This window comes from Hadarchaeum sp. (SeqCode) (genome assembly GCF_049969415.1).
GTDB lineage: Archaea > Hadarchaeota > Hadarchaeia > Hadarchaeales > Hadarchaeaceae > Hadarchaeum.
Genome location: NZ_JBMFOX010000003.1, coordinates 1 through 53,661, shown reverse-complemented (window position 1 = coordinate 53,661; position 53,661 = coordinate 1). Strand labels below are relative to the sequence as shown.

Here is a 53,661-nt window from a genome sequence, read left to right as displayed (position 1 = left end):
TCAGGTGGCTTGACCTTCTTGGCAAAGACCGGGAATTAATTTACCCCGACGCTTTTCGAGAACTTAACTCCTTCAAGGCCTTCAGCACTTTGTCATGGGTGATCGGCAGGTCTCTTATCCTGACACCGGCCGCCTGATAAATCGCGTTGGCAATCGCCGGGGCTACCGGAACCAGGGCCGGCTCGCCCACCCCCTTAGCGGCAAAGGGTCCCGTCGGCTCAAGGGATTCCACGATGACCGGCTCAATCCGCGGCAGGTCCGAGGCATGCAAGAGCTTGTAGTCGGTGAAGTTCCGGTTGATCACGCGGCCGCCGCTGTCCAGGACCAGGTCCTCGGTTAGGGCAAAGCCCATACCCATCACCGCGCCGCCTTCGATCTGTCCCTCGACGATCAACGGATTTATCGCCCGGCCGACATCAGCAGCATAGACAATATCGAGGACTTTGATCGCCCCGGTCTCGGGATCGACCTCGAGCTCCAGACACATGGCACCGAAAATTGGGGCGTTGCTGGGCGGCATGTAGGTGGCCTTGCCGACGATCGCCACCTCATCAATTATTTCCTGAATCGTTTTCCTGACCTTGGGGTCCTTCTTCAGCCGGACGATGCCCTGGACCACCTCCAGTTCCTCCGGCTTGGTCTTCATCACCTCGGCCGCTTTCCTCAACAGCTGTTGCTTGGCGTCCGCGGCGGCCAGCCTCGCCGCCTGGCCGCTGATGTAGAGCTCACCGCTGGCGTAGGTCCCCCGGTCCACGGGCACAAAGTCGGTGTCGGGGCGGGTGACCGCCACTTTCTCCAGATCCACGCCCAGTTCCTCGGCCACCAGCTGGGCGATGGTCGTCGTAATCCCCTGCCCGATCTCGGCCGCACCCGTCATCACCTGTACCGTCCCGTCCTCGTTGATCTGGACGATTGCCGAGGAGGACTCCTTGATGTAGGGGAAGGCGCCACTATTGTGCATCAGGCAGGCGATGCCCAGGCCCCGGTTCCTCAGCTTCCCCGCCTCGATGTCCCGCGACTTCTGCCGCCAGCAGATTCGCTCGGTGGCCCTCCGGATGCATTCCTGCAGCCCGCAGCTCTCGATCCTCAGGCCGGTGCCGGGGTTTATCTCCCCGGCGCTGATGGTGTTCTTCAGTCTCAGCTCCACGCGGTCGATTCCCAGCGCCTCGGCGATCTCATCCAGCTGCGACTCCACGGCGAAGCTCTGCTGCGGGTTCCCGTAGCCGCGGAAGGCCCCGGCGGTGGGGCTGTTGGTGTAGACGACATCGGCCTCGAAACTGACGTTGGGTGATCTGTACAGGCCCAGTTCCCGCGTGCTCATGGCGCCGGCAACCGACGGGCCGTGGGAGGCGTAGGCCCCGGTGTTAAGGATGGCCCTCACCTGCCGCGCCACCAGAGTGCCGTCCTTCTTCACCCCAGTCTTCAACCAGACAATGGAAGGATGCCGCGTGGTAGTGGCCTGAAAGACCTCCTCCCGGGTCAGTCTCAGCTTGACGGTTTCGCCAAGCTTGATAGCCATCAGGGCGCAGATGGGCTCGAGGATGACCTCGTCCTTGCCGCCGAAACCTCCCCCGACGTAGGAAGTGATCACTCTAATTCGGTGCTGGGGAAGGCCGAAGACCTCGGAGAGCACGGAACGGACGTGAAAGGGGATCTGGCTCGTCGTCCAAATCGTCAGCTTGCCTGACTCGTAAGAGGCGGCGCAGGCGTGGGGTTCAATCGTGGCGTGCACCTGCCGCCCCGTGGTGTACCTGCCCTCAAAGACATGGTCGGCCTCGCGGAAGCCCTTCTCCACATCCCCCCACTCCCGCGCGATATGGGCGGCTACATTTCCTTGCGGGTGAATCCGCGGTGCCTTGGGGTCCATGGCGGCTACCGGGTCGAAGACCGCCGGCAGTTCCTCGTATTCAACCTCGATCAGTGAGAGCGCCTCCTCGGCGGTGTCTTCGTCCACCGCCGCCACGGCTGCCACCGGCTCCCCGACGTAGCGCACCTTCTCATCGAAGAGGTATTTGTCCTTGGGTAGGAGGTAATATACGCCCGGGTTGAACGGCACCCGCGGCGCGTCCTTGTAAGTGATGATTCCCCTAACCCCGGGGAGCCGCTCCGCCCGGCTCACGTCAATCCTCTTTATCCGGGCATGGGCGCGCGTGCTGCCAAACAGCTTTACCGAAAGAGCGCCGGGCAGCTTGATGTCATCCAAAAACTCCGCCTTTCCGGTGGCGAGCTTAACCGCGTCGAGCTTGGGGACGGACTTTCCCACAACGGAGAACTTCACGCTCATGCGCTGTCTCTCCAAGTTTCCGTTTCTGCTTCACGAGGCGCGCTAAAATACCTTTCGCTGCTAGCCGGGTGGGAGCACCAGTTTGGGGTTTGCTCAACGTCTGGCTTTTCATGAATATGCCCCAGCCGAAATCGGTTGTTATATAAAATTGAATGCCCAAAATTTCACGGCTTCAAGCCTAAATAAGAAAAGGGAGAAGTTTATCCGTGGCCAGGGTGGTGTAGCTTGGTTAACATTCGGGCCTGTGGAGCCTGCGTCCCGGGTTCAAATCCCGGCCCTGGCCCCTTATCATCGGTTAAGAAATTATGGTCCGGATGTAATTTGAATTTTTAACCTTCAAAAAAACCATAGCTACTTCAAAAGTCTTCTTTTTTATAAACACAAAAGGACTGACACCTCAGCAATCCCGCAGTCAGTCACGGGGGGGAAATCGCCATTATTTCGCGGCAAATTTCGGGATATTGGACGATGAACCGCAACTCGTCCTCGACCAGCGGCTTCTGGTTCAGGACGTTGGCGTAGCGCACGAGTTCCAGTATCTTCCTAGCCTCCTCCTCGTTCTTGAACTCGATCTCCAGCTTTTCGGCCACGTTCCTGAACCCCTTGATCCCGGAGTACTCCCCCACGGTGATCTCCCGACCGGTCTCGATGACCTCGGGCTCACCACGGCCCAGCTCCTCGAAATCATAGAGCTCGTAATTTCTCCGGTCCTTCAGCGCTCCATCGGCGTGAATCCCCGACTCGTGGGCGAAGGCGTTGGCCCCCACCCCAGGCTGATTGATTGGGATCGGGACCCGGAAAGCATAGGAAGCGTATTTGCACAGCTTCCACGCCATCTTCAAATCGACCTTCTCATCGAGCCGGTACTTGCCCTGAACACCGCTGCTGTACTTCAGGGCCAGAATCACGGAGACTAGGTCCGCGTTGCCAGCGCGTTCCCCCATGCCGTTGACGCAGGTGTTGATGTAAGCGTCATAACCGGCGTCGTTAGCGGCCATGGCTCCGCAAACTGAGGTCGCCACCGCCATCCCCAGGTCATTATGGCAGTGAAGCTCGATGGGCATCTTTATCGCCTGGGCCAGCTGTTTCACCCGTTCGTAAACGGTGAAGGGGCTGTCATACCCCAGTGTGTCGCAGTAACGCAGTCGGTCTGCTCCCGCCTCCTTCGCCGCCAGGCCGAAATCAATCAGATACTCCAGCCGCGTCCGGGAGGCGTCTTCCGCATTGACGCCGACGGTCTTGGCTCCGTGGTTGCGTGCAGTTTCCACGGCCTCGGTCATCTCCTGGATTACCGCCGCATGGTTCATTTTCCCCTTGAACTTGTGCAGGATCATCTGGTCCGATGTCGAAATGGAGAGGTTGACGTGCTCCAGGCCGGGAACATTTCGGAACGCCTGCTTCACATCCTTGTCCGTGGCCCGAATCCAGCCGCCCAAACGCAGATCACCGAAGATACCCATCCTCGCCAGCTTCAGGTTAGCGTTGAGGTAATTGACCTCGTGGTTGGTCGTGGGGAATCCGAACTCCGATTGAAAGATGCCCATGTTGCTCAGGTAGAGATTTATCATCGTCTTCTCGAGCTTGGAAAGACAGATCCTCGAGGTCTGCACCCCGTCCCGGTTGGTGACGTCGATGATGTAAATCTTCGTCATGGCCAATCGTCCGCTCCTTCTACGCTTTCTTTCGTTAAATAACCTACCCATCGCGGCTGTCTCAGGCATTGAACCTCACGGGATGAATTCCACATGCTCAAACTTGCCAAACCACTGCAAAAATGCGGCAGGGGTCGAGGCCTGCCCTCATCCTTAACGCTCACAGAGCACTTAAACCCAAGTTGATCTAGTCCCATTCTTCCGGGCGATTGCGGACTGACTTGGACGCGGCGCCTTTGACCTTTTTCTTCATTTCTTTCACCCCCTTGCTTTGTAGCGCCTCCAAATTAACCTCCCAGAGAGAGGTACCACACTGTGCTACTTAAGAGAATTCGTTGAAATTGTGCCGGAAAATCGGAAAATAGTGAAAATATTTCACCTTTAACCGAAGATTGGAGAATATTTTGAAACAGCGAGATTAATAACTGAACCAGCTTTAAACCCTTAAAAGGCGGCTGACCTAAATCTCGTTGAGAACATGCCCCGGCCATATGTGATCCTGAATGCCGCGATGACGCTGGACGGTAAGATAGCGACCGCGGGCGGCGACAGCAAGATTTCCTCCGCGGCCGACCTCACCCGCCTGCACCGGCTCCGGTCCCGGATGGACGCCGTCATGGTCGGGGCGGGGACCATCCTCGCCGACAATCCCTCGCTGACCGTGCGCCGGGTGAAGGGAAGAAACCCAGCCAGAGTGGTGGTTGACGGCAGGGCACGGATCCCTCACGGGGCCAAAATTTTGGACAACTCGGCCAAGACCATCGTGGCGGTCTCTAGCGTGGCCGACGCAGAAAAGGTCGAAAGGCTGCGTCAGGCTGGTGCCGAGGTAATTGTCTTCGAGGGTGAAAAAATTGATCTGCGCCGGCTCCTCGAGGAACTCTACCGCCGGGGCATCAGGAAGCTACTGCTTGAAGGCGGCTCGACCCTGAACTGGGACATGATCTCGCAGGGGCTGGTGGACGAGATTCAAATCACCATCGCACCTAGGATCGTCGGTGGGGTGGAGGCAAAAACACTGGTCGGGGGGACCGGTTTCTCTCGAGTAAAAGATGGAGTCAGGCTCAAGCTTTCCAAGGTTTCCCGAGTCGGCAGCGACGTCCTGCTGGTTTACCAGGTCGCGGGTGCCAAGCGTGATTAAGAAAATTGGCGACCGCCTCACCATCGTCGGTGTGGCGCATGTTCTACCAAAAAGCGTTGCCGAGGCCGAACAAGTAATTATGACCGAGCGCCCGGAAATCGTCGCGGTGGAGCTGGACCCCGCCCGCTATCTGGCGCTGACGCGCGGCGCCAAGACTAGGGTCCTTGACGCCTGGCGCGCTGGCCCGGGCATCTGGCTGCTCACCGCATTAATCCTGATGCTACAGGGGAAATTCTCCCGCCAGACCGGGGTGGAGGCCGGAGAGGAGATGCTGACCGCGATTCAAAAGGCCAGGGAAATCGGGGCCCAGGTCCACCTCATCGACCAAGACATCGGGACCACCTTCAACAGGCTCCTGAGCGGGATGTCGATGAGGGAGAAGCTCAGGCTCTTCGGAAATCTGATCCTCAGCCTGCTGCCGCTGGGCAAGGGCGTTGACCTGGGGCGGCTCACCGAGGAGCAGGTGGTGGAAAACCTGCTGCAGGAGTTCAGGAAGTTATCGCCGAGGGCCTACGAGGTCCTGATCTCGGAGAGAGATCGCCACATGGCCATGAGGCTGGCGTCCCTTCTGCTCTCCGGAAAAAGGGTGGTTTGCGTGATAGGCGCCGGTCACGTGCCTGGTGTCTGCGAAGAGCTGAAACGGCTGACGGACAACAGGTGGGGCCTGAACTTGGAGTACACAGCAGGCTGACATATTGAGAAATGAACTTCGCTGGGAGACTACCTTAAAGTTGGTCTGGATAGGATTTATAAATAGTTGCCTAAAATATCGTGGAGATGAGCAAGTGAATCAAGGCATTGTGGAAAAACTGAAAACGATGTTGGGGGTTAACATAGAGAGGATTGAAGAGCAAGGGGAGCAGCTCGTCGTCTATGTCCCCAAGGGGCAGGCGGCTAGGGCGATAGGCTCGGGCGGTTCCGTCGTCAGGTCCGCGGAACTGGTGCTCCACAAAAAGCTGGCGATAAAGGAGCTCTGAGCCTCCGCTCGAAAGCTCTTTAAAATACCGGGGCGAGATAACGTTGAGGTGAGTTTGTGGTACAGGCATATATCCTGGTGACCGCGGCCATCGGCAAGGTGAAGCAGGTGGCCAAGGAGATAAAGAAGCTGCAGGACGTGAAAAATGTCCATGTCGTTACCGGACCCTACGACATCATCGTTCACGTTGATACCAGTAGCATGGACACGCTGAGCCGGGCGGTGGTCGAGGGCATCCACAAGATCAAGGGAGTAGTCGACACCAACACCGCCATCGTCATCGACGTCTGAGCTCCCCGCGCGACTTCCTTTTTTTTATAATTTTGTCCCTCCTCTCCAGACGATTTCCAGCGAGTAGACTTATTTTTCTGAAAAATGGTAGCCCCGCCCGGATTCCCGTCGACGCTGTCGATTTCGAACCGGGGTCAGCGGGTCCAGATTGCGGCCAGCTGGTGCCCGCCAGGATTGACCGATGGGCCCCGCCAGCGGCGGGTCTACCCCACGGGGCTACAAGATTACTACTTCGAAAGGATAAAAAAGCCTTGATATTGGCCTACTTCCTAGTCCATTTTTTGGAAACTCGCCCTGAGAACAAACTCAGTGCCCATGCTCCGGCGTTCCGAAACCGTCTAAATGGTACTTCACCTAGTTAAAGCGGTGGTTATCTGCACGAATGGGCCCTAGCCGAGGCCGTTGTGTCCACGATGCTCGCGGTGGTCAAGGAGAAGGGAGCCAAGTCAGTTTCCGAGGCCAAGGTAAAGCTGGGGAGACTGCAAAACGTCGACACCGAAATCTTCGCCCATGCCCTTAAAGAGCTGACCAAGGGCACGCTGCTGGAAAAAGCCAAGATCAAGCTGGAGCCGGAGGAAACGCGCCTCAGATGCCGGGCCTGCGGCCACGAGTGGAACCCTAGCTCCGGCGAGGTCAACGAGGAGGAAGCCGAGGCCATCCACTTCGTCCCCGACCTGGCCCACGCCTTCATCCGCTGCCCACGCTGCCGCAGTCCGGACTTCGAGATAATCGGAGGCAGAGGAGTATGGGTCGAGTACCTCAAGATCTCAAAGTAAAGGTGCCTGACCCGCGCCTCTCGATCATCGACCGGAGGCTCCGGCGGGTGAAAAGGATCATCATCATCGCCAGCGGGAAGGGTGGCGTGGGCAAGAGCCTGATCGCGACCACGATTTCCCTGCTGCTGGCCCGTGGCGGCCGGAAGGTGGGGCTGCTGGACCTCGACTTCCACGGCCCATCCTGCCACATCATCCTAGGGGCGGCTGACGCCAAGCCGGAGGAAGCAAGGGGGCTGGTGCCTCCGGAAGTTCACGGGATCAAGTTTATGTCGATGATCTACTTCATCGGTGACCGGCCGCTGCCGCTCAGGGGCGATGAGGCCTCGGACGCCTTCGTGGAGCTGCTGACCATCACCCGGTGGGACCAGCTTGACTACCTCGTGGTGGACGTGCCCCCCGGCATTGCCGAGGAGGTCCTCGACATCATCCGCCTGATAAAAAGGGCCGAGTTTCTCATCATCACCACGCCGTCGGCTCTAGCGGCAAAAACCGTGGCCAGGCTCAGCCAACTTCTCCAGGAGCTCAAGGTCCCGGTCCTCGGCCTGGTGGAAAACATGTGCCTCGCTTCCGAAGGCATGGCGCAACCGGTGGTAGGACCGGAGGTCAAACTTCTGGGTCGGCTTCCCTTCGACACCAGAGTGGAAAAGGCCTTAGGCAATCCCGACCTGCTGCTAAAGACCAACTTCGCCCGGAGCTTGGAACCCATCGTGAAAAAAATTGCTGAGCCAACACTAGGTGCTCGGTCCGTGGGCCATCCAGTCCGGAGCCTTGGCCCCGGGGATTGAATCGGCTCGGGGCAGATAGGGTTTGATATCCACGATGGGAGAGCCCTCGGCCGCGTCCATCCCCTTCACGCGCAGCCGGCAGTCCTCCACTTTGATGAGTTCCACCACACACATCCCGATCGGGTTCGGTCGGGTCGGGCTTCGGGAGGCAAAGACACCGACGAGCGGCGCCCCGGGATGCCGTTTAGGGATAACCTGAAGCACCCGCCTCTCCTCTGGTGTATCCCGCTGGTGGAACCAGTAGAGCACGATCAGGTGGGAGTAGTTCTCTATCCCCTTGAGGGCGGGGCAAAATTCGGGATAAATCACAATCTCCGTTTCCTCCCCCTCAACCCGGTCCACGGCCCCGACAAAGCGAAGCTCGCCCTTCATGATCAACCCGAGTTAGAGGATGGCGCGGCAGCAAAAAAGAGTAATGTTCCAGTATTTCTACCCCGCCAAGATGACCGCTCAAAGAAAAATCGCTTTCTCGTGGTAGCCCGGGGCGGAAATTCGGTCGACCCGTCGACGTTCGAATTCGGCGGGTTATTGCCCTCCGCCGTCGCAGGCTCCAAAGGCCCGCAGGATTGACCATTGGGCCCGACCCCAGTCGGTCTACCCCACCGGGCTACCGAAATTATTTCCCAACACCGGCATTAATCTGTTTGCTTTGCCGCCGTCCCGCTGGGCTCAGTGGCTCCGGAGGTAATCGATGAGATCGTCCGAGATCAGCGGCTTACCTCCGACCATGGGAAAGGCATAGGGAAGGATGACTGAATATCCCGGCTCGATCGGAATTTCCAACCCCACCTGGACAGGTATCTCCTCCACCCTCCTCCCCGCGACCACCTGCCGGGCAACGTAAACCGCTCCGTCGATGGCAAACTGATGCCGGCCGATGTGGCGCCTCGTCGCCCGGGGCAGCTTCCTGGCGAGCAGCTCCCTCGTCCGGCCCAGGGGCGGGTCGTTCCCCAGGATGCCACCGATCAAAATCACCGATTTGCCCTGGAGGTCATCCGGGGAGAGCACCTTCCGCGCCAGTGGATCCAGCAGGAGAATCCCCCTCTGGCTAAATATTTCTCCAACGCTCTTTCTCTCCACCGAGGCAACCCGCGACAGCCTTCGACGTTCGGAGGCCCTCCTGACGTTGGTTATCAGCAGATCCCCGGCAATCCTCGCCGAGTGGGAATACTCGATGTAAAGCCATTGGCTGAGCTTCGGCTCGAGGTGTTCAATCACCAGCCGCATATAATCCGCTTACCTTCTCCGGCGAAGCGCTTCAGCCGCCACCACCAGCGGGTCGATGCTCTCGCTTACCGGCGGTGCATAGCAGTAGTCAATTTTGGAAAGTTCCTTGGCGGTCATCTGCCTTTTAACCGCCAGCGCCAGCGTGTTGACCCGCAGCGCCGCCCCAGCGCCGATGACCTGGCCTCCGAGCAGCCTCTGTCCCCTCCTCTCGGCAACCAGTTTAATCGTCACCGGCTCGGCTCCCGGAAAGTAATGGGGCTTGCTGAAACATCTCACCCGCGCCGACACCGCCTCGATTCCCGCCTCCTTGGCCGCCCCCGCGGTCAAGCCGGCCGAGGCTATCTCCAAGCCACTGGCCATAGTAACGACGGCATTAAGGACCCCCTCGAATGTTTCATCGCCGCCAGCAGCGTTGATTCCCGCGACCCGGCCCATCCTGATGGCCGTGGTGGCCAGCTGGCTCCGAATCGGCCTACCAGTGATGAAACAGCGGGCCTCAGCGCAATCCCCGATGGCAAAGATGTCGGGTTCGCTGGTCCGAAGATGGTCGTCCACCGCTATCGCCCTCGTCGGCCCCAGCGCCAGCCCCGCCTTAACGGCAAGCTCAATCTCCGGCTTCACCCCGACCGCGATGACCACCATATCGGCCGAAAGCTCCTCTCCCTCGAGAACCACCGAGCTGACGCTTCCCTTGCCGCGGATCTCCTTCACCGCCCGGGAGCAGATGACGCGGATTCCCGACTTTACTAGGCGCTCGGCAACAATCTCCGCCATGTCCGGGTCGAGCATCCCGGGGAGGACATCAGGCAGCATCTCGACCAGCGTCACCTCAAGACCGCGTTCCTTTAGGGCGCTGGCAGTCTCCACGCCGATGGGTCCGGCCCCGACCACCACGGCCCTTTTTGCCCGTGGCAGCGCCGCAAGGATCCTCTCCCCGTCCTCAATGGTCCGCAAAGTGAAAACGTGATCTAGATCAACGCCGGGAATCGGCGGTTTGAGGGCCCGGCTGCCGGTGGCCAGTATCAACCTGTCGTAGGGGATTTTCTCCTCCCGAACCGTCCTGAGGTCAAGTACCGTAACCGTCTTTTCCTCGGTATTGATGGACCTGGCCTCCGCTCCCAAGCGCACTTCGACACCCTGGAGCCTCGGCATTGCCTCCACCAAGTCCTGCAGGGTCGCCACCTCGCCCCCGATGACGAAGGGAAGGCCGCAGGGGTGGTAGGTGGCATAGGTCCTTCTCTCGATAACGGTGATCTCGGCCTCGCGGTTGTAGAGTCTAGCCGTGGCCGCCGCGGTCAGGCCGGCCGACTGAAAGCCGACGATGACTATCCGCAAAGACTATCCCCCCTGCCGACGTCGCTTGGAATAGAGCAGCGCCTCGATGCCGGGCATCGGCTCTCCGGAGAGGAAGCTCACGGCCGCGCCGCCACCGGTGCTCACGTGGTCGATCTTGCTCGCCAGTCCCGCCTCGTTCACGATGGTGACCGTGTGACCGCCGCCGAAGACCTTGAAGGCCTTGGAGTTGGCCGCCGCCCGGTAGAGCTCCAGCGTCCCGCGCTCGTAACCCTTGCGCTCAAAGACGCCCATCGGCCCCTTGACGACGATTGTCTTGGCCTCGGCCAGAAACTTGGAATAATAGGCAACTGTCTTGGGTCCCACGTCGAGCAGCTCCACATTCATCGGCAGCTCCTCCACCGCAATCACCTTGGGCTTGCCCTGAACGTCGACCACGAAATCAAGCGGGGTCTTAATCAGGTGGGCGTGGTCGGCGTAAATGCCCCTGGCGCGGTCGACCAGCTTGATGTAGCTCTTGTCCGTAATCAACTTGACGTTCGGTCCCCCGATGTCCTTTCCCGAAACCATGAGAAAGATGTTGGCCAGAATTCCGCCGGTGAGGACCGTGTCCACCAGCCCCTTCTTGAGCGAGTGCTCTAGGATCTTTATCGTGTCCTCGGCCTTGGCCCCGCCGAGCATGTAGACGCAGGGGTGCTCCGGGTTCAGCGCCCGGGACATCCCCTTGACCTCCCTCTCCATCACCCTTCCGGCATAGGCGGGCAGCACCGCGGCAAACCCGATAATCGAAGCGTGAGGTCGCTGAGCTGCGGCAAAGGCATCGTTGACGAAAATCTGCGCCAGCGGGGCGAGGTTCTGGACCAACCGGGTCTTGGCCTGCTCCTCCATCGATCGGGCCACCGGCTCCTCGGCCAGATAGCGAACGTTCTCCAGCAGGATGACGTCTCCGGGCTTCATCTCCTCTATAGCCTGGGCCACGGGCTCGCCGTAGAAAAGGTCCTTCAGGTACTTGATCTTTATGCCCGTCGCCTGGCTGAGGAGCTCGGCGTGCTGCTCCAAGGTGGTGAAGTCGTCGTCACCCAGCCGGCCTTGGTGGGCCAGCAGCACCAGCTTGGCGCCCTTGGCAGCCAGCTCCTTTATCGTCACCGCCGAGGCCTTGATCCTGGTGTCATCCAAAATTTTACCGGTAACGGGATCCATCGGGGAGTTGATATCAATTCTCACGATCACGGTCTTTTCCTTAACATCAGCCTCATCCAGGGTGGGTAAGTCCTCTATTCAATCACCCAACGTCATTTTCTCAAGCGGCTCTTAAAGTTTGCTGGCAGGGATACACAGGTAAAATTTACCCGTCGCCATATCGTTCCAAATTTTAGACGCGTTCCTTTTTTGGAAAGATTTAAAAAGGAAGCACGCGCTCCAGTGATAGAGGTAAACTTGCCGGAAAAGACCTGGATTGAGATGCTGATGCTCCTGGCGAAGGAGGGGGCGACCAGGGAAGAAATCAGGGTCTCCTCCGCCTCGCTGGCCCGCCAGCTGGGTGTGTCAAAACAGACCGCGATAAGAAAGCTGGCCGAGCTCGAAGAACAATCGCTGATCTCGCGCCGAGTGGAGCCCCGGGGGCAGTTCCTCCGGATAACCTCGGCGGGCTTGTCGGCGCTACGGGCGCTGCACCAGGAGCTGGGGAGAATTCTCACCCAGGAGCCGGCCAAAATCGTCCTATCAGGGACGGTGGTCACGGGGGTGGGCGAGGGCAGCTACTACGTGGGCCACCCGGGTTACTCGAAACAGTTCCAGCGGGAGCTCGGTTTTCTGCCCTACTCGGGGACGCTGGACATCAAGCTCGACCGGTCCTCGCTGGAGCTAAAGGAAACGCTGACGCGGCTGCCCTCCAAGCAGGTCGCCGGGTTCAGCACCAGTGAGAGGACCTTCGGGCCGGTGAAGCTCTTTCCCTCCAAGATAAAGGGCGTGGACAGCGCCGTGGTCATCCCCAACCGGAGCCATCATAAGGACATCCTGGAGATAATCGCCCCGGAGAACCTGAGGAAGACCGTGGGCCTTAAGGACGGCGATCAGATCAAGGTGGAGGTGTTCCTGTGAGCATCGAACGGGCCTTGGAAGCCCTGCGAAAGGGGGAATTTCTACTCCTGCACGACTCAAAGGACCGGGAAAATGAGGTCGATCTGGTGATCCTAGCCGAGGCCGTCAAGCCCCACCACGTGGCCACCATGAGGCGAGACGCCGGAGGGCTGATCTGCGTGGCGCTCCACCCGAAGATTGCCGACAGCTTCGGCCTGCCCTACCTGACCGACATCTACCGTGAGGCCAGATCAAAGTTCAGGGTTCTAGAAACGGCCTGGCCCAACGACATACCCTACGACGAGCGCTCCGCCTTCTCCATCACCGTGAATCACCGCCGGACGTTTACTGGCGTCACCGACGAGGACCGGGCGCTGACCATCAACGAACTCGGGAAGCTGGGCGCCCGGGCCGCCGACTGTGACCTGACCGGGGAGTTCGGCAGGGAATTCCGGACCCCAGGACACGTTCACCTCCTCCGCGCTGCTGACGGGCTAGTCGCTGAAAGGAAGGGACACACGGAGCTGGTAACCGCCCTCGCCGAGCTCGCCGGGGTCACGCCGGTGGTGGCTATCTGCGAGATGCTCGACGCTCAGACGCACCGGGCGCTGTCGAGGCAAAAGGCAAGGGAATACGGGAGAAAGCAGGGCATCGAGTTCCTCGACGGTGCCGAGGTGATTAGGGAGCTGGAAAAATGAAACGGGTTGGAATCGTCGATACCACCTTCGCGCGCTACGACATGGCCGGCGCCGCCATCGACGAGCTGAAGCAGCTCTGCAGCGTCAAGGTGGAGCGCCGCACCGTGCCCGGCATCAAGGACCTGCCGGTCGAGGCCAAGAAGCTGCTCGATGAGGGCAACGACATCGTGATGGTCTTCGGGATGCCGGGCGCCGAACCCATCGACAAGCAGTGCGCCCACGAGGCCTCGCTGGGTCTCATCATGGCCCAGCTGCTGACCAACAAGCACATCATCGAGGTCTTCGTCTTTGCCGACGAGGCCAAGAGTGAGAAGGAGCTCGCCATCCTGGCCGAGAACCGGGCGCGCGAACATGCCCGAAACGTTTATCGCTTGCTCTTCAAACCTGAGGAGCTCACCAAACTGGCCGGCACCGGGCAGAGGGAAGGAGGCCCGGACGCCGGACCCCTGAGGAGGTGATAAATTGGTAAAGCTGGGTCTAGCGGCCACGGAGTTCAACTTCGACATCGTCTCGCCGATGATCGAGTTCGCCAGGAGGCATGCCGAGTTCCTCGGAGCACAGATCGTTGTCGAGGTCATCGTCCCCGGAGTCTACGACCTGCCTCTGGCGGTCAAGAAGCTGGTCCAGAGAAACGACGTCGATGCTGTGGTGACACTTGGGGCGGTTATCGAGGGAGAAACTGAGCACGACGAGATAGTGATGCAGCACGCGACGAGGAAGATCATCGACCTATCCGTCGAATTCGGCAAGCCGGTGACGCTGGGCATCTCCGGTCCGGGGATGACGCGCCTGCAGGCCTTTGAACGGGTAACTGACTACGCCCGCAGATCCGTGGAGGCCGCGGTCAAGATGGTCAAGCGGCTGGAGAAGGTGTGAGGTTGGGCGAAGTTGGTATTCTGGCGTTGGGCTCGCACCGGGAGAGGCACGGGGCGGCCCTGCCTCCTGACACAGATGCCCGACTGGCCTCCCACGTGGCTGAGGAGGCGGCGCGGCGAACCGGGGCGAGGTTTCTGGGGGTGCTCAGCTCCTCCTACGAGCTCCCGGAGATAGACACCGGTGAGCACCAGACGCTGGACCAGGTCAAGGAAGAGCTCCGCCGGGCGCTGCTCTACGTCAGGCAGGAGCTGGGCATAGACCGGGTCGTCATCGTCAACGGCCACGGCGGCAACGGAGTTCTACGGGAATGGATCCCCCTCCTCGAGGAGGAGCTGGGCATGCGGCTCCACTTCAACAACACCATCATCGACCTCGAGGGGCCGCACGCGGGCACCGGAGAGCTCAGCATGGGGGCCGCCATCGGGATTGCCGATGAGTCGAAGCTGGCCGAACACTCAGATTTCTCCAAACATCCGGAGGTTGCCTTCATCGGGATGAAAATTGCCCGGGAGAAGTACTCCTGGGCGGAGGAGCAGGCCCGAGAGGTGGAGAGGATGGGGCTCAGGATCGACAGATATTTGGGTGAGAAGCTTCTAGAGTGTGCCATAACAGATGTCGTCAATGATGTTCGCGAGATTTCCCGGGAGGAGGATGAAACATGAGCCTGAAGGATGACGCCCTGGCCCTGCACCGAAGGTTTCGGGGCAAAATTGCGACCGCGGTCAAGGTGCCGCTGAGGAACCAGAGGGACCTCGTCCTAGCCTACACCCCCGGGGTCGCCGAGGTGAGCCGGGAAATCGCCAGAAACCCGGAGAGCGTCTTTGACTATACCTCCAAGTGGAACACCATTGCCGTGGTCACCGACGGCAGCCGGGTGCTGGGCTTGGGCAACATCGGTGCCGCGGCGGCCCTGCCGGTGATGGAGGGAAAGGCGGCGCTCTTCAAGGCCTTCGGGGACGTGGACGCGGTGCCGCTCTGCCTCTCCACCCAGGACGCCGAGGAGATCATCGCCATTGTAAAGGCGGTCTCACCCAGCTTCGGCGGCATCAACCTTGAGGACATCGAGACGCCGAAGGTGCTCGAGATCAAGGAAAGGCTGATCAACGAGCTGGACATCCCGGTCTTCCACGACGACGGCGACGGTACCGCAGTGGTCGCCCTCGCCGGACTGCTCAATGCGCTCAAGGTGGTGGACAAGAGACTCGATGAGGTGAGCATCACCATTGCCGGTGCCGGGTCGGCGGGCTATGAGATCGCCAGAATTCTGCATCGGGTGGGGGCGAGGAAGATCCTGGTCGTGGATTCCCGCGGCATCATCCACCGGGGCAGAAAGGAGGGAATGAACCGGTTCAAGGAGGCGCTGGCCCAGATCACCAACCCGGACAACATCGCGGGCGGGCTGGGCGAGGCCCTGCGGGGCGCCGACGTCTTCATCGGCGTCTCGGGAGTTCCCAACCTGCTCAGTGCCGAGATGATCAAAAGCATGGCCGAGGATCCGATCGTCTTTGCCCTAACCAATCCTGATCCCGAGATCCTCCCCGACGCGGCCCGGAAGGCCGGCGCCCGCGTGGTCGCCACGGGCAGCTCGCAGTTCCCCAACCAGGCCAACAACCTCCTCGTCTTCCCGGGCTTCTTCCGGGGGCTGCTCGACTCACGGGCCAAAAAGGTGACCGACGAGATGAAGGTGGCGGCCGCCGGGGCGATCGCCGGGCTAGTCAAGAAAGGGGAGCTGGACGTGGACCACATCCTGCCCCGGGCGGTGGACAAGAAAATCGCCCGGAGGGTCGCGGCGGTGGTGCGAGCCTCGGTGAAAAAACAAGGGTAAATTTCAGTCGGCTTTGAATTAACTTACAGGGATTTATAGCTGGGATGAATTAGTGGAGTTTATGCCTGGGGTTGACCCGCTGAAAGCCTGCCTGCAGGAGTACCGGCGCAGGACGCCCGCCTCTAGGAGAATCCATGCACGGGCGAGGAAATTTCTGCCCGGGGGGAACACGCGCAGCGTGGTCTACTTCAGTCCCTATCCCTTTGTCATGGCGCGGGGCCGCGGCTGCTGGATCTACGATGTCGACGGCAACCGGTACCTCGATTTCGTCAACAACTATACCTCCTCAGTTCACGGCCACGCCCACCCCCGGATCGTCGCGGCGATCAAGGAGCAGCTGGAGAGGGGCTGGACCTGCGCCGCCGCCATCGAATCCCAGCACCGCCTCGCCGAAATCATCTGCCGGAGGTTCAGGTCTGTGGAAAGGATCAGGTTCTGCAACTCGGGCACCGAGGCCAACATGATGGCCATCCGGGCCGCCCGAGCCTACACGGGCAGGGACAAGATCCTGAAGATGGAAGGGGGCTATCACGGCAGCTATCCGGAGGTCGAGATCAGCGCCCGACCGCGCCCGGAGCTTGCCGGAGAGGCCGAGAGCCCGCTGAGCCTGCCCGACAGTCCCGGAATACCGAAGGGCGTCGCCCGGGAGGTCCTCGTGGCCCCGTTCAACAACGCTGAAGCCGCGGAGAGGATCATCAGACAAAACCGGAGGGAGCTGGCGGCCGTCATCGTCGAGCCGATGCTGGGCATCGCTGGGCAGATACCGCCGAGGCCGGGCTACCTGCAATTCCTGCGGGAGATCACCGAGGCAAACGATGTCCTGCTGATCTTCGACGAGGTGATGACGGCGCGGCTGGCCGTGGGCGGGGCGCAGGAATTCTTCGGCGTGACCTCTGACGTCACCACCTTCGGAAAGATAATCGGGGGCGACCTTCCCGCCGGGGCCTTCGGCGGCCGCGAGGAAGTCATGGAGCTCTTCTCGCCCGAGCGGCGGGAGTTCATCCACCACGCCGGGACCTTCAACGGGAACGCGCTGGCGATGGTGGCGGGCATGGCGACGCTGAAGCTACTGAACGCCACGGCCATCGACAGGATCAACCGGATGGGGGAATACTTGGCCCAGGAGCTGAAGAAGATTTTTGCCGAGGCCGATGTCGCTGCACGGGTGACGGGGGCCGGTTCACTGCGCCATGTCCACTTCACCAGGGGGGAGGTCGTCGATTATCGGAGCGCGATGGCCGCTGACGAGATCGCGGCGCGGGTCTTCTTCTTCTCCCTGCTCAACGAGGGCATCTTCATCTCGCCGCGGGGGATGTTCTGCATCTCCACGCCGATGGAGAGGAGAACCGCAGACAGACTGGTGGAAGAGGCAGGGAAAATCGTTGGTGTTCTAAAGAGCCTCAGCAAGCGCTGACAGCCGCCCCGCCAAGGAATCTTAAAATCGCCCTGTTTTTCCTCCTTAACGTCATCTCGCTCTCAGCTGACCGGAGGGGTGGTTGTTACCATTTTTTCGAATTTGTAAAAATTGAGATGGACTATTAGTCCGCTGACACAGGGCCGCTCTCCAGAGGCATTGTTTGTCATTGTAATTAGAAAGTTGCACCAACTCACCTTGGATTTATCCGAGCGCCTTCCTTTTCTCCCGTAAAAGCCGTATCTACGGGACTCCTTTTGGGAGAACTTCTTACATCTTCATTTTACCTTCCAAATCCGGAATGTAATCTTTAACTATTTTCAAAGTTCTCTCCAATTTAAAACCAAAGTATAAACGAGTCCCCTATTTTGGAAACCGCCTTGATGCATTCTTCTATTTTTTAAGATGTTTTCTAAGATATTGCGGAGTATACCTTCACAACCCTCTTCGCAGGTTGCCGCTTGCTCTTTGATCCTCACTCTATGAAGGGGCTTAATCATGCCATATTCAACCAAATCGATTTTTCTCTCCCAAACTTCTATCTCCGGCTTGAGCCACCACGAAATCGAGCAAACTCATATTGCTTTCGATCTCCACCAAAACGTCGCTTTCGCTGCCTTCTCTGGCTTCCCTCCCGAGGACGGAGCCGGCATCTCCGCCCTTTTTCCAAGAACAACGACTTGATTCAGCTAGTCCTCAAAACTTTTCAGCGGACCCCTAAAAAGCGCGTATGAAAAGGGGGAAGGTTCCAATCTGGTGATGCCCCCTACAATCTTTCACCTCGGCGTCCTTTAGGTCCTGCTCGCTGCCGAACACCACCTTGCTGGCGATGGTGCCCTCAGCTGAGACCATGTGGATATTCATCTTAACTGCAATCACTTCAGCGATGTGTGGAACGCCGCCTCAGCTGAGACCATGTGGATATTCATCCCCTTGAACGACATCCATCTACCGAAGGTGCGCCTGCCCATCTCGTCGTAAATCCCCTTGAGGTCCAGCCCGATCATCGACTTTCTGTCCGGAACGATAGGGTAGTTGCGCGTTTTCAGCGTCCGCCCTCTGGCCCTCAACCCAGCAAGTAAAGGCCAACACCTCTAAGGACCCCCTGAGGATATCATTTTTTTCACAAGTTTTCCAAACTCCTCCACGACCTTCAGCCCGGACACCAATACCCCGTAAACCTTTTCGATATCGAGCCCCCAGTAGAGGTGGACCAGCACATTTCTGAAACCGGCCAGTTCCGACAGCCCATCGGAGAGCCCGGATGGGATCAAGCCCGTCTCCGAGAGTATCTGAAAGCTCTCCCGGTAGGTCGATGGCCTTTTCAGGCTACGCTCGGCTATCAGGTGGTTCGCTATGTCGATCGTTGCCTGGATGCCGACCAGCAGGGCGTGCAGGACCATGTTCCGCTTGTCCCTATCCCGCCGCAACTCCTCGAGCGGGATGCTCCGGTACCTCCGCCAGTCCTCCATCGCCTGCTCGAGTTCCCTTATGTGATCAATTATCCCCCTTTTGTCGAACATCTCAAGCCCTCGCGAGCAATTTTTCATCAAACCAGTCCAGGACCTCCCGATAGTCCAGGTACTCGGACAGAACCCCGGCCTCATACTCGACCCGTTTGGTTTCATCCCTGCAAAAGAGCAGTTTGCCGTCCCTGATGACCTCATGCTGGAAGTAGATCGGGGAGAAATTGAGAACCTTCACGTCGAACTCAAATTTGTGCCCCAGCGCAGTTTCAAGCGCCCCCGCGACCTTCATGGCAAACCTCTCGGACTCGTACGCCGAGGGTGGCTTCGATAACAATATCGCGATGTCTATGTCCTCAAACTCTCTCCCGGCGTAAAAGGAGCCGAACACGTAAGCCAGCTCAACCTCTTTAAAACCCCACAGAGTCTCCACGATTTTCTTGATTATCTCCTCTTTTTCACCCATCTTCTCCCGCCCAACATTCTGTCGCTGTAAAAATAAGCTTTCACCATCTGACCCGAACCAACCCTTTTCACCTCACCACGTTCATAAACCCGAACCCCATTGAGTTCAGCTCTCCGAACCCGGCATCCAGACCAAACTGAATCAACTCCCGCTTTTTGCCCTCCAAATAGCTGAAGTGGAACTCCCAGATGGAACCGAGCATCTTGACCTCCTTCCCCCCCATTACGACGTGATTGCAGACCGTCTTCTTGAACACGAACTGCTCAAAGATGGGGAACTCCTCGGCCGCCCCGCCGTAAAACTCGCGATATTTCTTAAACAGGTTTTCCTCCAGCTGCTTTACGAAGGGTTCAAAGGGCCATTCCTTTCTCCAGTAAACGTAATCGTAATCCCTAGGCGGAACGATGCCGTAGCTCTCAAACCTCTCCTTTGGTATGCGGAGCACGATCGGCGTCCCGGTGACCAGCCTGCATGACCTGCCCAGTCTAGGCTCAAGGGCGTTAACCGACTCGACCCTAAAGGACATGTCCCCGATGTTGACCTCAGCTCTTTCATCCACAATCTTAACCAATCTGTCATTCAAAAACCCGATCAGCCCAACCTCCGGCGAAGAGATCAAAAGCTGCCTGACCTCGCCTGCCGACATGTCCTGGGCTGGATCATTTTTCTCGCCCCTTTCAGGAAAGATGTTCGAGAAGCAGAAGAACTTGTATCCCCTTTTATCATGCAGCCTGACGTAGGGCGACCCATCAAGCAGGCTGTAGATGAACCCCTGGAGCTTGTGGTGGTACCTCAGGTCATAGAACTGATCCTTAACCGACTTCAGCCGGAGCAGCAGCCGCATGCAACCGAATAAACTCGTTTTTCAGATTAAAAATGTTCACGCCGAAAACTAGGTTCAACCGCCCAGAAACGACACCAGCAGCATCCTGACCCCGATGACGACGAAGACCGCCGCCAGGATCCTCCTCAGTATGGCCGCTGAAGTCCGCTTGGAGAGGTAGGGCCCGATCTGACCGCCGATGACGCAACCGATCGTCAGCGGCACCGCATACTCCAGCAGGACGTTGCCCAGCAGCCAGTGGGGAACAAGCGCGGCCACCGTGGTGATGGCCATGCCGAACATCGCCGTGCCCGCGGAAAGCCGGATGCTCATGCCCAGCATCAGGATCATGACCAGCTCATCGATGACGCCGCCGCCGACCCCGAACATTCCCGAGACGATTCCGCTGGCGAGGCTGCCCAGAACGGTGGCGGCGACCACGCGCCGGCTCAGCCGCAGTGATTCCGTGGTTTCAATCTCCCTAACCGAATTCCTCCTCTGAAACATCCGGGCGGCGAGGAAGATCAGCAGCCCACCGAACATCCCGGCCAGCCAGTTCGAGGCGACCAGCGTGGTGAGATAGGCCCCGAGGAAGGCGCCGGGAACATCCAAGGTGTCGAGCAGCAGCCCGACCTTGAAATGGATCTTTCGTTGGACCGCGTAGGCCAGCGTCGCGGAGATGGTGGTGAACATCACGGCAAAGAGGCTGACACCGACCGCCTGCTGCGTGGGCAGGCCAAAGGCGAGAACCATCATGGGGACGATGAAGGAGCCGCCCGCCAGCCCGATCATGGAGAACAGGGTGGCGATCAGCAGACCGGAAGAAAACAGGATCAGCTCCAGCATTAGGCACACCTCTTTGGACCAAAATCAATTTCTTGGCTTTTAAGATATCGCCGGCCGCGGCCAGGATTTCCAGAGTTACGGCCCCGTTAGGTGTCCCAGCTCCTTCCCGACCTCCAGAATCGCCCAAGCCCAGACCAGGCATTCGAAGCTCCGGATCAGGTCCCCACGTTGATAGAAATGTCCCGAGTCAGCGCGGTAGGCCCGGATGTTCTCCAGCATCCTAGCGCCATGCTCCCCCGAGGGCTGAACGCCGGCGAGGGACTCATCCAGCCGCCGCGTCCACTTCTCGATCTCCGCCCGGAGCTCATCTTCCAGCTTCATCCCCACCACCCACATCGGCCTCGGGAGGTATCCCAATGTTCACCACCAGCAGCTCCCCGACGAGGTCCCCGCGGAGCAGCAGCCCCTTCTTCGGCCGGTGGAAGGTGAGGGTGGCGTTGGCCCGCACCGCCCGGCCGCAGACCTCACCGGTGAGAGGGTCCAGCCCTGAGGGAACATCGACCGCGAGCCGGTAGGCCCGGCTGCGGTTAATCATGTCAATCACCGAGGCGTGGGGCTCCCGGAGCTGTCCCTTGATCCCGGTGCCGAAGATGGCGTCGACGATGACGTCGGCCTCGGCGAGCGCCTTCCCGAGCCTTTCCATGAAATCGGCGCCGGCAAGGGTAACCAGCTCCACGCTCCCCCTCATCTGTCTCAGTATCCTCAGGTTGTGCGCGGCCTCGGCGGTCTTAACCTCCTCATCCCGGCCCAGGAGGAAGACCTTGACCAACGACTCGTAGGCGGCCATGTGCCTGGCGACGACGAAGCCATCGCCGCCGTTGTTCCCCGTGCCCGCCACGACCACCACCTTCATCCCCGCTGGATCCATCCGGGCGATGAAATCGGCCACCCCCTTGCCCGCGTTTTCCATCAGCTGCAGCCGGGTGACCCCCAGTCGTTCAGCACGAGCCTCGATGGCCCTCATCTCCTCGGGAGTTATCGCCGTGTCATATGCCATACCAGCACCTCCTTCGGCGCTCCCGCAAACACCTGCAACGCCTCGGCCTCAACAAAATGCAGCCGGCCGGGAGCCACCAGCAGGTGGGGCGGCGGGCCGAAATCCTCGCGTTGCAGCCTCTCCACCTGATCGGCACGGACCAAACAATCGTCGGCCCCCGCCCGGGCCACCACGGCCAAGAGGAGATCGGGGGTGAAAAAGCCTCCCCTTAGCCGCTCCTCCAGCCCTAACAGCAACCGGATCGCCTCCGGGGCGGTCATGGCCCTCTCCTTGTCCCGGAGATCAAGGAACAGCATCGTGTGCCAGCCGTGCTTCAGGTTTTCTGCCAGGACCTCGTAGGGTCGGGTTGAAGGATTGTCGGGAAAGGGAACCGTTGCCGAAGGCCCGAACTTGTAGCTCTGCAGGCCGAGCAACCCGGCGGCCGCGGAGGCTATCGAGGCCGCGTGCACGATCTTGGTCCCGATTCCGGCCTTGGCGGCGCGGAGGCGCAGGTCGACGTGCGTGGTCGCGATCATCGGGTCTCCGGGGACCAAGAAAGCTACCTTTTTCCACCGGGCATGATCCAGAATTTCTCCGGGGTCCTCCTCTACATCTCTGCGGCTGACCACACGGACCCGCTTTCCGATCCTTTTCTCCAGCTGGGCTAGGACCAGGCCGGGCAGCAGGCTGGTGTACAGCTCAGCATAAACGACGTCGGCCTCCTGGGCCGCCCTGAGCCCCTGCAGCGAAATCCCATCGGCCCCAAGCCCGAGCCCGATAAAAGTCAACATCTTCCACCACAGAACTCTCTTAGGGTGGCTGCCTTTTTTCATTTTTGATAAACGGCTGAATCCGGAGCAACTTGATCTACAAAGGGCTGAACCTCACTATCCTGTTTGAGAACTTGAACTCCCCGACCCAGAGATAATCACCGTCAAAGCAAATTCCGGCCGGATTGAAGAGGCTGTCACGACCGATTCTGGGCTGACGATCACGATGCCTCCCTTCCCCAAGATGACATCCGGCGGCCATTTTCCTGATATCGCCTCCTCAACGTCCTCCCAGACCAGAACACGGTGGAAGCCCGTATCCGCAAGGAACAGATGTCCCTGTCTCACTGCTGCGCCCTAGGGCCCGTTCATCCGCCCTGGACCGCCGACAGAGGCAACGGGAGCAGCGTTGTTTGAAATCTCTGCCACCCGGTAAATCTTGACGGAATGGTCGTAGATTGTGTCGACTGAGAGGTACTCGCCTTCAGAATAAAGTCGCCGAGGGTCTTCATTCAGAGTGAACTTGGGTGAGGGATTCAGGTTCTCGTCCGGCAACCCCTCCCATACGTAAACCTTTTCCGCGCCATAGTCCGCCAGGTAGAAATAGCGGTCGTCCAAAGCTACTCCCTTCAGATCTTGAAAGGCGATGCTCCCCATCCTACCCTGGATGATCGTGTCCGGCAGGTCCCCCTCCAGCGGGAGTTTCCTCCAAATATACAGTTTTCTGCCCCGCGAGCGCGAGGGTGTTCTCCCACAGCGCGGTGAAGGCCCATCCTGCAGAGAATACACTATGTCCGGAAAGGCGCCGCTTTGGTCGGGAAGGCTTTTCCAGACGTAGAGCTTTCGATCAAAGTCAGAGGTAACGAAGAGATTCTTTCCGTTTGAGGCCGGCACCCCGTTCTGGATGAAGAAATTTGCGGTTGGCGTGTTGGTGGAGAAATCCGGGCTTCAAATGATGAAATCGAGCACCTGATTTCTGGACGTCGGAACGGAATTGTACCCGATAGCTCTGTTGAGGTTTCCCTGTGAGAAATAAATTCGGCCGCCCGCCGACAGGGTGATAAATTGCAATGGAAAAATTGTCCTTCCTGGCGGGATAGATTTTCATGTGCACTTTCAAGATCCGGGTTACACTTACAGGGAGGACTGGAAAACGGGAACAGAATCCGCGGCCGCGGGTGGCACCACTTTGGTGGTCGACCATGGCAACACCAACCCACCATCAACCAGCCCAAAAAATCTAAGGGAGATTATCAAGGCTGCGGAAGGGAAAGCGATCGTGGACTTCGGAATTAACGGTGCGGTCACGTCAAAAAACTTGGACCAGCTGCCGAAGCTCGCTGCTGAAGGCGTGATGGCATTCGGTGAAATTTACATGGCTGAATCCATACCTGAACTCGAGAGGGTTGAAGACGGCACCCTGCTCGATGCTTTTAAAATCATCGGAAAAACGGGCTGCATCGCCGGGGTTCATGCGGAAAACTGGGAAATCGTCTCCCACTTTATGAAAAAACTTAAGAGAAGAAAGGATCCCCTCGCACACTGTGAAGCTAGGCCAGAGATAGCAGAGGCAGAGGCGATCTCAAAGGCATTACTTTTTGCACGTGAGGCGGGCGTTCGCCTCCATATTTTCCACTTGAGCACGAAGCTCGGCCTTGATCTGGTGGTGCGTGCAAGGGCCCACGGGCAGGATGTAAGCACCGAGGCCCTTCCCCATCACCTTCTTTTCCGGAAAGAAGACATGAAGAAACTCGGCCCATATTTGAAATGCAATCCTCCCATAAGAAGCGAGGAAAACAGAGTGGCCCTTTGGAAGGGATTGAAAAACGGAGGAATAGATATGGTCTCGAGTGATCACTGGCCAATGCCGCTCTCCGAAGTTGAAGCGGGATGGAAAGATATCTGGAAAGCGGGGTCGGGTGTGGCCGGGGTCGAAACAAGAATACCACTCTTGCTGACCTACGGTGTAAGAAAAAATTTAATTTCAATGGAAACCTTTGTGAAAGTCACTTCCGAGAACCCGGCTCGGAGATTAGGCCTTTACCCGCGGAAGGGGTCAATAAGAGTAGGGGCGGATGCCGATTTAACAATCATTGATTTAAGGAAAAGGACCAGAATAAAGATAGAGAATTTGCATACTAAAGCTGGTTACACACCCTTTGCTGGTTGGGAGATTGTGGGCGTGCCGTGGTTAACCTTGGTGCGTGGAAAAATCGTGATGGAGGACGGTGAAATCGTGAGCAAACCCGGATGGGGTAAGTATATTCGACGGGATTATAGAAAGGGGGGACAAAGGTGTCAGCTGGAAAATCTGAGTTCGAAACACTGCTCAAGCTCATGAGCGGGCAGGGCACCGTCCGACACTTTAAGCCCAAATCTGTTCCTGACAAACTTATAGAAAAAATACTTGAGGCCGCTAGGTGGGCCCCATCAGGTGCCAATACACAGCCATGGGACTTCATCGTGGTGAAGGATTCAGAAGTAAAGGAGAAAATAGCCCAAATTTTCGCCGAGACTTACGAAAGGGCCAAAAAATTGGACAGGAAATTTCCCTTCTACAGCAGTGAGGTTTTACGAAGGAGGTTCACTGAACCTCCCGTTTTGATCGTGGTCTGCGCCGACAAACGATTCACAAGGGCTTATCCAAAGACCAGCTACAGAGAAGAAATCTTAGATGTCAGCATGGGGGCGGCCATTCAGAACATGATCTTGGCAGCAAGGGCCCTCGGGCTAGGGCTCAGCTGGGGAACCGTAAATTTTCACTTGACCAGGAAGCGGCTCAGCCGACTCTTAGGTGTCTTACCATGCATCAAGATAATTGAAGTCCTCCAGCTCGGTTTCCCTGCGAAGCGCGTCTCACCGCGTTTCAGGCGGCCGGTAGATGAATTCACGCACCTCGATAGGTTCGATGCCTCAAAGATCCGAAGCGGAAAGGAGATTGAGAATCTACTGAGGACAAGAAAAGTCCCAGATATTTATTCGAGAATAACATAGGGGGTAAAATTGTTGAATCCGACTGATAGTAAAAAAGTTGATCTGTCGATGGAGTTCTGCGGGCTCAGATTTGAAAACCCGTTTCTCCTCTCCTCAGGGCCACCAACAGCAAATGTCAACAAGATAGAGAGAGCCTTTGAAGCCGGATGGGCCGGTGTAGTCACAAAGGTTTTGGGTTCAAAACCGCGGCCAGATCCCCATCCCAGAATAGCCAGCCTACATTACGGTGGAAAGGTAATCGCGATTGAAAATATAGAATCGGTGATTTACCCCTTAAAGGAATGGCTGCCTAAAATCACGGAAATCAAGAAAAAATATCCGGAGAAAATCTTGATACCAAATCTAATGGGCGGCGCGGAACCGGAGTGCTGGCAACGGATGATTAAAGACCTGCAGGAGGCCGGAGCCGATATGATTGAACTTAATTTATCCTGCCCGTTGACTGATGAAGTATGGACCGTAGGCGCAACCTTGGGGCAAGATCCAAATTTAACGCGGGAAGCCACGAGTTTGGCCAAAGAGGTCGCAACCGTACCAATAATGGTAAAACTCACCCCTAACGTGACGGACATAACCTTAACGGCAAAGGCGGCCGAAGATGGAGGAGCCGACGCCATCTCCGCCATAAACACCATCAAGGGTCTTATAGGAATAGACCTCGAAAGAATGGAACCCTTGCCCTCCGTAAAAGGGATATCCGCATTAGGAGGAATCTCCGGCCCGGCAATCAAACCCATTTCCCTCCGCTGCGTGGCGCAGATAGCAAAAGCAACTAAGTTACCCATCTCTGGAATCGGTGGAATATCTAAATGGGAAGACGCGGTTGAATTTTTCATGGTAGGAGCATCAACTGTCCAACTCTGCACCGCCGTAATGATCGGAGGATATAGAATTATAAGTAACCTCAAAGACGGCGTTTCGACCTATCTCTACAGCAAGGGGTTTGGTTCGGTAAAGGAATTGGTGGGTTACGTCTTGCCCAAAATCAAGAGCCAAGAAAATCTGGATTACTCTTATTGGACAACACCGGTGTTAAACGCCTCTCGATGTACCAAGTGCGGGCTGTGTCAAATCGCCTGTATGGACGGTGGTTCTGCGGCCATCACGATAGAAGATGGGCTACCTAAAATCAACCAAGAAAAATGTGATGCCTGCGGACTCTGCGCACAAGTTTGCCCCAAAAGAGCTCTGATTTTAAAGCCTTGGGATTAATTAAAAAACGGGCTACGATTTTGAATCCGTTCAGCTTGATTGTAAGACCAAGAAGATTTTCAATAGTTTTTGTATATAGTTAGCGTGAAAAAGGAGAAACCTTTAATTGCTCAACCATTTTTTAAATTTAGAAGCGGATATTGAAAGCGGGCCCGTGGCTCAGTCTGGCAGTCGGGTTTCCGGCCAAAAGCAATCGGCTCTTAACGGTCGATTGGGAGCTAACCGATCGGTCGTGGGTTCGAATCCCACCGGGCCCGCCATAAACATAATTTGTCAAAATCTGCATCCAAAGAATCACTTTTCCGTGCCCAAGGGTCATTCCGTTTCTCCGGTCGGCCAAGACTTATCCGGCCCTGACGATGTTTGCCGCCGCCTTTCGGAGCCTGTTCATGATCGCAAGGCCGATGCCCGTGGGTTCAACACCCTCGGCGAGGATGACGTTTACATTCTCCGCGTCGAACTCCCGGAGGGTTCTGAACAGCCCCTTGGCAATGGTTCGGGGGTTCCGGCGCTCCCCGACCACCTTCACCAAGGCTAATCCGTATTCCGCGGCGGTCTCCGCCACCGCCATGATGCCGACCCTTTTTCCCTCACCATCATAACCGGCCGCAAGTTCCCTGATCTTAGCGACCACTGCCTGGGGCGGGCCCTCGACCAACACCAGCTCCGCTCTGGGAGCATAATGCCGGTACTTCATGCCCGGCGCCTTCGCGATGGCGGCCTCAACGGGCATTTCCGCTCGCGCGATAGGATGAACCTCAACTCTGCCCAGCACCCGTCTCAGCTCGGTGACCGTGATCGGGCCCGGCCTCAGCAGTACCGGCGGATCGGAGGTCACATCGAGAACCGTGGACTCGACACCGTAACCCACCTCACCGCCATCGATCAGAATCTCTATCTTGCCGGAAAGGTCTTCCCAAACGTGCCTGGCGGAAGTCGGGCTCGGCCTGCCCGCGAGGTTGGCGCTCGGGGCGGCCACCGGAACATCCGCCTCCCGGATCAGGGACTGGGCGATGGGATGGCTAGGCATCCTCACCGCGACGGTGGCCAGTCCAGCGGTGGTGACGGCGGGCACAAGCTCTGATTTCGGCAAGAGCAACGTCAACGGCCCGGGCCAGAAGGTCTCGATGAGCCTCTCCGCCTGAGCAGGTACCGTCTCCGCCAGCAAGTGCACGTCGTCCCTGTCGGCAATATGAACGATGAGCGGATTATCCATGGGCCGGTTCTTCACTTGAAAAATTCTCTGCACGGCCGCCTCATCCAGCGCGTTGGCCCCAAGCCCATATACTGTCTCGGTGGGAAAAGCGACCAGACCTCCCTCCCTGATAACGCGGGCCGCAAACCTGATCTTCTCTAGGTCCGGGGACTCGGGATTTATTTCCAGCACCAAGGTGGCAACCACACCATCACCGCCACATCCATGGATATAGAGCGCTCAGGATTTGTATGCCTAATGGGACAGGCGCCCTGCTGACCGAAGTCGTTAATCCTTCGGTCTGATTTCCCTGCCCGCATATTGGTTTAAAGATAAAGACCATCGTTAAAGTTTGAAGGCAAACCTATAATTTAACCGCTGGGATAACACGCCGATCCAGCCCGAGCAGCACCTGTTTACTCCTCTTCCTTCTTTTCCTCTTTGCCTTTGACGCCCTTAGCCAGGCCCTTTCCGACACCCTTAACGATGCCCCAGCCCTTCTTCACTCCTTTGCCCAAGACTTCACCTGTCTTCTCGGCGGTCTCTTCGGCCCTGCTCTTTTTCTTCTCCTCAGCCATGCCGGCTCACTCAAGGGATGTCTCAGCCGCTAGAGATAAAAAGTCCATGGCTACCTCAATCTCCGACCAATCTAATGGCACCGAGCACCTCCTCGATCAGCTTGAGCTGACGCCCCGTGAACCTTCGCGGGTTCAACGGTACAATGAGGTTGGAAGCGTGTCCAGAACAGATCTCAGCCAGCTCGTGCACGAAATCAAGCGTGCGTCTAAAGCCATTTTCCACCATCAACTCGTAGAAGCAATCCAAGAGAACCACTGACCTGCCCCGGACAAAGCTCAGCCGACTTTCCACGAACTCCTTCAATCGATTCAGCTCCTTTGGAGGTATGACGATCTCCCCGAGAATCCGGTGCGAAGAAATAAAAATTACTGGGGTTCGGAGCAGACCGTGCCTTTCCACCTCCTTTGGGCTTCGCGAGGTAATCCAGAACCCTGGAACACCGTGAATAATCTGATCTAAAAATATCTCCCGCCACTGCGGCCGGGCACTCAAAACCAGATAGCTTCGCCCTTTAGCCAGCCGGTGCCTGCGTGGGGTGGAGAGGCTGGCCTCGGGAAGCGGCAGCAGAAACCGCGACAGTGGCGGCAAAGGCATGAAGGCGCGGTGGACTATGGCGCTTCCCAGCGAGACCTCCACTGCGATTAAACCGAAAGCGGCCGTCGATGGGAACTCGACATCAAGGAGGACCAGGGCGAAGTCTCCAGCCAACAAAAATCCCAGCGCCAGCAAGCAGCCCACCAGCGTGTTCCTCAAGTACTTGCGAAAGAATCCGGTTTGCATCTGTCGAAAGAGCCTGAAGAGACGGATTGCCGAGACGACCAGAATCACCACTACGTAGACGTAAAGAAGTGCGTAGGCCGGCTTCAGGTTGTAATCATAGCCCCAGTAATAAAGCACCGTTGCACCGATCAGATTGCCGGTGACCAGAAGAACAACAAAGGCGCAGCCAACGCCGAAGAGCAGCCACCAGAAACGGTTATCGTTCAACAGGCGGGGGTTGGTGGAAGCTTGGATCAGAGCGACAAAACGGAGAGAGAAAGGGGCGATAAAAATTACCCCGACCGTTTCCACCTAGCTCCAAAAATCAGGGGAAGGTAAACTGAAGTAAATGCGCCTCATGAATTCGCTCAGCATCCAGAAAAAAGCGCAGACGAGCATCAGCAGGAAAACCAGGTTGATCCTTTTCCTAGGGGCCCGGAGCGTAAAGGCGGCCAGAACCAAGGTCAGAATAATGCCGACTAAAGTGGGCAACGCATAAAAGTTCATCCTCACCGCCCTAACTATCCCCTAACTTCAATAACGTATATTCCTTTTCAGAAAGCAGGTTTCCGTTCTTGGGGAGTCAATTCAGGCGCGACACCATTCCACGGTGTCTTTGAAGAGTTCCTCTCCGTCACACTCCCTCGGCTGGAACTCGTTGCCCCTCTCCCGATAGCGTTCGGCCACCAGCTCGGGGTCAGCCCGGTCGGGAACAAACTTCGTCAACTCCCCAATTGACAGCGGCATGGAAATCAGTCCGGTCTTGTAGTGCATGCTGTAAGGAGCCCGGACATCACCCATGGGTTTGATAATCGAGGCATCGAGCAGGACCTTGTTGGCCCGTTCCTCCTTTTTCGCCGTCTCTGAAGTCGTCAGCCCGGGCAGCTTCTCGGCAACCCGCGACTCCACAAATCTGACGATGTCCGCATAGAAGCTAAAGAGGTTGCGCTCCCTCCTCTCGGTCCTGAGCGGCTTGGGCCGGTAGTCTGGCGGCAACTCGTGGGGCTTGAACCGCGCCCAGATCTGGAAACCGCGCGATCCCGAGAACTTCAGCGCCGGTTCGACCCCATAACCCACCAACACCTCATGCGCCGTCCGGACCACCTTTTTGGTCTCCTCCAGAGGAACCCCCTTTCCCGCATCAAAGTCAATGACCAGCCAGTCGGGACGGTCGCTGCCCACCCGGTGCAGGTAGGGAATGAAGTCGATACCGTGGATATCCAACCACCTCTCGATATCCTCTCGGCTCTTGATCGTGATGTATTTGGGCCCCAGCTTCCGCTGCAGCCAAGCCCTGCCGGTGAAGAGCCTGAAAACCGAGACCCAGCGGTCGCGGCAGAACTCAAGCAGAACATCGACCACTTGGGGATAATAACGTTTGGCCCGGTAGACCTTGAGATAATCCTGGTTCAGCTCCGACCTGATCTGGCGCCACCTCTTCTCAAAATATTCCCGGCCGCGGTCGGACAGGGAATACTCGCCCGCCTTCTCCACCACTAGGCCATTCTTCACCAAGGAGTCCAGGAGCTGTCTCGTCTCCTCCTCGGAAAACTTCCTGCCGGCATCGCGGCTTATCTTCTCTTGGATATGGGAAAGCTCAACAAATCTGCCTACCCTCTTTATCGCCAACGACATCAGTACGTGATCCTCGGGGGTCGCCCGCGACAAGGTCTCACCAGAAGCTAAGCCCCGGTGATCTCATTCAGCTTCTCGCCAAGTTTTTTCTCCGCGCAGCTCCAGCAGACAAAGGTGGCCTTCGCCTCGCCCGGCTTGACCAGCTTGACGTACGCTGAATCGTAGCTCATGATCTGAATCGCCTTGCCACAGAGCTTGCACTTGGGACCCTTCACCATTTAATCCACCCGAACCGGTTTACATCTTAGAATTAACTTCAACCCAAATAAGAGGCTTTGCCACGGCCCTTCGGCAGGTTGAGTGGCCCTACGGAGGCCAGGGAGTTTTTAACCGCGGGAGAGATAAGCTAATCCGATGAGATGCTGCCACTCCTGACCCCGCCGAAGCTAGACCTGAAGGAACTGGCCAAGGTGCAGGAGCGGGTCGCCGAAAGGGTCGTCCAGAGCGATGGCTTCAGCAAGTTGGAGAAGATTGCCGGATGCGACATCTCCTTTGCCCAAAGCGACCGGGCCTTTGCGGCCGCGGTGGTCCTGAGTTATCCTGCTTTGGAGGTTCTTGATCAGAGGGCTATCAAGCTCAAGCTGAAATTTCCTTACCTGCCCACCTTCCTCGCCTTCCGGGAGCTGGAGGGAATGCTTAAGGTCCTGCATGGAATTGAGGCGGACGTGTACATGGTCGGGGCCCAAGGTGTCGCTCACCCGAGACGGGCGGGGCTCGCCAGCCATCTCGGGGTAATCCTCGACCGGCCGACGCTAGGGGTGGCCAAATCCAAGCTCTGCGGTGGGGCCGAGGAACCGGGAAAAATGCGGGGCAGCTTTTCCCTGCTGAAGGAAGACGGAGAAACCATCGGTGCGGTGGTCAGGACCAGAGACAGAGGCCGGCCCGTGTACGTCAGCGTTGGGCACAAAATCTCGCTCCCGACGGCGATTAAAATCACTTTGGAAACGACCCGAGAGCATCGCTTGCCCGAGCCGCTGAGGCTCGCCCACGTCATCGCCACCCGGGCGATGCAGACTAAATAGAGGGAGTATCACTAAATTAGGTGGTCGCTTGAAATACCGCAGACTTCAGAACTTCATCGTGGCCCGTCTGGACGAGGATGAAAAAATTATCGAATCGCTAGAGAGGATCTGCTCCCATGAAGGGGTAACCGGCGGCGTCATCCTGTCGGCCGTGGGAGCGCTTAAGAGCGGCACTCTCATCTTCCGACGTGGTTGCCAGGGTGAATTTAACGAACACCTCGAAATCATCGGCAACGGCAACATAAGCCGTGCCGAGGGAAAAGTCAAAGTCCACCTACACATCGCCGGAGGAAACGAAAAGACTGTCATGACCGGACATCTCGTGGAGGGGGTAGTCACCGTCTTCTGCGAAATTTTAATTCAGACGCTGGGCTTTAACCTAGAAAGAAAAATGGACCACAGCCTGTTAAATCAAGGCGTGCTCAATCCTTACGTGCTTGAGCCCTAAGGTGGTGCCATGAAATTCGGTCTCTCCGGACTGCTCTTCCCCGAGTCCACGGTAGAAGAGGTGATCACTAACATCGGCGAACTCGGCGCCGATCATGTGGAGCTAATCTTCGACTTGCCCAACTTTCCCCCGAACACCAGCCTGAGGGTGCTGCCTAGTCTCAAAAAGCTGATTGACTCCTACGGCCTAGGCGCCTCCATCCACGGGCCGATCTGGGACCTCAACCCGCTCAGCTGGCACAGCACGATCAGAAGGCTGGCGCTGAAGTACATGAGGAAAAGCATCGACGTCTGCAGCGCCCTAGGTGGTGAAATTGTGGTGGTCCATCCGGGAAGATGCCCCTTCCCACGGGTGAAAAATTTTCTTTCTCCGGCACGAGAGCGTTTCCTGAGATTTACTCAAGAATCGCTGGAATATGCCCGCAGCCGGGGCGTGAAACTGGCCCTGGAAAACTTCCCCATGGCGGCGGAATTTCCCTACTCCTCTCCCCAAGAAATGCTACCGCTGGTCAAAGAGCTCGACGGCTTGGGGATAACCTTCGATGTGGGGCACGCCTTCCTGAACAAGATCTGGCAGAACATCAGCTCCCCGGAGAGAAGAATCGCTGAGGAAATAAAGCTGGTCGGAGACCACATCGTCAACGTCCACTTTCACGATAACCGGGGCCGGCACGACGACCACCTGCCGCCCGGAGAGGGCTCGATAAACTTCAGGCCCATCGTCAACGCCTTGAGAAAAATCGGCTACGATGGCTGGATCACCGTCGAGCTGCACCACCTCGCCGGCAGGGACCCTACAGAAATCGGCGAAACCGGGCTCAAGAGGACCAAGGATCTTTTCAGGTTTTGAACTCCGCCACCACCGTGGTGAAAACCGGACCCCTGACATCGATTTTTTTGTTGTTCGAGGTTATGTAGCGCTGCGCCGCCTCGTCCAGCCTGAGGTTAACGTCAGCTAGGGACTTGGCCGCCCGAACGCGGATTTTTACCTCCTTCTCACCTCGCTGGGCTGCCTGTTCTATCTCCGCGGCCGCCAGAGCCGCGAATGCAGCCAAGTACGAAATTCCAGTCGCCCTGCCCCGGCTCCGAACGGCGTTCAGGAAGCTGTTGTCCTCCCACCCCTTCGGAGGCACGCCGACAACATTGCCGTCGTAGACGTAAATCTCGTTGAAACCAGCCGGGCCGATGAGCTTGGTGCTGTTCTCCGGCTCCACAACTTTCACGACCACCCGCCTGCCCGCCAACTCACCCTCGTAGGCCTTGAACTCGCAGGGGCTCGGCTCGTCGGCGTGTTCCCGGGCCGTCCTCACGATGGCCTCAGCAATCCTTTTGCCGGCCTCGGTGCTGGGCTCCCGCTGCAGCTTTATCGCCGCCGCCAGCTCCTCATCGGAGAACTTTACCGTGCCATAGAGATAGGGAAAGACCAGCCGACGGATATCCGTCTCACCTGTCCGGATCATCAGCAACCGCTCCAGACCGATGCCCAGGTTGAAGACTGGGTAGGCGATGTCGTAGTTGCTCAGCGCCACCGGGCTGTAGAACCCGGCATCGCCGACCTCGAGATATTCTCCGGTCTTGGGATGCCTGACGAAGACCTCTGATTCCGTCTGAGGAGCGTAGTACTTCGATGTGGTCTTCTTCCGGACCAGCTTGACCTCGTCGAACCCCAGCCTGGAAAAAACCTGCTTAGTGATCTCCTCCCCGTCCTCCAGGCTCATTCTCTCCGCCATGATGACCATCGAAGCGGTCCAGGATTCGTAAAGATGGCTTTCGTCCAGCCTCTGCTCCCTCCGGAACTTGGGGCCGATGGAGAAAAGCTGCAGCGGCAGCGGCTCCCGGTGCTGAAGCTCCCGGAGGGCGCCAAACCAGGCCGCCGTGGTGTGCGATCTCAGGGTGAGATCCATCGGGACCGGCCTGAGCTTCTTGAACTCAGGAAAAAGTGAGAGAACAGCCGTGGCCTGTTCTTCCCTGATCCCCAGCTCCTGGGCCATGACCTCAACTAGGCTGTCGGCCTCTATCTCTCCTTTTTTGTAGCGCCGGAATATCCCCTGAAGCTTTTTCAGATCATCAAAATCCGGGACAATCTTTTTTATCTCCTGCAGCTTCTTCCGACCGATGCCGATATCGGGCCGCTCCAGCCCGGCTAGGAAAAAGACCCGGTCGAGGATGACGGCGGCCTCGGGACCATACTGGGCCTGCACCTCCCGCTTGTCCACAATAATGGGTAAAACCACCTCAGTGAATCCCAGTTCTAGAAAAACCCGCCTAACCTCGATGATCAGCTCCTGCAGCGGATGGGGCTTAGCCTTTTGCTGCAGGGCGAAAAACCTGCCCTTTTTCTCGAGCAGCTCCCCGCTCTCCAGCCAAGTCCGCTCATAATCACTCTCGGCCTTTGACCTGATTTCCCTGAGATCGAACTTCAAGCTCAACCGCCCCGCTTCTCCAGCGCCCGCTCGAGCCGCTGCTGTCTCAGGGCCAAGGTCAGGTCCCCTCTGGTCCTCTCCAGCACCTGCCGCAACATGTCCTGCCGCCTCTTCATCCCGGGAAGCACCGCGTCCGCGTAATCGAACTCCATCAGGAACTCAAAAATGGTCTCCATCAGCTTCAGCATGGCCTCAGCGCGCTCGATTTCGTTAGCCCGGATTAAATCTAGGATGTGGCGCCGCAGCTCACCAGCCGCGTCCGCCAGCGCCGCCAGATAGGGCTTGTAGGGGATGCCGATCTCGTCGACCTCCAGCAGCTTCCCTCCCAAGATCGCCGCCCTAACTATCTCCGCCTCGCCATACTCCTGCTGGGCTGAAAGCACGATTCCCGACTCCGCCAGCTCCGGGGCATCCGCGGTCAGCTTCGCCAATGAATTCAGCCCCTCCCGCGCCTCGGCAAGGAACTTGTCCGCCGCCGTTTGCTCCCCACGATGGATGGCCGCAATCGCCTTGGCGGCGGCCCGGATCGTCTGCCGCGAGGCCTCCAGCGCTTGCTCCCTCAGCTCCGCCTGGCTGTCAAAATAGGCCCTCATCCGTTCCAACAAGTTTGCGCCTCCTTCACTAACTAAAAGGTCAAACTATTCAAGGCTTGTGGCTGCGTCTCCCACTAGCGTCTGCTGAGGAGGACCACGCGGCTGAGCTCCGCCTCGTCAGAAACCCGGTAACCGGTGGCCTCTGCAACCGCCCGTGCAAAATCAACTATTTCCGAATGGAGCGGCATGTTCTCCAGACCGAGCCGGCTCCGGGAATAGCCCACACACATGTAGGCCTTGACCTCAATGAAATCGGCTTCAGTGTCTTCAACCATCCTCGCGTAGGCCTGAGGATCCCTGAAATTCAGGCCCTTGACCAGCGTCAGCCGGATTACCTTGCGACAGCTGAACGAGGCCAAGATTTCCAAGCTCCGCCTGAGCCTTTCCCAGCCATCGCTCCGCACGGGGCGGCAGATCCGCTGATAGCTCTCCGGGTCTGGCGCCACCAGGGAGATGTAGAGCTGGGTCGGCTCCACCAAGCGTTCCAGCACCTCGGGATGCTGCCCATTGCTCACCAGAAAACTGGTCATCCCGCGCCTCCGACACTCCTCAATCAATCCGTTGATCTTAGGATACAGCGTGGGCTCCCCAGCTAGGGAAATAGCACAGTGATTTGGTGCCAGCGCCTCCCGGAACTTTTTTTTATCAACCTCAGGATTTCCTCCGAATCCGCTGAGGAGCAGCCGCTGGGCAGCAATGGCCTCCTCCAGAATCTCGGCCGGATCGTCAGTTTCACCTTCCCAGCGCGGGTTGGTTATCTCGATGTTGCGCCAGCAGAAGATGCACCTATGATCGCAGAGGGGCAGGCCGGGCGCCAACTGCAGGCAGCGGTGGCTTTGGATTCCGTAGAACTTCTGCTTGTAGCAGCTGCCCCGATTCAGCAGGCTTTTTCTCGTCCAGTGGCAGACTTTCACCGCTGCATGGCGGTGCCGGCCCACAAATCGATAGCCCGCCTTCTCCAGCTCCAAAACCACATCCCTCGGAATGAACATCGAGTCACTCCGCCTTGACCAGTTTCTTCTGGAGCATCTTGACAATCTGTTTTTTCACTTCCTCAAACGAGCCTTTGCCGGTAACGCTGGCGGCGCCCGCGTGACCGCCGCCGCTACCGTTGAACTGCTTCCCCAGTTCCTCCATCATCTCGCCAAGGTGCAGCCCCGTCTCCTTAAGGAACTCAGGACTGGCCCGGCCGCTGACCCGGAACTCCCCTTTTTCCTCAGAACCAACGAAGGCCACATCCGCCCCAATCCGAACCAACATCCCTGCGGCGTCACCCTCGAAAGAACCTAGGTCCGAAAAGACGATCAAGCGACCGTTTATGCGCTGCAGCTCGGAGCGCCCAGCGGCCTTGAGCATGGCCACTCTCCGGGAGAGGTCATCGGGTGGCTTGAGGAGGTCCAGCGCCCGATTGTAATCCGCCCCAGCCTTCAGCAGCCCCTCCACCACCGCGAAGGTGTCTGGATTGGCAAACCTGAAATGGCCGGTGTCACTGATGACCCCCACCAGCAGCAGCGAGGCTTGGTCGGGCGTCAGCTTGACACCCATCTCGGTCAGAATACGGTAGATGAGTTCCGACTCCGAGGTGATGTCCTCACGAACATAGTAGAACTTTGCCAGCTGCCTCATTTCCTCCACGGGTTTGTGATGGTCGATAACGGCGAAGGGGATGCCGGAATCCTTAAGCTTCTGGCCGAATTCACCCAAGTGACCGAAGCTTGAGGTATCGACGAAGATGGCCAAGTCGAAATCAAGCTCCGGATTCACCCCAATCTTCCGACTAAAGCTGTTCAAGACGGCCTCAGAAATCGCTGCGAGATCGTCGGCAGCCGCGGCCTTAACCCGGCCCCCCAGTCCGGCCATAGCCTCGGCCAGAACCACGGCGCTGGCCACGGCGTCGGGGTCGGCATTGCGGTGGCAAAGCACGACAATACGCTGCCCGCTGCTAGCAGCTTGGATTAAAAAGTCTGCCGCCTCCCTCATCTGGCCCGCCTAGCTCGCCAAGCCCTCTGATCCCTGGCCCTTCAGCGCCTCGTCAATCTTGGCCTGCATCTCCCGCAGGCGCTGGATGGCACGCTCACTCTGGCGCTCCAAGGTCTTGATCCTCAGGTCCAGTGTTTCCTTCTGCTCGGCAAGGCTCTTCTGAAGCTCGGCCTTGTTGACTTTAACCAGAATCGTCCCCACGCTCTTGTAGACCACGGTGTCTTCGGGCAGTTTAGCCAGTTCCTCGTGTGCCCTCTCAGTCTCGCGCAGCAGCAGTTCCAGCTGCTGTCGCTGGTTCATCAGTATCTGCGCCTGCTGTTGCGCCTGCTGAAATTGGGCCAGCTGATGCCTTAGCTGCGGCGAAAGTTTATCCATCTCTTTTCCTCCTTGGCTCCAACATGTCGCGCGCAACAATCGCCCATCTTATGAACGAGTTGAGCGCTGCACGCAGGGCCGCTGTGTCTTTTGCATCTACCTGCAAAAATAAATCATTTTCTCTCCGGAAGATCTTTGCCCGGCACCGGGAGGTTGCCGGCAGCTCCTCCTCCGGGGCAAGGGCACGTCTCACCGCCTCAGCCTCACGGGCGCTCCCAAACTCCAGCCTTACCACGGCGCTGGCCCTCTCGGAGCGCACCATCATCACACCTCCAAATTTGCCCCTCGAAACAGGGGGCCAAAAGAGGCTACCGACAACACTGGTCCCACTTCCTCAGCACACGGCATGATCCTGAAACGTATTTTTAAGCCACCGTCTGAAGTTAGAAGAACTACGGGCCCCGACTCAGGCAACCGATCCGTACACTCGATACTCAGAACCCGGCTCAGCCATCGGGAAAAATTGAAAGAACCCGGATCACCAGCGTAAATCTTTAGCCCGCCAAAATTCTTGCCCTTGATCTTTACCCGATTAACCGCTACTCCGGCGAGCTTCATCGACGCGTTCAGCCACTGCCAGGTGCCCCCAACTTCAAGAAATCGCATCTCGCTTGGTCGATCTGAAGAACTGTTAATGATGATCACGCGATGGTGGCCCCTCTGCCTGGCCAGCGCAGCTACTTTTTCTATTGTCTTGACACCCCGCGGCACATACTCGCTGTCTGGCAGGAGACGAGCCAGCTCTCTGCCCAGAATCCGGGCGAGATGGCATGGCCGCCTCGAGGTGGTTAATAGCATAGCTTTACCAATTATCTTTGAGCCAGTCAAATTGAACGCTCACCGCGCCTTTACTTTGCGGATAACATCCCGGCGCGGTTTGTAAAGTATTTTCGAGCCGCAATAGGGACAACGCGGCCGGTTCTCCGGAAGCTTCTCCACCATCCTGCCGCATTCACCGCATCGGTACACTAGGCTCCCTCCTTTGGTGGCGACTTCTCGGCCGGTGCCGCCACGGCCGCCGGAGTGTATGCCCCGCCGGCAAACTTAGCTCCGCAGCGGCGGCACTGCCAGATTGAGGAACATGTCCTTCTGACCTTCAGTGCCCCGCAGCTAGGACACTTGTAATCCTGCTTAAGTTTTTTCTCAACCTCGACCACGAGCTTCCTGACCTTGGTGCCGTAGCGAGGACCGAACCTGCCCGCTGACCCAACCTTCTTGGTTCTGGGCATCGGCTCACCTCAACTTCTCCCTAAGCTCCATCCCCTTAGCGCTGGCTAAATCATAGGCCTGCTCCAGCTCCTCACGGGTAAAGTACCCCCTGCCTCCCTTCTGCATGGAGCAGATGCTGCCGTCCTCAATGGTAGTTATCGTCAGCCTAGCATCCATAACCCTCTCCTCGTCCAAACAGGGATCGACCACCAGCCTGTCGTCTATTTTGGCCACGGTCACCGCCACAGGTAGCTTAGACAGGGGGAATCCCGGCAGCTTCCAGTCCTCATCCTGCGGTGGCTTCACATCGGTAAGCGCGGCTATGGCGGCAAGGGCCGAGGCATCGATGAGCCCGCCGTCGTGATCCAGCACGTCGATGTCGATGAAAACCGACCAGACATCCTCTCCCGGCTTTATCCCCAGCTTTTCCAAATCAATGGCATCCGATTCCCTGATGCCACGGTCGACCACGCGCGCCAGTTCAATGGCCTCAACGCGCGGCGGTCCGGGCTCAAAGGTGGGCGAGGCCAGCGGCAGCAGCTCCGCGTTCACAATCAAGACCCCGCTCCCAGGGGTGTCCGGAAAAGGCTCCGCATGCATCAGCTTGACACCGACGAGGACCTGGGTCTTGCCCAGCTTCACCTTCGCTGACCCGTTGGCGGTCTTTATCACGCCCCTTTCCACCACCACTTCCCGGAGCTGGTCCAAAGCGCGACCATCGACGCGCTTGCCCTGCTTCACCAGATCGATTATGTAATCCCTTTTAACGCAGGAAATTATTTCATCCATAGCTACTCGCTCTCCTTAATGGCATACTTCTCCTTTAGCGCTTGCCGTTGCACCTCATAAATCTTCTCACATCCCTTGAAGGCAAGGTCCAGAGCCTGCTTGAACTCCTCCTTGGTGAAATGCCCGTCCATCTGCAGGAGTGTGACCACCTTCTTCCGCGGTATAATCGCCACGGGCATGTCCGTCGTCCCAAACTGGTCCTCCTCCTTCATGAGGTCTAGGACGATGGTATCGTCTATCTTGCCCACCGCCACCGAGGAAACCAAGTCCCTCATCGGCACGCCGGCATCGGCCAGCGCCACCGCGGCCGCGTTAATTCCCGCAGTTCTGGTCCCGGCATCAGCCTGCAACACTTCAATGAAAACGTCGATGACCGACCTCGGATAAAGCTCAAGGAAAAGCACGGGCTCCAGCGCCTCCTGGGTAACCTTGGAGATCTCCATCGACCTCCTGTCCGGCCCTGGCTTCTTTCGATCCTCTACCGAAAACGGCGCCATGCTGTACCGGCAACGCAGCACCGCCGCGTCCGGCTGCTGATCGTGCCTCGGATGCATTTCCCTCGGTCCGTAGACTGCGGCAAACACTTTATTGTTTCCGAGCTCGACGTATGCGGAACCGTCGGCCCGCTCGAGAACTCCTGCCTTTATTTTCAACGGCCTGAGCTCGTCAGGTGCTCGGCCGTCAAGTCTTTTTCCATCTATCAACAATTTTTCCGGTTTTTCCATTCAATTTCCTCCTGATTTTTCTTTCTCAAGCATGAGCGACACCCGGTCGGTGAGACCAGAGGTGTGCGCCTCGCGCTCGATCATGAGTATTGCCTCCACGGCTAGGTTAATCCTTTCTGGGTCCTTCCCCCAGATTATTATCCTTCCGTTCTGACCCACGGCAAGGGTACAGCCGGTCTTTGATTCTATCACCTTAAGCATCGACCCCTTGCGCCCCAGCACCCGCGGTATCTTTGCCGGCGAGATCTCCACCAACTTGCCACCCTTGATCTTACCCATACCGCGACCCGGGGTTTCCAGCAGCACCCGCATATACTCGTCGACCTCCTTAACCAAGGCAAGCACCACGTCACCGATGCTGAGGAACTTGCTTATGTCCTCTTTGTTAAGGTCAACCTTGCGATGCACCAGCTCGGAAACGAACAGGTTTGCCGTGTAAGGCGAGTTAATATCGAGTATCCAGCCCGAGGAGTGGTTGTCGATGACGACCCCGATGACGAGATCGCCGACATGCGGTATGTAGCGTCCTTGGAGAGGGATCACCCTAACCTTGTCTCCCTTAACATCGGCCAGCCCCACCACTGCCGAGTAAATCTTGTCGCCCTCGCGGTAAGATCCCTCGAGGTGCCGATAATCCCCTTCCGCAATCAACTGCCCAGGAACCACAATCTCCCTATTCTGAACGTAAATCATCACAACACCTTGGTCTCGACCTCACCGCGGGTCAGGTCGTTGAGCCTGTCGAAGAACTCCCCCTGCACTCCGGCCGGTATTTCCACCACCACAGCCCATGAGCCGTCATTGAGCCACTGTTCCTGTTTCACCGTCCCAAACTCCCTCACCGTACGTTGAACCCGGCCCACATAGCTGGCCGGAATCCTTATCGCCACCCTTTTCGTCTCAAATTTCAGCGGCAGAATCGGTGTTAGCGCCTTAACTATCTTGGGAAGCTGCTCCTCGGCGCTCTTGTACTCGTCTATCTGGACCTTGGCCTCGTTGATCGCCGACTCAATTCTCGCCGGCGGATGGGGCAGCCCCGTCTGCGGGTTGACTGCGCGTCTGGAGATCATGGCCACCACCTGTCTTAACCTCTGCTCGCGCATTCTCCGTCTCTGCTCCGTGGTGACCTGAACCTCCCCCCGTTTCACAATCTGCTCGGCAACCTGGAAAACGTCGGTGGTTCCAAACACCTTTTTAATCATTTCCTCAGAGGCTACATCACCCTTTTTCGAGTCCTTGAAGATCTTGTCGCTCGCCAACAGGCTGCGCATATCCACGGTGCCCCCCTGTCTGAGGCTTAACGCCAGCTCGGGATCAACCAGCACCTCAAACGTCGTCCCGTGGCTGGAGAGCCTTGCCACAACAGCGTCCTCTAACTTGACCATGGCCCGCTACTCCTTCGCGGACTTGGTCTGCGGCTTAGGGCCCAACTTCTTAATATACTTGGCGATTTCCTCATTGCTCAGCTTCTCAAAACGCCCTGTTTTCGCAGGAATAACCGCCATTTCCACGTTCTCCTCAGTAAACTCTCCCTCAACTACCAACCGAAGCGCCTCCAACGCGAGGAGGATGGCATCTTCAAGCGAAAGCTTCTCGTCATAATTCTTTTCAAAGAAATCGGTCACCGTTTGAGCTCCACCACCGATTGCCTGGCACTTGTAAGCTGCCACAACTCCGCTGGGATCTGTCTCAAAGAGACGCGGTTTTTTGTTATCGACACCTGCAATAAGAAGTCTCGCTCCGAATGGCCTGACGCCACCGTGTTGTGTGTAGAGCTGCTTGGTGTCACCGATGCGCTTGGCAAGAGATTCCACACTTATCGCCTCGTCGTAGCGCAAACGGTTAATCTGGGCCTCTATGCGCGCGTGATCTATTAAAACGCGAGCATCGGCAATCAGACCAGATGCCGCCGCCCCGATGTGCTCGTCCACTTGAAAGATTTTCTCTATCGAAGTCTCCTCCACTAGCTTACTACGAACCCTTTTTTCCGCAGCCAGAACCACTCCTTCATTTACCTTGATTCCCAGGGCCGTCAGCCCGCGCTTGACGGCCTCTTGGGCGTATTGAACCTGGAAGAGCTTACCATCTGGGCTGAAGACTGTAATTGCCCTGTCATAACCTGCTCCAGGTGGTACAAACGCCATATACATCAACCTTGCTTAAACCTATGACCCTGATTCAATAACTGTAAGATATAGGCATATTTAACGTTAGCGGCGGCCGCGGGCGCTACCTCTGCCGGCCTGCGATGATCCAAACTTTCTTTTTGCGGTTCTAATCGTGCCGGAGACGCCAACAACTCTCATCGGAATTCCGCGCTCGACAATCCTTTTTTTAAGTTCGTCCAAGAGATGATGGCGGCAAAAAAGAATCCCCCTCCCCGAATCTACGTCATAAAAAACTGTCCTGACCCCATTTTGATTCGCCCTCAACTCTTTACGAAGCAGGACAACGGTTTGGTCGAGGTTTAGATGTCCATCGACAACTTCAAAGACTACGTATCTCCGCCTACACCTCATGATTTCTACTGGCCTCCAGGAATTCCATCACCCTAGCCACAGCCACGTCACGTTTGGCGGGAAATGAAATCACCTTGAACTTTATATGGATTGACTCACCCAGCTCGGTGAGAACCAGCCTGCCCTCGCACGCGGCCTGCTTGTCAAACCTGAGGTAGAGAAAACAGGAATCGTCAATCCTTTCCCGGACCGCTTTTCGAAGATAGGAGACTGCCGCTTCGTCCATCTTCATCTGAATTGATCGCCACAGTTCCCTCAGCTCCTTCTTCTGACCAACCCTGGCCTCAAGAACCGAGATGGGGTTTCCGTGATGTCCGGTCAGGTGTGACTTGCGCACCTCCACCGAGGCGGGTAGAAAACTTCTCAACAGTTCCAGAACCTTCTGCTCGTCCTCGGTGGCATGCACGTGCAGACTGATTACCACGCTGCTGAAGGGAAACTCCATCAACTCACTTTATTCTCTTCCGGGCTCTCACGCTCGGCCTCATGCGCTCCGCGCCCTTGCCCTTCCTAGTCAGCCCGCGGGCCTTCTTCCCGGCATGCGTTAGCCCCCGGTAAACACGGCCCCGGTGCTTCCTAGCCGCTATCCAGCCCAGCTGAGGGTCGCTTTTAATGGCCGGATGATGGGGGTCGAGCATGATGACTTCGTAATATTTGTGAGTGCCATCCTCAGCAACCTTGTAGGAGTTAAGAACCTCGAGGTTGGGGCACTTCCTCGCCGCCCTCTCCTCGGCAATGAGCTGAATGCTCTTCTTGGGCACTATCTTCAAAACGCCCATGCGCTTCGGCCTTCTCCCGCGCGAGGGCCTCTCCTTTCTCCTGCCGCCCCTTCTGACCCGGACCCTAACCACGACGACGCCCTGCTTGGCCTTGTAACCCAGCGCTCTCGCCCGTTCCGGATTAGTTGGGCCCTCGATGCGCTGGATGGCTGGGGCCCTGCGCCATTCGGACAGGCGGCTTCGCAGCACCACCGATTTTTCCGTCGCCAAGTGAACACCACCAAAGTTACACTATTGCTTCCTTTATCTTCTCCGATATAAGGATGGCTGCCTCCCTTTGGGCCTCGTGGGTTGAGGCGCCTATGTGAGGCGTCAGGATCACGTTCGGCAGCTTCAGCAACGGGCTGTCCACCGGCGGCTCGCGGGAAAAGACGTCAAGGCAGGCGCCCGCGATTTTGCCGCTCGAAAGGGCCTCGACCAAAGCGTTTTCATCAACTATTTCACCCCGAGAAGTGTTAATCAAGACGGCGGTCGGCTTCATCAGGCTCAGCTCCCTTTGTCCTATCAGGTACTTGGTCTCCGGCGTCAAAGGCAGATGGATGGTCAAATAGTCCGCCTGCCTGAGAACCGTGTCCAAATCGGTGTACTCGCATGCGGTCTTGGCAACAAACTCCGGATATATCACGCAATCCTGGGCAACTATCCTCATCCCAAAGGCGACCGCAAGGGCACCGACCCGCTGTCCAATCTTGCCCGTGCCGATGATGCCCAAGGTCTTTCCGCGCAGCTCTGTTCCCATCAGCTCAGATTTCAACCACTTCCCCTGCTTCATGCTGAAATCCGCCTGTGGCAAACGCCTAGCCCATGAAAGCATCAGGCCCATTACCAGCTCGGCCACAGCCTCGGTGGGGGCTTCTGGAGTGTTAAGAACTTTTATTCCCCTAGCCTTCGCGGCCTCAACATCGATGTTGTCAACGCCCGCCCCAGCCCGACCGATGATGCGGAGCTTCTTTCCAGCTTCAATTACCTCCAGCGTTACCTTGGTCGCGCTTCTGACGACCAAAACCTCATAATCCTTGATCTTTTCTAAAAGCTCCGGAGGCTTCAAGCCAATAGCCACATCAACACTGGCGACCTCCCTGAGCCTCCTGATGCCTTCTTCATCTATCTTGTCCGTAATCAGAATCTTCACCATCAAATCACGCTTCCCCAGTTTAACTTTTCCCTCTTTTATAGCCGTCAAAGTTAAAAACAATTTCTACAGAGCTGTTTTTCTTACCGACCCCGGCTGGAAACTATCTTGATGATGTCGCGGTCTTTCAGCTCATAGTCCTCCCCCAGCCTGCGCTTCGTCCGTGCATCAATCGCATAGAGGAATGCCTCACCCAAATCGGTGTGAATAGTGTAGGCAAATTCCCGCGCCGTGGTTCCTTTGCGGACCAGAAAGGCATCGGGAAGGACATTTCCATTCTTGTCCGTCAGCTTGTGCTCGTCATCAACAGGATAAACCACGATCAGATTCAGAAGCTCATAAACCGCCCGATCCACCACCTGCTGAACTCCCGTCGAACCGAACTTTTTCAACAAGGCCGAGATCTTTTCCAGCGCCATTTTCTGCTGCTCGTTCAGCAGCTCTGGCTTTAACAACTTAAACTCGGAATCACCCGGATGATATTCAACTATCCCTTTCTCCGCCGCTCGCCGCAAGACCAATTCGGCCTCGGCACAGGTGGGCACAACGATGTAGCCGCGCTTCCTCAAACGCGCGATGTTTTCATCCGCAGTGGAGACATCCGCCTTGTTGGCCGCAATCATGATCGGCTTGCTGACCTTACGCAACTCCGCCACAAATCTGAGCAGATCATCCGCCGTCCACTTTTCCGGATTGGATTGATCTAAGGCCGCCAGCTTGAAGGCCCCATAGACGTGACCGTGCTTCACCCCTAAACCGCTGAGGCGGTTCGTTATCTCCTTAACCAAATCCAGCTTCTCGTACTTGGCCCGGCGAGCAAATTTGGGCCAATCCTTGGCGAGCAGCCCTCGAATCCACATCGCAATTTCGACCTCAAGAAAATCGATGTCCTTCAACGGGTCATGAGTACCGGGCGGGCAGGGCCTTCCCTCCGCGTCGGTGGCGCCAGAAGCATCTATTATGTGAATCAAAGCTGCGGCCATGCGCAGGTTGTCCAGAAATCTATTCCCCAGCCCCCTCCCCATATGCGCGCCTTCAACCAGCCCGGCCACGTCGATGATTCTGACAGGTACATGGCGCACGCCGTTAATGCACTTGGAATTCTGCGGATTGCAGACAACGTTAAACTCCCGGCAGGGACACTTGCTCCGGACGTAAGTTACGCCGACATTAGCATCGATCGTAGTGAAGGGATATCCCGCCACCGGAGCATTGGCCAAGGTCACCGCGTTGAAAAAAGTCGTCTTGCCCGTGTTGGGCTTGCCGACCAATCCCAGCTCAAGCACGATTAACCCTTCGCCACCCGATCGTAATATCCCGGCTCCTTGTGGCTGCCGAAGCTGTTCAACCCGCGCTCGACCAGCTGCCTGCGGAGCCTCTTGGCATGATCTTCATCTATCTCCTTTCTGCCCTCAAGGTAGTTTATTATCTCCAGCGCCTGCTCCTCAGTCGAGCATCTGCGGATGAAATCCACCGCCGTCGGTTGATAACCGTGATCAGAGCAGGCCGCCCGTTCCCCCTCGTCAACGGTGCTCCTAACGGAGTTTATCCTGATGCTCCCCTTGCCTCCGAGCTCCCGGGCCAAGTTGGGGTATTTCTTCCTGAATTCTTCCTCGGAATAATCTCCCATCTCACCACCGTGTCTTTCGAGGCCACCTGTGCTTTTTGATAACCGGCTCGGCTATCACCAACGTGTTTGGCTCAACGTCCTCATAGACAACCGCACCTGGACCGACCGCGGCGTTCGGGCCTATCTTGACACCTGGATTTATCATGGAGTTAACCCCTGTTTTAACATCATCTCCAATCACCGTTCCAAGTTTCTTCCTCCCGGTGTCAATAATTCTCCCGCTAATCTTCATCTTAACCGCGCTTTCATCCAGACGCAGGTTGGCGATGGTGGTGCCGGCCCCAAAGTTGCACCGGCTCCCGATGATGCTGTCCCCTACATAAGAGAGGTGAGCCACATTGGTGTGGTCCATGATAATGCTGTTCTTTATCTCAACACCATTGCCAATTCTAACATAATCACCAACGCTAGTAGCTGGGCGGATAAAGCAGTTGGGGCCGATGTCGCAGTTATTGCCAATGTAGGTGGGCCCCTCGATGTAAGAACCGGACCTGATCCTCGTTCCCTCACCCACATAGACGTTGGATTCAATGTAAACACCGTGTTCAATCTTTCCGTGGATTTCCCCCTTTAGATTCCTGAGGAAGTATTCGTTGGCCACGAGCAAATCCCAAGGCCGACCGATGTCTGCCCAGAGCGCGAGTGGGGAGGTATAAACTTCCCCGCCAGCATCTATCATCATCTGAATCGAAGAAGTAATTTCATATTCCCCGCGTTTGGATTTTTTGGTTTTCCGAATAAAGTCAAATATCTTGGGATCGAAAACATAAATCCCGGCATTGGCCAGACGGCTCCTCACGCGCTTGGGCTTCTCAACAATCTCGGTTACCCGGTCATCTTTAACAAAGACGATGCCGAACTGGGCCGGATCCTCGACCTCAATCGTCCCCATGAGGCAGGAAAAGTTCCTCCGTTCACTCAGCTTCTGATAGCGGGCAATGAAAGCGTTTAAGGATTCCTGATCCACCAGCGTGTCTCCATTCATTACCACAAAGCGTTCCTCACCCACAAAATCCTCGGCCAGCGAAACTGCATGTGCAGTTCCAAGCAGCTCCTTTTGGTGCAGATAGTCCACGTGGACGCCGAAGCCAGACCCGTCTCCATACCTTTCCATTATCTGGTCCTTGCCAAAACCCACGACCATCGCGACCCTTTCCACTCCGGCGTTGCGGAGGAGTGAGATCACATGATCCAGCGCCGGCTTGCCCGCCACCGGTAGCAGAAATTTGGGTTTGGTGAACGTTAACGGCCTCATTCTCGTGCCTAGGCCTGCCGCTAAGATTACTGCCTTCATCCTTATCACCATTATTGTGGTGGCTAGGGCTAATAAAACGTTGAGAATTAAAAACCATTGCGATAAGAGCATTTCTCCTTTATAAACCTCCTTTCTCAAAAGGCCTGATGGGAGAGCCTGAAGCTCGTCCACTACCAAACCCTCGAGGCCGTTACTCCCGACGAGCTGAAACTGCTGTTGAGAATTAAGGAAAAGTTTAACGAGAACCGAAGCTATTGGGAACGCATCAAGCTCTGGCGAAAATCCGATCTCTTGAACCACTTGGAGCCCAGCGGAGCTAGATGGGGGTTCTCAAGGGTAAAAAACGAGAAAGATAAAATGCAACTGCTATCGGCAATCAGGACGATGTCGCTAGCAACACCCCGGTTGACTTGGATTATGTACGATGAATCCAATGGTGGGGACGAGATTGTGCTGAAAGGCGGCTCTTCGGTGGCTTAACGGCTCAAATTAAGACGCGACAATTCTTTTTTGTCTGGCCAGCTTAGTCTCTCCTGAAGCTAAATTTCACTTGAAGCGCTCAGAAAGGATAAAAATTGAGCTTGAACGTGATTACGGTTAGATGACATCGCTGAAGAAACTTGTCGATAGTTATATGGAAAAGGTCATCGGCGTGAAAAAACTCTGCGACCGGTGCCTAAGAAGCAGGCGATGGGGAGGAAACGTGGTGCTCATGGTAGTAGATGCAGCCTTCACCTCAATCGGGTTGAACTACTTTACGGCTGTCGTTCCCAAAGTCACCGAATTCAATCAAAAAATTTGTGAAAGCTGGCAAGATAAAAAATCTCTCCGATCTCGCCGCAGCGGATATTAACGAGCTCAAAAAATTATGGCGAAACGAAAGATCATGGAAAGTCGCTAAAGAAATCGCCTCCTATCTCTCTGAGTTGGCGACGACAGAACTGCGCTTCGAAGCTGGGCGAAAAGCTCCCAGCTAGAAAAATGGCGTGAAGACCCCATCGGCAAAATCAAGGGGGTCGGCCTGATCACCTTTCAATACCTGAGGATGATGGGCGGTATCGACACCGTGATGCCGGACAAAATCGTCAAGCGGGTAATCAACGAAATCCTAGTGCTCGCGGGCGAACAACCGGTAAATGATGATATTAAATTTATAAAAAAAGCCGAAGAGGTCGCTGCTGCCTGCGGATACCGGCCGATAGAGCTCTGTTGGATGACCTGGCTCATCCAACCGGAGGGGAAAATCATAAGGCTGAAAAAAATATCGGAAAATCTTTTCCATGATTTGAGGCCGTCGAAACGGATAAACATGCTGCGGTTGGGATAAATTTGGGTATTCTATGCGGGTAATCGATTGTCATGCCCACCTTGAAGAAGTGCCCAATCTGGACCAAGAACTAAAAATCGCCAAGGAGAACGGAGTGGCAGCTGTCATAGCAGTCGGCGCTGACGAAGATTCCAATAAAGCCGTGCAAGATATTTCCCAACGGTATCCCAACTACGTACTTCCCGCCTTGGGCCTTCATCCCTGGAACCTGCGTGAAAACATCGAAAGAGCAATCCGGTCCATCGAGGAAAATATTGAAAGATGCATTGCTCTGGGTGAAGTGGGATTAGACTTCAGATATCAAACCCCAAAGGAACTACAAATCAAGGCGTTCTCTCAGATACTTGATCTGGCTGCGCACTACGACAAACCGGTTATCATCCACTCCCGCTGGGCCTGGCGGGAAGCATTCGAGATGGTAGATAGAGCCGGAATCGACAGGGCGGTTTTTCACTGGTACAGTGGCCCGCTGGATGTTCTCCAAAAAATCATCGCGCGAGGTTATTATGTCTCGGCCACGCCTGCAGCTGAGTTCAGCGAGGCTCACCGAACGGCGATCAAAGCGGTGCCGCTCGAACAGCTGCTGCTTGAAACCGACTCTCCGGTAAAATATCGTGGCGTTGCCGCCACGCCCAGCCACATAATCAAAACGCTGAAGGCCGTGGCCCAGCTGAAGGAGGTCGAAGAGGCCGAACTATCTGAAAAAACGACAGAAAATGCATCCCGAATTTTCGGAATAAAAATCTAAACCTAACGCATCTTCTTCAAGGCGCCTATTGTCGCCTTTAGAATTTCCTCCGCCCGCCCAGGAGTTCTCGCTTCAGCCGTCACCCGGATGTACGGCTCCGTGCCCGAAGCCCTGACCAGAACCCAGCCATCAAGGAAATTCACGCGAACACCGTCGACTTTGATCACTCCAATTGCTTCGCTGAATTCCTTCACCAGCCGCTTAGAAACCTGAGCCATGATCTTGCTCTTTCGGTCCTCGGGACAAGCAATTTTTTCTCTAAGCATGAAGTAATCGGGCAGTGGCTCAAGCTGTTGGGAAATCTTCGTTCCAGAAGCGTCCAAAAGCTCCAGCACTTTCAAAGCGCCAAGTAGACCCTCGGGAGCCATGCTGAAGCTTGGGAATATCCAAGCCCCGCAAGGCTCGCCCCCGAAAACGGCGCCACGGCGGTTGATTTCAGCTGCAACGCTGACATCTCCGACTTTAGTCCTGACAACCTTGCCCCCAACATCGGCCACAACCTCATCCACAACATTAGAGGCGTCTACGGTGGTAACTATCACGTCTCCTTTCTTGGCGACTTGATTCGAGGCCATGATTGCCAGAACTTCATCGCCAGAGGCCACCGAACCTTTTTCACTGACGATGACCACCCTGTCGGCATCTCCATCGTGAGCAATGCCCAAATCCGACTCCGTCGACCTCACCACGCGACAAAGCTCGACCAAGTTCTCCGGGCTGGGTTCAAGAGGCCTACCCGGGAAAAGTCCGTCGGGTTGGGAGTTCAAAGAGACCACCTTGCAACCCAACTCGCGGAGGAGCCTCGGGGCCACCACGGAGGCCGCCCCGTTGCCACAATCAACCACGACTTTGTACTCCTTGGAGATCTCGACCATGCCGGCAAGCGCCCCGATATAATCGGGGATAATATCTAGATCCTCCACGCCGCCGATCTCATCCCATGAAACCTGATGCCATTTTTTTCCAAAGTAAATCCGTTCCACCCTGTCCTCGAGCAGTGAGGTGTAGGCCATTCCGGAGCCATCGAATAACTTGACCCCATTGTACTCGGGCGGATTATGAGAAGCGGTAATCATCGCTCCGGCTTTGGCCCTCAAATTTCTAACGGCAAAACTGACCGCCGGCGTGGGCACCACACCCAAGCGCTTGACATCGCATCCACCCGAAAGGAGTCCAGAGATCAAACAGCTCTCCAGCACATCGCTAGAGGTCCTAGTGTCTTTGCCGACGACTACCGTCCCTGAATTACCCAAAAAGGAGGCGAGCGCCTGTCCCAATCCCATGACTAGCTCAGGAGTAATCCGCTCCCCCACCAACCCGCGCACTCCGGAGGTTCCGAAGAGCCTTCCCATACAACCATCCGGATTAAAAATAACCTTACGGGCTCTTAACCTGCTCTGGAACCGGCTCGCTTAGCACCTTGCTCTTGTAAACCTCAACCCGGCGGATGGGGCAGTACTTCTTAGCCTCCTTGTAGATGTCGGCCGAAAGTTTTCCCAGCACAGCCTCCTGGACGAACTGGTCTAGAGTTCTCTCGGCCGCTCTGGTCTCGACCACCTTCCTCATGTCCTTGTGGATTAAATCAAGCTTCGTGCTCTGCACCCTCCGCAGTGTGGTCACCATCGAGGTGACTCGCAGCTTGTAGCCATCCTTAGTAGTCACCGTCGCGATGTCATCAACCTTGCCGGCCCTCCTTCTCACTTGACTCCGGATGTAGTCGCGGGCCATCTCGTGTCCGATGAACTTCGTCAGCGCCTGTCTGTCCCTGACCTCCTTGACTTGGAAATACAGCTTGATGTGCGACTTGGAGAAATCCTCGATGAGGTCTCCCAGGGTGGTCTCAAACACCCGGCCTATCAGCTGCTCGGGCTCCGAGGCCAGGGTTTCCCCGATCTTCTGGCTGCCAAACATCGGTGGTGCCACTACCTCGAACCATTCCTTCTCCCGCCAGGTTTTCTTGATTATTCGCTTTTTTTCCTCCGCCATTACTCAACCACCTTTGGAACGGGAGGCAGCTTGCCAACCCGTTTTCTCACCGGCTCGGGCCACCGCGCAGGTTCAAAGCCGTGCTGGGCGAGGAACGCCACCACCCAGCGGCTCATCCCGAAGCCGCAGCAGCCCGTCCAAACCTGCCGACCTTTGACCTCCTTTATTTTAAAGGTTTCCACGAACTTGGTCTTATGCACGTTGTATGAGCCTATCTCAAGCCAGCTGCCGTCGTAGGGCAAAAGAACCTCAATATCGTAGGTGGCCACCTTGCTGCTGTCGCTGCCATCGCCGACCACACCCTCCCTCATGTAAAATGGCGTGGCGACCAAGAGCCTCCATTCCATCTCCAGCAGGTCCACCACCTTGGTGCTCCGATCGACCACTGCATCGCGGATTGAAACCACGTCCTCCGGAGAGCCGAGGAAGACGAGCTCAATGCGTTGAAATTCCTGCGTTCTGATCAACCCCTCGACGCCGCCGCCCTCCCAGCGGTAGGTCCAGCCGCTGCGATCAAACTGTTTCACCGGGAGGTCCTCAAGCCTGACGTGGCTGGAGGCGAAGCTCTCGTAGAAGGGCTCACATTGGGCTGGGGCCAGCACGTAGGCCGGCTCCTTCAGTATCTTTTTGAGCTCCTCGACCGGGATGCGCTTGGTGAGCTTGATCTTCTGTTTGAAATCCTTAAAGGCCTCGGGGTCCCGCGGTGGCGGTGCAACGTAATACATGCCCTCGGGCACGCCATCGAGATAGCCCGGCATCCTCTGCATTACCTCGAGCGGTATTAGCTTGGGAAACATCACTTCCTCAAAGTTCAACGGCCGGGCCACCTCTTCAATTATGATGTCCTCAATCGCCCGAAACAGCTTTGCATACGGTCCCTCGTAAATCCACTGGCCGCGACCGGGAAAGTCTCGAATCCAGCCCAGCTTCCTAGCGACATCAAATGGGTTTTCCCGGAAGGCATGTGAACGCTTAGGTCCCTCTCTAATGACTTTAGGCTCAGCGGCGCTAACCGATGTTCGCGAAACAGCTTCCTCGACCATCGAAACTAGTCGGTCCACCAGCCTGCCTCTCAGGTCGGCCTCGCTGAGTCCCGTTAGGTGTATCTCAACCGAGGATTCTCCCACCGTCACCTCATAGGGCAGTTTCTTTAGCTCGGCCACTGCCTCCGCTGGTGCCTCCGCAATCGGTAAAACTATACGGTAATCACTGGCCGTTATTCCCCTAAGACCCATCTTATGCTTCTTGCCCAGCTCGGTAGCTAAAACTTTGGCTATCCTGAGCAAAGCGTCGTGCGCCCTAACGTACCGCCCAGACTCTATCTCCAACTCAAGCTCGCTTCCAGCCACGTGCCAACCGACTACCCTCGCTGCCTCAGTCTCCTTGCCCTTTGGCGCCCCGCGGCTGAGAACGGGTTCGGCTCCCTTAATGATGGAACTGATTTCACCGGTCAGCCCAGATAGTTCGCTGCTGAATGCCAGCTTGCCTTTGAGTTCAAATCTCACTCAATCGCCAAAACCTAATTATCAAAAGGCTATGAAAAGCTTGCCCTTGGGCAAAATCACCCTTGCTCCCACATCATCTCCGAAATTCTGCATTGTTGCACAAATAAACGCGAAATCTCCTGCGCAAGCTCCGGTTTGGCTCATCGAGCCAATTCTTGAAAGGATTTCATCGACCGACGCTC

67 protein-coding genes, 4 tRNA genes and 1 pseudogene are annotated in these 53,661 nt (G+C 56.9%); 25 read left to right on the top strand and 47 right to left on the bottom strand.

The features are described 5' to 3' along the window. Nucleotides 1-40: 40 nt before the first annotated feature. Complete coding sequence (locus tag ACP5PX_RS01670) at nt 41-2,284, bottom strand: xanthine dehydrogenase family protein molybdopterin-binding subunit (RefSeq protein WP_428083334.1); 2,244 nt, start codon at nt 2,282-2,284, stop codon at nt 41-43. Between the two features lie 209 nt (nt 2,285-2,493). Between ACP5PX_RS01670 and ACP5PX_RS01665 the strand changes: the two genes are divergently transcribed. Next, a tRNA-His gene (locus tag ACP5PX_RS01665) sits at nt 2,494-2,567 on the top strand. 133 nt (nt 2,568-2,700) lie between these two features. On the opposite strand, the gene ACP5PX_RS01660 is transcribed toward ACP5PX_RS01665, so the two are convergent. Beyond that, nucleotides 2,701-3,936, bottom strand: coding sequence for a homocitrate synthase/isopropylmalate synthase family protein (locus ACP5PX_RS01660; RefSeq protein WP_428083381.1), 1,236 nt, complete (start codon nt 3,934-3,936; stop codon nt 2,701-2,703). A gap of 478 nt (nt 3,937-4,414) precedes the next feature. Here ACP5PX_RS01660 and ACP5PX_RS01655 point away from each other — a divergent pair, with 478 nt between their 5' ends. The 4 genes from ACP5PX_RS01655 (at nt 4,415) to ACP5PX_RS01640 (ending at nt 6,341) form a co-directional block, all read left to right on the top strand. Further along, nucleotides 4,415-5,074: a 2,5-diamino-6-(ribosylamino)-4(3H)-pyrimidinone 5'-phosphate reductase gene (locus ACP5PX_RS01655; protein WP_428083332.1), complete on the top strand. Its 660-nt coding sequence runs from the start codon at nt 4,415-4,417 to the stop codon at nt 5,072-5,074. After that, a complete protein-coding gene (locus tag ACP5PX_RS01650) occupies nt 5,067-5,765 on the top strand; it encodes a TraB family protein (protein WP_428083330.1) in 699 nt (232 codons plus the stop codon). Before ACP5PX_RS01655 ends, ACP5PX_RS01650 begins: the two co-directional genes overlap by 8 nt. 94 nt (nt 5,766-5,859) lie before the next feature. Next, on the top strand, nt 5,860-6,051 hold the full coding sequence (locus tag ACP5PX_RS01645; protein ID WP_428083328.1) for a transcription elongation factor NusA: 192 nt from the start codon (nt 5,860-5,862) through the stop codon (nt 6,049-6,051). A gap of 56 nt (nt 6,052-6,107) precedes the next feature. After that, the gene (locus ACP5PX_RS01640) at nt 6,108-6,341 is read left to right on the top strand and encodes an Lrp/AsnC family transcriptional regulator (protein WP_342811272.1); all 234 of its coding nucleotides are present in this window, start codon (nt 6,108-6,110) and stop codon (nt 6,339-6,341) included. Nucleotides 6,342-6,426: 85 nt separating this feature from the next. Here ACP5PX_RS01640 and ACP5PX_RS01635 read toward each other — a convergent pair. Beyond that, nucleotides 6,427-6,559, bottom strand: a tRNA-Gln gene (locus tag ACP5PX_RS01635). A 195-nt stretch (nt 6,560-6,754) separates the two neighbouring features. On the opposite strand from ACP5PX_RS01635, the gene hypA reads away from it, so the two are divergent. Both hypA and ACP5PX_RS01625 read left to right on the top strand, forming a co-directional pair. Then, entirely contained in the window at nt 6,755-7,117 is a 363-nt protein-coding gene (gene hypA, locus ACP5PX_RS01630) for a hydrogenase nickel incorporation protein HypA (protein ID WP_428083326.1), read from the top strand. Then, nucleotides 7,087-7,902: an ATP-binding protein gene (locus ACP5PX_RS01625; protein WP_428083324.1), complete on the top strand. Its 816-nt coding sequence runs from the start codon at nt 7,087-7,089 to the stop codon at nt 7,900-7,902. The genes hypA and ACP5PX_RS01625 overlap by 31 nt, the downstream gene beginning before the upstream one ends. Here ACP5PX_RS01625 and tsaA read toward each other — a convergent pair. From tsaA to ACP5PX_RS01600, 5 genes are all read right to left on the bottom strand, one after another. Then, nucleotides 7,849-8,274 (bottom strand): tRNA (N6-threonylcarbamoyladenosine(37)-N6)-methyltransferase TrmO, encoded by a 426-nt coding sequence (tsaA, locus tag ACP5PX_RS01620; protein WP_428083322.1) that lies wholly within the window; start codon nt 8,272-8,274, stop codon nt 7,849-7,851. The two genes, ACP5PX_RS01625 and tsaA, sit on opposite strands and share 54 nt — an antisense overlap. Nucleotides 8,275-8,374: 100 nt before the next feature. Next, nucleotides 8,375-8,511, bottom strand: a tRNA-Gln gene (locus ACP5PX_RS01615). Nucleotides 8,512-8,571: 60 nt separating this feature from the next. Further along, complete coding sequence (locus ACP5PX_RS01610) at nt 8,572-9,129, bottom strand: hypothetical protein (protein ID WP_428083320.1); 558 nt, start codon at nt 9,127-9,129, stop codon at nt 8,572-8,574. A gap of 9 nt (nt 9,130-9,138) precedes the next feature. Then, on the bottom strand, nt 9,139-10,464 hold the full coding sequence (locus ACP5PX_RS01605; protein WP_428083318.1) for an FAD-dependent oxidoreductase: 1,326 nt from the start codon (nt 10,462-10,464) through the stop codon (nt 9,139-9,141). A 3-nt stretch (nt 10,465-10,467) separates the two neighbouring features. Then, the gene (locus tag ACP5PX_RS01600; protein ID WP_428083379.1) at nt 10,468-11,682 is read right to left on the bottom strand and encodes a phosphoglycerate kinase; all 1,215 of its coding nucleotides are present in this window, start codon (nt 11,680-11,682) and stop codon (nt 10,468-10,470) included. A gap of 177 nt (nt 11,683-11,859) precedes the next feature. On the opposite strand from ACP5PX_RS01600, the gene ACP5PX_RS01595 reads away from it, so the two are divergent. The 7 genes from ACP5PX_RS01595 (at nt 11,860) to ACP5PX_RS01565 (ending at nt 17,314) form a co-directional block, all read left to right on the top strand. After that, nucleotides 11,860-12,522 carry a DUF120 domain-containing protein gene (locus ACP5PX_RS01595; protein WP_428083316.1) on the top strand — a complete coding sequence of 221 codons (663 nt, stop codon included), beginning with the start codon at nt 11,860-11,862 and terminating at the stop codon, nt 12,520-12,522. After that, nucleotides 12,519-13,199, top strand: a complete 681-nt coding sequence (gene ribB, locus ACP5PX_RS01590) for a 3,4-dihydroxy-2-butanone-4-phosphate synthase (protein WP_428083314.1) — start codon at nt 12,519-12,521, stop codon at nt 13,197-13,199. Before ACP5PX_RS01595 ends, ribB begins: the two co-directional genes overlap by 4 nt. Next, the gene (ribC, locus tag ACP5PX_RS01585; RefSeq protein WP_428083312.1) at nt 13,196-13,657 is read left to right on the top strand and encodes a riboflavin synthase; all 462 of its coding nucleotides are present in this window, start codon (nt 13,196-13,198) and stop codon (nt 13,655-13,657) included. Before ribB ends, ribC begins: the two co-directional genes overlap by 4 nt. A 4-nt stretch (nt 13,658-13,661) precedes the next feature. Further along, nucleotides 13,662-14,075 (top strand): 6,7-dimethyl-8-ribityllumazine synthase, encoded by a 414-nt coding sequence (gene ribH, locus ACP5PX_RS01580; RefSeq protein ID WP_428083310.1) that lies wholly within the window; start codon nt 13,662-13,664, stop codon nt 14,073-14,075. A 2-nt stretch (nt 14,076-14,077) separates the two neighbouring features. Next, nucleotides 14,078-14,737: a 2-amino-5-formylamino-6-ribosylaminopyrimidin-4(3H)-one 5'-monophosphate deformylase gene (arfB, locus tag ACP5PX_RS01575; RefSeq protein ID WP_428083308.1), complete on the top strand. Its 660-nt coding sequence runs from the start codon at nt 14,078-14,080 to the stop codon at nt 14,735-14,737. Continuing rightward, complete coding sequence (locus ACP5PX_RS01570) at nt 14,734-15,900, top strand: NAD(P)-dependent malic enzyme (protein ID WP_428083306.1); 1,167 nt, start codon at nt 14,734-14,736, stop codon at nt 15,898-15,900. The genes arfB and ACP5PX_RS01570 overlap by 4 nt, the downstream gene beginning before the upstream one ends. Nucleotides 15,901-15,961: 61 nt before the next feature. Further along, complete coding sequence (locus ACP5PX_RS01565; protein ID WP_428083304.1) at nt 15,962-17,314, top strand: aspartate aminotransferase family protein; 1,353 nt, start codon at nt 15,962-15,964, stop codon at nt 17,312-17,314. Nucleotides 17,315-18,031: 717 nt separating this feature from the next. On the opposite strand, the gene ACP5PX_RS01560 is transcribed toward ACP5PX_RS01565, so the two are convergent. The 11 genes from ACP5PX_RS01560 to ACP5PX_RS01510 form a co-directional block, all read right to left on the bottom strand. Then, nucleotides 18,032-18,193: a hypothetical protein gene (locus ACP5PX_RS01560; protein WP_428083302.1), complete on the bottom strand. Its 162-nt coding sequence runs from the start codon at nt 18,191-18,193 to the stop codon at nt 18,032-18,034. Next, complete coding sequence (locus tag ACP5PX_RS01555; protein ID WP_428083300.1) at nt 18,190-18,384, bottom strand: hypothetical protein; 195 nt, start codon at nt 18,382-18,384, stop codon at nt 18,190-18,192. Before ACP5PX_RS01555 ends, ACP5PX_RS01560 begins: the two co-directional genes overlap by 4 nt. Nucleotides 18,385-18,408: 24 nt before the next feature. Continuing rightward, the gene (gene hepT / locus ACP5PX_RS01550; protein ID WP_428083298.1) at nt 18,409-18,864 is read right to left on the bottom strand and encodes a type VII toxin-antitoxin system HepT family RNase toxin; all 456 of its coding nucleotides are present in this window, start codon (nt 18,862-18,864) and stop codon (nt 18,409-18,411) included. Further along, nucleotides 18,839-19,246 carry a type VII toxin-antitoxin system MntA family adenylyltransferase antitoxin gene (gene mntA, locus ACP5PX_RS01545; protein ID WP_428083296.1) on the bottom strand — a complete coding sequence of 136 codons (408 nt, stop codon included), beginning with the start codon at nt 19,244-19,246 and terminating at the stop codon, nt 18,839-18,841. The genes hepT and mntA overlap by 26 nt, the downstream gene beginning before the upstream one ends. A 67-nt stretch (nt 19,247-19,313) precedes the next feature. Beyond that, nucleotides 19,314-20,090 carry a CRISPR-associated endoribonuclease Cas6 gene (gene cas6 / locus ACP5PX_RS01540; RefSeq protein WP_428083294.1) on the bottom strand — a complete coding sequence of 259 codons (777 nt, stop codon included), beginning with the start codon at nt 20,088-20,090 and terminating at the stop codon, nt 19,314-19,316. Nucleotides 20,091-20,144: 54 nt separating this feature from the next. Beyond that, nucleotides 20,145-20,915, bottom strand: coding sequence for a sulfite exporter TauE/SafE family protein (locus ACP5PX_RS01535; RefSeq protein ID WP_428083292.1), 771 nt, complete (start codon nt 20,913-20,915; stop codon nt 20,145-20,147). A gap of 75 nt (nt 20,916-20,990) precedes the next feature. Next, nucleotides 20,991-21,236, bottom strand: a complete 246-nt coding sequence (locus ACP5PX_RS01530; RefSeq protein ID WP_428083291.1) for a DUF357 domain-containing protein — start codon at nt 21,234-21,236, stop codon at nt 20,991-20,993. After that, entirely contained in the window at nt 21,220-21,912 is a 693-nt protein-coding gene (locus ACP5PX_RS01525; RefSeq protein WP_428083289.1) for an NAD(P)H-hydrate epimerase, read from the bottom strand. The genes ACP5PX_RS01530 and ACP5PX_RS01525 overlap by 17 nt, the downstream gene beginning before the upstream one ends. Beyond that, nucleotides 21,891-22,682 carry a diphthine synthase gene (dph5, locus tag ACP5PX_RS01520; RefSeq protein ID WP_428083287.1) on the bottom strand — a complete coding sequence of 264 codons (792 nt, stop codon included), beginning with the start codon at nt 22,680-22,682 and terminating at the stop codon, nt 21,891-21,893. Before dph5 ends, ACP5PX_RS01525 begins: the two co-directional genes overlap by 22 nt. Before the next feature lie 96 nt (nt 22,683-22,778). Continuing rightward, the gene (locus ACP5PX_RS01515; protein WP_428083285.1) at nt 22,779-23,009 is read right to left on the bottom strand and encodes a hypothetical protein; all 231 of its coding nucleotides are present in this window, start codon (nt 23,007-23,009) and stop codon (nt 22,779-22,781) included. 9 nt (nt 23,010-23,018) lie between these two features. Then, nucleotides 23,019-23,555, bottom strand: coding sequence for a hypothetical protein (locus tag ACP5PX_RS01510; RefSeq protein WP_428083283.1), 537 nt, complete (start codon nt 23,553-23,555; stop codon nt 23,019-23,021). 163 nt (nt 23,556-23,718) lie between these two features. Here ACP5PX_RS01510 and ACP5PX_RS01505 point away from each other — a divergent pair, with 163 nt between their 5' ends. The 4 genes from ACP5PX_RS01505 (at nt 23,719) to ACP5PX_RS01490 (ending at nt 27,127) form a co-directional block, all read left to right on the top strand. Further along, the gene (locus ACP5PX_RS01505) at nt 23,719-25,002 is read left to right on the top strand and encodes a dihydroorotase (protein ID WP_428083282.1); all 1,284 of its coding nucleotides are present in this window, start codon (nt 23,719-23,721) and stop codon (nt 25,000-25,002) included. Then, a complete protein-coding gene (locus tag ACP5PX_RS01500; protein ID WP_428083280.1) occupies nt 24,957-25,655 on the top strand; it encodes a nitroreductase family protein in 699 nt (232 codons plus the stop codon). The genes ACP5PX_RS01505 and ACP5PX_RS01500 overlap by 46 nt, the downstream gene beginning before the upstream one ends. A 9-nt stretch (nt 25,656-25,664) precedes the next feature. After that, nucleotides 25,665-26,867, top strand: a complete 1,203-nt coding sequence (gene preA / locus ACP5PX_RS01495; protein WP_428083278.1) for an NAD-dependent dihydropyrimidine dehydrogenase subunit PreA — start codon at nt 25,665-25,667, stop codon at nt 26,865-26,867. Between the two features lie 148 nt (nt 26,868-27,015). Beyond that, nucleotides 27,016-27,127, top strand: a tRNA-Lys gene (locus ACP5PX_RS01490). Between the two features lie 83 nt (nt 27,128-27,210). Here the strand turns inward: ACP5PX_RS01490 and ACP5PX_RS01485 are convergent. The 3 genes from ACP5PX_RS01485 to ACP5PX_RS01475 all read right to left on the bottom strand — a co-directional run bounded on the left by ACP5PX_RS01485 (nt 27,211) and on the right by ACP5PX_RS01475 (nt 29,628). After that, a complete protein-coding gene (locus ACP5PX_RS01485) occupies nt 27,211-28,269 on the bottom strand; it encodes an L-threonylcarbamoyladenylate synthase (protein WP_428083276.1) in 1,059 nt (352 codons plus the stop codon). 209 nt (nt 28,270-28,478) lie between these two features. Continuing rightward, nucleotides 28,479-28,640, bottom strand: a complete 162-nt coding sequence (locus ACP5PX_RS01480; RefSeq protein WP_428083274.1) for a hypothetical protein — start codon at nt 28,638-28,640, stop codon at nt 28,479-28,481. A gap of 55 nt (nt 28,641-28,695) precedes the next feature. Further along, on the bottom strand, nt 28,696-29,628 hold the full coding sequence (locus ACP5PX_RS01475; protein ID WP_428083272.1) for a DUF835 domain-containing protein: 933 nt from the start codon (nt 29,626-29,628) through the stop codon (nt 28,696-28,698). 121 nt (nt 29,629-29,749) lie between these two features. Here ACP5PX_RS01475 and ACP5PX_RS01470 point away from each other — a divergent pair, with 121 nt between their 5' ends. Beyond that, nucleotides 29,750-29,899, top strand: a complete 150-nt coding sequence (locus ACP5PX_RS01470) for a hypothetical protein (protein ID WP_428083270.1) — start codon at nt 29,750-29,752, stop codon at nt 29,897-29,899. Nucleotides 29,900-29,988: 89 nt separating this feature from the next. Here ACP5PX_RS01470 and ACP5PX_RS01465 read toward each other — a convergent pair whose 3' ends face one another. Continuing rightward, entirely contained in the window at nt 29,989-31,068 is a 1,080-nt protein-coding gene (locus ACP5PX_RS01465) for a hypothetical protein (RefSeq protein WP_428083268.1), read from the bottom strand. A 14-nt stretch (nt 31,069-31,082) separates the two neighbouring features. Continuing rightward, entirely contained in the window at nt 31,083-31,253 is a 171-nt protein-coding gene (locus tag ACP5PX_RS01460) for a hypothetical protein (RefSeq protein ID WP_428083266.1), read from the bottom strand. Nucleotides 31,254-31,394: 141 nt separating this feature from the next. Between ACP5PX_RS01460 and ACP5PX_RS01455 the strand changes: the two genes are divergently transcribed. The 3 genes from ACP5PX_RS01455 to ACP5PX_RS01445 are packed head-to-tail and all read left to right on the top strand — an operon-like array spanning nt 31,395 to nt 33,354. Next, nucleotides 31,395-32,057 (top strand): endonuclease V, encoded by a 663-nt coding sequence (locus ACP5PX_RS01455; protein WP_428083264.1) that lies wholly within the window; start codon nt 31,395-31,397, stop codon nt 32,055-32,057. A gap of 28 nt (nt 32,058-32,085) precedes the next feature. Next, entirely contained in the window at nt 32,086-32,505 is a 420-nt protein-coding gene (locus tag ACP5PX_RS01450) for a PPC domain-containing DNA-binding protein (protein ID WP_428083263.1), read from the top strand. Between the two features lie 9 nt (nt 32,506-32,514). After that, complete coding sequence (locus ACP5PX_RS01445) at nt 32,515-33,354, top strand: sugar phosphate isomerase/epimerase family protein (RefSeq protein ID WP_428083260.1); 840 nt, start codon at nt 32,515-32,517, stop codon at nt 33,352-33,354. Here the strand turns inward: ACP5PX_RS01445 and sepS are convergent. The 20 genes and pseudogenes from sepS to glmU all read right to left on the bottom strand — a co-directional run bounded on the left by sepS (nt 33,344) and on the right by glmU (nt 47,958). Continuing rightward, nucleotides 33,344-34,933 carry an O-phosphoserine--tRNA ligase gene (gene sepS, locus ACP5PX_RS01440; protein ID WP_428083258.1) on the bottom strand — a complete coding sequence of 530 codons (1,590 nt, stop codon included), beginning with the start codon at nt 34,931-34,933 and terminating at the stop codon, nt 33,344-33,346. The genes ACP5PX_RS01445 and sepS overlap by 11 nt on opposite strands. Then, complete coding sequence (locus ACP5PX_RS01435) at nt 34,930-35,532, bottom strand: hypothetical protein (protein WP_428083256.1); 603 nt, start codon at nt 35,530-35,532, stop codon at nt 34,930-34,932. The genes sepS and ACP5PX_RS01435 overlap by 4 nt, the downstream gene beginning before the upstream one ends. A gap of 62 nt (nt 35,533-35,594) precedes the next feature. After that, nucleotides 35,595-36,512, bottom strand: coding sequence for a 4-demethylwyosine synthase TYW1 (gene twy1 / locus ACP5PX_RS01430; RefSeq protein WP_428083254.1), 918 nt, complete (start codon nt 36,510-36,512; stop codon nt 35,595-35,597). A gap of 4 nt (nt 36,513-36,516) precedes the next feature. Continuing rightward, the gene (locus tag ACP5PX_RS01425) at nt 36,517-37,500 is read right to left on the bottom strand and encodes a DHH family phosphoesterase (protein ID WP_428083252.1); all 984 of its coding nucleotides are present in this window, start codon (nt 37,498-37,500) and stop codon (nt 36,517-36,519) included. Between the two features lie 9 nt (nt 37,501-37,509). Continuing rightward, on the bottom strand, nt 37,510-37,875 hold the full coding sequence (locus ACP5PX_RS01420; RefSeq protein ID WP_428083250.1) for a prefoldin subunit beta: 366 nt from the start codon (nt 37,873-37,875) through the stop codon (nt 37,510-37,512). Further along, entirely contained in the window at nt 37,868-38,140 is a 273-nt protein-coding gene (locus ACP5PX_RS01415; protein ID WP_428083248.1) for a KEOPS complex subunit Pcc1, read from the bottom strand. The genes ACP5PX_RS01420 and ACP5PX_RS01415 overlap by 8 nt, the downstream gene beginning before the upstream one ends. Beyond that, nucleotides 38,140-38,673: a hypothetical protein gene (locus ACP5PX_RS01410; protein ID WP_428083246.1), complete on the bottom strand. Its 534-nt coding sequence runs from the start codon at nt 38,671-38,673 to the stop codon at nt 38,140-38,142. The genes ACP5PX_RS01415 and ACP5PX_RS01410 overlap by 1 nt, the downstream gene beginning before the upstream one ends. Before the next feature lie 39 nt (nt 38,674-38,712). After that, nucleotides 38,713-38,844: a DNA-directed RNA polymerase subunit P gene (locus tag ACP5PX_RS01405; RefSeq protein ID WP_428083244.1), complete on the bottom strand. Its 132-nt coding sequence runs from the start codon at nt 38,842-38,844 to the stop codon at nt 38,713-38,715. After that, the gene (locus ACP5PX_RS01400) at nt 38,844-39,104 is read right to left on the bottom strand and encodes a 50S ribosomal protein L37ae (RefSeq protein WP_428083242.1); all 261 of its coding nucleotides are present in this window, start codon (nt 39,102-39,104) and stop codon (nt 38,844-38,846) included. Before ACP5PX_RS01400 ends, ACP5PX_RS01405 begins: the two co-directional genes overlap by 1 nt. A 4-nt stretch (nt 39,105-39,108) precedes the next feature. Further along, a complete protein-coding gene (rrp42, locus tag ACP5PX_RS01395; RefSeq protein WP_428083240.1) occupies nt 39,109-39,873 on the bottom strand; it encodes an exosome complex protein Rrp42 in 765 nt (254 codons plus the stop codon). Nucleotides 39,874-39,875: 2 nt separating this feature from the next. After that, nucleotides 39,876-40,598 (bottom strand): exosome complex exonuclease Rrp41, encoded by a 723-nt coding sequence (gene rrp41 / locus ACP5PX_RS01390; RefSeq protein WP_428083238.1) that lies wholly within the window; start codon nt 40,596-40,598, stop codon nt 39,876-39,878. Continuing rightward, the gene (gene rrp4, locus ACP5PX_RS01385) at nt 40,599-41,291 is read right to left on the bottom strand and encodes an exosome complex RNA-binding protein Rrp4 (protein WP_428083236.1); all 693 of its coding nucleotides are present in this window, start codon (nt 41,289-41,291) and stop codon (nt 40,599-40,601) included. After that, entirely contained in the window at nt 41,291-41,983 is a 693-nt protein-coding gene (locus ACP5PX_RS01380; protein ID WP_428083234.1) for a ribosome assembly factor SBDS, read from the bottom strand. The genes rrp4 and ACP5PX_RS01380 overlap by 1 nt, the downstream gene beginning before the upstream one ends. A gap of 6 nt (nt 41,984-41,989) precedes the next feature. Then, entirely contained in the window at nt 41,990-42,742 is a 753-nt protein-coding gene (gene psmA / locus ACP5PX_RS01375; RefSeq protein WP_428083232.1) for an archaeal proteasome endopeptidase complex subunit alpha, read from the bottom strand. A 364-nt stretch (nt 42,743-43,106) separates the two neighbouring features. Continuing rightward, nucleotides 43,107-43,562 (bottom strand): RNA-binding domain-containing protein, encoded by a 456-nt coding sequence (locus ACP5PX_RS01370; RefSeq protein ID WP_428083230.1) that lies wholly within the window; start codon nt 43,560-43,562, stop codon nt 43,107-43,109. Between the two features lie 4 nt (nt 43,563-43,566). After that, nucleotides 43,567-44,085: pseudogene (locus ACP5PX_RS01365) on the bottom strand (50S ribosomal protein L15e); the annotation flags it as partial. A 37-nt stretch (nt 44,086-44,122) separates the two neighbouring features. Next, nucleotides 44,123-45,031: a hydroxyacid dehydrogenase gene (locus tag ACP5PX_RS01360; RefSeq protein WP_428083228.1), complete on the bottom strand. Its 909-nt coding sequence runs from the start codon at nt 45,029-45,031 to the stop codon at nt 44,123-44,125. A gap of 80 nt (nt 45,032-45,111) precedes the next feature. Next, entirely contained in the window at nt 45,112-46,314 is a 1,203-nt protein-coding gene (locus tag ACP5PX_RS01355) for a redox-regulated ATPase YchF (RefSeq protein ID WP_428083226.1), read from the bottom strand. Between the two features lie 2 nt (nt 46,315-46,316). After that, nucleotides 46,317-46,658, bottom strand: a complete 342-nt coding sequence (locus ACP5PX_RS01350; RefSeq protein WP_428083224.1) for a DUF2095 family protein — start codon at nt 46,656-46,658, stop codon at nt 46,317-46,319. A 1-nt stretch (nt 46,659) separates the two neighbouring features. After that, nucleotides 46,660-47,958: a bifunctional sugar-1-phosphate nucleotidylyltransferase/acetyltransferase gene (gene glmU / locus ACP5PX_RS01345; RefSeq protein ID WP_428083377.1), complete on the bottom strand. Its 1,299-nt coding sequence runs from the start codon at nt 47,956-47,958 to the stop codon at nt 46,660-46,662. A gap of 171 nt (nt 47,959-48,129) precedes the next feature. On the opposite strand from glmU, the gene ACP5PX_RS01340 reads away from it, so the two are divergent. The 3 genes from ACP5PX_RS01340 (at nt 48,130) to ACP5PX_RS01330 (ending at nt 49,988) form a co-directional block, all read left to right on the top strand. Then, a complete protein-coding gene (locus ACP5PX_RS01340) occupies nt 48,130-48,393 on the top strand; it encodes a hypothetical protein (protein ID WP_428083222.1) in 264 nt (87 codons plus the stop codon). A 565-nt stretch (nt 48,394-48,958) separates the two neighbouring features. Then, a complete protein-coding gene (locus ACP5PX_RS01335) occupies nt 48,959-49,240 on the top strand; it encodes a hypothetical protein (RefSeq protein ID WP_428083220.1) in 282 nt (93 codons plus the stop codon). A gap of 13 nt (nt 49,241-49,253) precedes the next feature. Beyond that, entirely contained in the window at nt 49,254-49,988 is a 735-nt protein-coding gene (locus ACP5PX_RS01330) for a TatD family hydrolase (protein WP_428083218.1), read from the top strand. A 2-nt stretch (nt 49,989-49,990) separates the two neighbouring features. Here ACP5PX_RS01330 and glmM read toward each other — a convergent pair whose 3' ends face one another. From glmM to serS, 3 genes are read right to left on the bottom strand one after another with little or no spacing between them, the layout of a single operon-like run. Further along, entirely contained in the window at nt 49,991-51,340 is a 1,350-nt protein-coding gene (gene glmM / locus ACP5PX_RS01325; RefSeq protein WP_428083216.1) for a phosphoglucosamine mutase, read from the bottom strand. 25 nt (nt 51,341-51,365) lie between these two features. Then, complete coding sequence (locus ACP5PX_RS01320) at nt 51,366-51,974, bottom strand: 30S ribosomal protein S3ae (RefSeq protein WP_428083214.1); 609 nt, start codon at nt 51,972-51,974, stop codon at nt 51,366-51,368. Beyond that, nucleotides 51,974-53,479 (bottom strand): serine--tRNA ligase, encoded by a 1,506-nt coding sequence (gene serS / locus ACP5PX_RS01315; protein ID WP_428083212.1) that lies wholly within the window; start codon nt 53,477-53,479, stop codon nt 51,974-51,976. Before serS ends, ACP5PX_RS01320 begins: the two co-directional genes overlap by 1 nt. Nucleotides 53,480-53,661 lie beyond the last annotated feature (182 nt).

What these genes read in the sequence shown, in the direction of transcription:
- ACP5PX_RS01670 (WP_428083334.1), bottom strand. Translation starts at nt 2,284, where the DNA reads ATGAGCGTGAAGTTCTCCGTTGTGGGAAAGTCCGTCCCCAAGCTCGAC.
- ACP5PX_RS01660 (WP_428083381.1), bottom strand. Translation starts at nt 3,936, where the DNA reads ATGACGAAGATTTACATCATCGACGTCACCAACCGGGACGGGGTGCAG.
- ACP5PX_RS01655 (WP_428083332.1), top strand. Translation starts at nt 4,415, where the DNA reads ATGCCCCGGCCATATGTGATCCTGAATGCCGCGATGACGCTGGACGGT.
- hypA (WP_428083326.1), top strand. Translation starts at nt 6,755, where the DNA reads ATGCTCGCGGTGGTCAAGGAGAAGGGAGCCAAGTCAGTTTCCGAGGCC.
- ACP5PX_RS01625 (WP_428083324.1), top strand. Translation starts at nt 7,087, where the DNA reads ATGGGTCGAGTACCTCAAGATCTCAAAGTAAAGGTGCCTGACCCGCGC.
- tsaA (WP_428083322.1), bottom strand. Translation starts at nt 8,274, where the DNA reads ATGAAGGGCGAGCTTCGCTTTGTCGGGGCCGTGGACCGGGTTGAGGGG.
- ACP5PX_RS01610 (WP_428083320.1), bottom strand. Translation starts at nt 9,129, where the DNA reads ATGCGGCTGGTGATTGAACACCTCGAGCCGAAGCTCAGCCAATGGCTT.
- ribC (WP_428083312.1), top strand. Translation starts at nt 13,196, where the DNA reads ATGAAACGGGTTGGAATCGTCGATACCACCTTCGCGCGCTACGACATG.
- ACP5PX_RS01570 (WP_428083306.1), top strand. Translation starts at nt 14,734, where the DNA reads ATGAGCCTGAAGGATGACGCCCTGGCCCTGCACCGAAGGTTTCGGGGC.
- ACP5PX_RS01565 (WP_428083304.1), top strand. Translation starts at nt 15,962, where the DNA reads ATGCCTGGGGTTGACCCGCTGAAAGCCTGCCTGCAGGAGTACCGGCGC.
- hepT (WP_428083298.1), bottom strand. Translation starts at nt 18,864, where the DNA reads ATGAAAAATTGCTCGCGAGGGCTTGAGATGTTCGACAAAAGGGGGATA.
- mntA (WP_428083296.1), bottom strand. Translation starts at nt 19,246, where the DNA reads ATGGGTGAAAAAGAGGAGATAATCAAGAAAATCGTGGAGACTCTGTGG.
- cas6 (WP_428083294.1), bottom strand. Translation starts at nt 20,090, where the DNA reads ATGCGGCTGCTGCTCCGGCTGAAGTCGGTTAAGGATCAGTTCTATGAC.
- ACP5PX_RS01535 (WP_428083292.1), bottom strand. Translation starts at nt 20,915, where the DNA reads ATGCTGGAGCTGATCCTGTTTTCTTCCGGTCTGCTGATCGCCACCCTG.
- ACP5PX_RS01530 (WP_428083291.1), bottom strand. Translation starts at nt 21,236, where the DNA reads ATGAAGCTGGAAGATGAGCTCCGGGCGGAGATCGAGAAGTGGACGCGG.
- ACP5PX_RS01525 (WP_428083289.1), bottom strand. Translation starts at nt 21,912, where the DNA reads ATGGCATATGACACGGCGATAACTCCCGAGGAGATGAGGGCCATCGAG.
- dph5 (WP_428083287.1), bottom strand. Translation starts at nt 22,682, where the DNA reads ATGTTGACTTTTATCGGGCTCGGGCTTGGGGCCGATGGGATTTCGCTG.
- ACP5PX_RS01480 (WP_428083274.1), bottom strand. Translation starts at nt 28,640, where the DNA reads ATGGCTGAGGAGAAGAAAAAGAGCAGGGCCGAAGAGACCGCCGAGAAG.
- ACP5PX_RS01470 (WP_428083270.1), top strand. Translation starts at nt 29,750, where the DNA reads ATGCGCCTCATGAATTCGCTCAGCATCCAGAAAAAAGCGCAGACGAGC.
- ACP5PX_RS01460 (WP_428083266.1), bottom strand. Translation starts at nt 31,253, where the DNA reads ATGGTGAAGGGTCCCAAGTGCAAGCTCTGTGGCAAGGCGATTCAGATC.
- ACP5PX_RS01455 (WP_428083264.1), top strand. Translation starts at nt 31,395, where the DNA reads ATGCTGCCACTCCTGACCCCGCCGAAGCTAGACCTGAAGGAACTGGCC.
- ACP5PX_RS01445 (WP_428083260.1), top strand. Translation starts at nt 32,515, where the DNA reads ATGAAATTCGGTCTCTCCGGACTGCTCTTCCCCGAGTCCACGGTAGAA.
- twy1 (WP_428083254.1), bottom strand. Translation starts at nt 36,512, where the DNA reads ATGTTCATTCCGAGGGATGTGGTTTTGGAGCTGGAGAAGGCGGGCTAT.
- ACP5PX_RS01425 (WP_428083252.1), bottom strand. Translation starts at nt 37,500, where the DNA reads ATGAGGGAGGCGGCAGACTTTTTAATCCAAGCTGCTAGCAGCGGGCAG.
- ACP5PX_RS01420 (WP_428083250.1), bottom strand. Translation starts at nt 37,875, where the DNA reads ATGGATAAACTTTCGCCGCAGCTAAGGCATCAGCTGGCCCAATTTCAG.
- ACP5PX_RS01415 (WP_428083248.1), bottom strand. Translation starts at nt 38,140, where the DNA reads ATGATGGTGCGCTCCGAGAGGGCCAGCGCCGTGGTAAGGCTGGAGTTT.
- ACP5PX_RS01410 (WP_428083246.1), bottom strand. Translation starts at nt 38,673, where the DNA reads ATGCTATTAACCACCTCGAGGCGGCCATGCCATCTCGCCCGGATTCTG.
- ACP5PX_RS01400 (WP_428083242.1), bottom strand. Translation starts at nt 39,104, where the DNA reads ATGCCCAGAACCAAGAAGGTTGGGTCAGCGGGCAGGTTCGGTCCTCGC.
- rrp42 (WP_428083240.1), bottom strand. Translation starts at nt 39,873, where the DNA reads ATGGATGAAATAATTTCCTGCGTTAAAAGGGATTACATAATCGATCTG.
- rrp41 (WP_428083238.1), bottom strand. Translation starts at nt 40,598, where the DNA reads ATGGAAAAACCGGAAAAATTGTTGATAGATGGAAAAAGACTTGACGGC.
- rrp4 (WP_428083236.1), bottom strand. Translation starts at nt 41,291, where the DNA reads ATGATTTACGTTCAGAATAGGGAGATTGTGGTTCCTGGGCAGTTGATT.
- ACP5PX_RS01380 (WP_428083234.1), bottom strand. Translation starts at nt 41,983, where the DNA reads ATGGTCAAGTTAGAGGACGCTGTTGTGGCAAGGCTCTCCAGCCACGGG.
- psmA (WP_428083232.1), bottom strand. Translation starts at nt 42,742, where the DNA reads ATGGCGTTTGTACCACCTGGAGCAGGTTATGACAGGGCAATTACAGTC.
- ACP5PX_RS01370 (WP_428083230.1), bottom strand. Translation starts at nt 43,562, where the DNA reads ATGGAGTTTCCCTTCAGCAGCGTGGTAATCAGTCTGCACGTGCATGCC.
- ACP5PX_RS01360 (WP_428083228.1), bottom strand. Translation starts at nt 45,031, where the DNA reads ATGGTGAAGATTCTGATTACGGACAAGATAGATGAAGAAGGCATCAGG.
- ACP5PX_RS01350 (WP_428083224.1), bottom strand. Translation starts at nt 46,658, where the DNA reads ATGGGAGATTATTCCGAGGAAGAATTCAGGAAGAAATACCCCAACTTG.
- ACP5PX_RS01335 (WP_428083220.1), top strand. Translation starts at nt 48,959, where the DNA reads ATGATGGGCGGTATCGACACCGTGATGCCGGACAAAATCGTCAAGCGG.
- ACP5PX_RS01330 (WP_428083218.1), top strand. Translation starts at nt 49,254, where the DNA reads ATGCGGGTAATCGATTGTCATGCCCACCTTGAAGAAGTGCCCAATCTG.
- glmM (WP_428083216.1), bottom strand. Translation starts at nt 51,340, where the DNA reads ATGGGAAGGCTCTTCGGAACCTCCGGAGTGCGCGGGTTGGTGGGGGAG.
- ACP5PX_RS01320 (WP_428083214.1), bottom strand. Translation starts at nt 51,974, where the DNA reads ATGGCGGAGGAAAAAAAGCGAATAATCAAGAAAACCTGGCGGGAGAAG.